Origin of the sequence: Porphyromonas uenonis 60-3, from assembly GCF_000174775.1 — a bacterium.
Classification (GTDB): Bacteria; Bacteroidota; Bacteroidia; order Bacteroidales; family Porphyromonadaceae; genus Porphyromonas; species Porphyromonas uenonis_A.
This window is the reverse complement of record NZ_ACLR01000171.1, coordinates 1-49497: the sequence shown is the minus strand read 5'-3', so window position 1 is coordinate 49497 and position 49497 is coordinate 1. Positions and strand designations below refer to the sequence as shown.

The 49497-nt window shown below is 44.1% G+C and carries 43 protein-coding genes and 6 pseudogenes; 26 read left to right on the top strand and 23 right to left on the bottom strand.

The features are described from left to right. The coding region (locus PORUE0001_RS05935) for a transposase (RefSeq protein WP_007365536.1) at positions 1–410 on the bottom strand (410 nt) is incomplete at its 3' end. Between the two features lie 252 nt (positions 411–662). Between PORUE0001_RS05935 and pyrB the strand changes: the two genes are divergently transcribed. The 9 genes from pyrB (at position 663) to PORUE0001_RS05890 (ending at position 9057) form a co-directional block, all read left to right on the top strand. After that, a complete protein-coding gene (gene pyrB, locus PORUE0001_RS05930) occupies positions 663–1577 on the top strand; it encodes an aspartate carbamoyltransferase (RefSeq protein ID WP_198400683.1) in 915 nt (304 codons plus the stop codon). Between the two features lie 13 nt (positions 1578–1590). Then, positions 1591–2076 carry an aspartate carbamoyltransferase regulatory subunit gene (gene pyrI / locus PORUE0001_RS05925; RefSeq protein ID WP_007441835.1) on the top strand — a complete coding sequence of 162 codons (486 nt, stop codon included), beginning with the start codon at positions 1591–1593 and terminating at the stop codon, positions 2074–2076. A gap of 35 nt (positions 2077–2111) precedes the next feature. Then, positions 2112–2732, top strand: a complete 621-nt coding sequence (locus PORUE0001_RS05920) for a LemA family protein (RefSeq protein ID WP_007441850.1) — start codon at positions 2112–2114, stop codon at positions 2730–2732. Positions 2733–2836: 104 nt separating this feature from the next. Then, positions 2837–4129, top strand: coding sequence for a TPM domain-containing protein (locus PORUE0001_RS05915; protein WP_007441840.1), 1293 nt, complete (start codon positions 2837–2839; stop codon positions 4127–4129). Positions 4130–4158: 29 nt separating this feature from the next. Continuing rightward, positions 4159–5148, top strand: a complete 990-nt coding sequence (locus tag PORUE0001_RS05910; RefSeq protein WP_007441844.1) for a calcium/sodium antiporter — start codon at positions 4159–4161, stop codon at positions 5146–5148. 874 nt (positions 5149–6022) lie between these two features. Beyond that, entirely contained in the window at positions 6023–6298 is a 276-nt protein-coding gene (locus PORUE0001_RS05905) for a hypothetical protein (RefSeq protein ID WP_039865712.1), read from the top strand. Then, on the top strand, positions 6285–6680 hold the full coding sequence (locus tag PORUE0001_RS05900; protein WP_007365537.1) for a hypothetical protein: 396 nt from the start codon (positions 6285–6287) through the stop codon (positions 6678–6680). The genes PORUE0001_RS05905 and PORUE0001_RS05900 overlap by 14 nt, the downstream gene beginning before the upstream one ends. Further along, on the top strand, positions 6677–8761 hold the full coding sequence (locus PORUE0001_RS05895; RefSeq protein WP_007365529.1) for a bifunctional DNA primase/helicase: 2085 nt from the start codon (positions 6677–6679) through the stop codon (positions 8759–8761). Before PORUE0001_RS05900 ends, PORUE0001_RS05895 begins: the two co-directional genes overlap by 4 nt. Next, positions 8749–9057: a helix-turn-helix domain-containing protein gene (locus PORUE0001_RS05890; protein ID WP_039865711.1), complete on the top strand. Its 309-nt coding sequence runs from the start codon at positions 8749–8751 to the stop codon at positions 9055–9057. Before PORUE0001_RS05895 ends, PORUE0001_RS05890 begins: the two co-directional genes overlap by 13 nt. Positions 9058–9458: 401 nt before the next feature. Here the strand turns inward: PORUE0001_RS05890 and PORUE0001_RS05885 are convergent, their stop codons facing one another. From PORUE0001_RS05885 to PORUE0001_RS05875, 3 genes are all read right to left on the bottom strand, one after another. Further along, entirely contained in the window at positions 9459–11111 is a 1653-nt protein-coding gene (locus PORUE0001_RS05885) for an ATP-dependent helicase (RefSeq protein ID WP_007441843.1), read from the bottom strand. After that, positions 11096–13138 carry an AAA family ATPase gene (locus PORUE0001_RS05880; RefSeq protein WP_007365532.1) on the bottom strand — a complete coding sequence of 681 codons (2043 nt, stop codon included), beginning with the start codon at positions 13136–13138 and terminating at the stop codon, positions 11096–11098. The genes PORUE0001_RS05885 and PORUE0001_RS05880 overlap by 16 nt, the downstream gene beginning before the upstream one ends. A 553-nt stretch (positions 13139–13691) precedes the next feature. Next, positions 13692–14417: a transposase gene (locus PORUE0001_RS05875; protein ID WP_007441851.1), complete on the bottom strand. Its 726-nt coding sequence runs from the start codon at positions 14415–14417 to the stop codon at positions 13692–13694. Between the two features lie 54 nt (positions 14418–14471). Between PORUE0001_RS05875 and PORUE0001_RS05870 the strand changes: the two genes are divergently transcribed. Both PORUE0001_RS05870 and PORUE0001_RS05865 read left to right on the top strand, forming a co-directional pair. Then, entirely contained in the window at positions 14472–14987 is a 516-nt protein-coding gene (locus tag PORUE0001_RS05870) for an IS30 family transposase (protein ID WP_007365531.1), read from the top strand. A gap of 404 nt (positions 14988–15391) precedes the next feature. After that, positions 15392–16294 carry an Abi family protein gene (locus PORUE0001_RS05865; protein ID WP_007365527.1) on the top strand — a complete coding sequence of 301 codons (903 nt, stop codon included), beginning with the start codon at positions 15392–15394 and terminating at the stop codon, positions 16292–16294. A 201-nt stretch (positions 16295–16495) separates the two neighbouring features. Here PORUE0001_RS05865 and PORUE0001_RS05860 read toward each other — a convergent pair whose 3' ends face one another. Further along, complete coding sequence (locus PORUE0001_RS05860; RefSeq protein WP_410524545.1) at positions 16496–17968, bottom strand: helicase-related protein; 1473 nt, start codon at positions 17966–17968, stop codon at positions 16496–16498. Between the two features lie 315 nt (positions 17969–18283). On the opposite strand from PORUE0001_RS05860, the gene PORUE0001_RS05855 reads away from it, so the two are divergent. From PORUE0001_RS05855 to PORUE0001_RS05835, 5 genes and pseudogenes are all read left to right on the top strand, one after another. Beyond that, a complete protein-coding gene (locus PORUE0001_RS05855; RefSeq protein WP_004331551.1) occupies positions 18284–19504 on the top strand; it encodes a tyrosine-type recombinase/integrase in 1221 nt (406 codons plus the stop codon). A 4-nt stretch (positions 19505–19508) separates the two neighbouring features. Then, a complete protein-coding gene (locus PORUE0001_RS05850; RefSeq protein WP_007365534.1) occupies positions 19509–20780 on the top strand; it encodes a site-specific integrase in 1272 nt (423 codons plus the stop codon). A gap of 593 nt (positions 20781–21373) precedes the next feature. Continuing rightward, positions 21374–21644 (top strand): annotated as a pseudogene (locus tag PORUE0001_RS10120) (helix-turn-helix domain-containing protein). Positions 21645–21664: 20 nt separating this feature from the next. Beyond that, on the top strand, positions 21665–21961 hold the full coding sequence (locus tag PORUE0001_RS05840; protein ID WP_007441829.1) for a helix-turn-helix domain-containing protein: 297 nt from the start codon (positions 21665–21667) through the stop codon (positions 21959–21961). Between the two features lie 574 nt (positions 21962–22535). After that, positions 22536–22947, top strand: a pseudogene (locus PORUE0001_RS05835) (hypothetical protein). A gap of 196 nt (positions 22948–23143) precedes the next feature. On the opposite strand, the pseudogene PORUE0001_RS10115 reads toward PORUE0001_RS05835, so the two are convergent. From PORUE0001_RS10115 to PORUE0001_RS11145, 5 genes and pseudogenes are all read right to left on the bottom strand, one after another. Continuing rightward, positions 23144–23281 (bottom strand): annotated as a pseudogene (locus PORUE0001_RS10115) (two component system sensor kinase); the annotation flags it as partial. Next, positions 23281–25206: a tetracycline resistance ribosomal protection protein Tet(Q) gene (tet(Q), locus tag PORUE0001_RS05830; protein ID WP_004291466.1), complete on the bottom strand. Its 1926-nt coding sequence runs from the start codon at positions 25204–25206 to the stop codon at positions 23281–23283. The gene tet(Q) and the pseudogene PORUE0001_RS10115, both read right to left, overlap by 1 nt. A gap of 434 nt (positions 25207–25640) precedes the next feature. Further along, positions 25641–26666 (bottom strand): nucleotidyl transferase AbiEii/AbiGii toxin family protein, encoded by a 1026-nt coding sequence (locus tag PORUE0001_RS05825; RefSeq protein ID WP_007441848.1) that lies wholly within the window; start codon positions 26664–26666, stop codon positions 25641–25643. Then, on the bottom strand, positions 26663–27304 hold the full coding sequence (locus PORUE0001_RS05820) for a DUF6088 family protein (protein ID WP_232501423.1): 642 nt from the start codon (positions 27302–27304) through the stop codon (positions 26663–26665). Before PORUE0001_RS05820 ends, PORUE0001_RS05825 begins: the two co-directional genes overlap by 4 nt. A 410-nt stretch (positions 27305–27714) precedes the next feature. After that, positions 27715–27972 (bottom strand): annotated as a pseudogene (locus PORUE0001_RS11145) (hypothetical protein); the annotation flags it as partial. A 280-nt stretch (positions 27973–28252) separates the two neighbouring features. Here PORUE0001_RS11145 and PORUE0001_RS05810 point away from each other — a divergent pair. After that, entirely contained in the window at positions 28253–29767 is a 1515-nt protein-coding gene (locus tag PORUE0001_RS05810; protein WP_004378882.1) for a hypothetical protein, read from the top strand. Here the strand turns inward: PORUE0001_RS05810 and erm(F) are convergent. Continuing rightward, on the bottom strand, positions 29755–30555 hold the full coding sequence (gene erm(F) / locus PORUE0001_RS05805) for a 23S rRNA (adenine(2058)-N(6))-methyltransferase Erm(F) (RefSeq protein ID WP_004359035.1): 801 nt from the start codon (positions 30553–30555) through the stop codon (positions 29755–29757). The genes PORUE0001_RS05810 and erm(F) overlap by 13 nt on opposite strands. A 193-nt stretch (positions 30556–30748) precedes the next feature. Here erm(F) and PORUE0001_RS05800 point away from each other — a divergent pair. Together PORUE0001_RS05800 and PORUE0001_RS10110 are read left to right on the top strand one after the other, a co-directional pair. Further along, a pseudogene (locus tag PORUE0001_RS05800) lies at positions 30749–31730 on the top strand (IS30-like element IS4351 family transposase). Further along, positions 31727–31984, top strand: coding sequence for a hypothetical protein (locus PORUE0001_RS10110; RefSeq protein ID WP_004359029.1), 258 nt, complete (start codon positions 31727–31729; stop codon positions 31982–31984). The pseudogene PORUE0001_RS05800 and the gene PORUE0001_RS10110 overlap by 4 nt, the downstream one beginning before the upstream one ends. Positions 31985–32202: 218 nt before the next feature. On the opposite strand, the gene PORUE0001_RS05795 is transcribed toward PORUE0001_RS10110, so the two are convergent. The 11 genes and pseudogenes from PORUE0001_RS05795 to PORUE0001_RS05750 form a co-directional block, all read right to left on the bottom strand. Further along, positions 32203–32622: a hypothetical protein gene (locus tag PORUE0001_RS05795; RefSeq protein WP_004359027.1), complete on the bottom strand. Its 420-nt coding sequence runs from the start codon at positions 32620–32622 to the stop codon at positions 32203–32205. Positions 32623–32814: 192 nt separating this feature from the next. Beyond that, on the bottom strand, positions 32815–33324 hold the full coding sequence (locus PORUE0001_RS05790) for a DUF3408 domain-containing protein (protein ID WP_004359024.1): 510 nt from the start codon (positions 33322–33324) through the stop codon (positions 32815–32817). After that, positions 33312–33626 (bottom strand): helix-turn-helix domain-containing protein, encoded by a 315-nt coding sequence (locus PORUE0001_RS05785; RefSeq protein ID WP_004359023.1) that lies wholly within the window; start codon positions 33624–33626, stop codon positions 33312–33314. Before PORUE0001_RS05785 ends, PORUE0001_RS05790 begins: the two co-directional genes overlap by 13 nt. 20 nt (positions 33627–33646) lie before the next feature. Continuing rightward, a complete protein-coding gene (locus PORUE0001_RS05780) occupies positions 33647–33916 on the bottom strand; it encodes a helix-turn-helix domain-containing protein (RefSeq protein ID WP_004359021.1) in 270 nt (89 codons plus the stop codon). A gap of 663 nt (positions 33917–34579) precedes the next feature. Then, positions 34580–35065 (bottom strand): DUF1896 domain-containing protein, encoded by a 486-nt coding sequence (locus tag PORUE0001_RS05775; RefSeq protein WP_004359020.1) that lies wholly within the window; start codon positions 35063–35065, stop codon positions 34580–34582. A 55-nt stretch (positions 35066–35120) separates the two neighbouring features. Continuing rightward, positions 35121–36404, bottom strand: a complete 1284-nt coding sequence (locus PORUE0001_RS05770) for a site-specific integrase (RefSeq protein ID WP_004378883.1) — start codon at positions 36402–36404, stop codon at positions 35121–35123. 12 nt (positions 36405–36416) lie between these two features. After that, the gene (locus PORUE0001_RS05765) at positions 36417–37670 is read right to left on the bottom strand and encodes a site-specific integrase (protein ID WP_004359018.1); all 1254 of its coding nucleotides are present in this window, start codon (positions 37668–37670) and stop codon (positions 36417–36419) included. A gap of 257 nt (positions 37671–37927) precedes the next feature. Further along, positions 37928–39541 carry a hypothetical protein gene (locus tag PORUE0001_RS11140; protein WP_007365535.1) on the bottom strand — a complete coding sequence of 538 codons (1614 nt, stop codon included), beginning with the start codon at positions 39539–39541 and terminating at the stop codon, positions 37928–37930. A gap of 67 nt (positions 39542–39608) precedes the next feature. Continuing rightward, positions 39609–40823: pseudogene (locus PORUE0001_RS11135) on the bottom strand (N-6 DNA methylase); the annotation flags it as partial. Between the two features lie 478 nt (positions 40824–41301). After that, complete coding sequence (topB, locus tag PORUE0001_RS05755; protein WP_007365528.1) at positions 41302–43374, bottom strand: type IA DNA topoisomerase; 2073 nt, start codon at positions 43372–43374, stop codon at positions 41302–41304. 21 nt (positions 43375–43395) lie between these two features. Next, the gene (locus PORUE0001_RS05750; protein ID WP_007441845.1) at positions 43396–44802 is read right to left on the bottom strand and encodes a DUF4099 domain-containing protein; all 1407 of its coding nucleotides are present in this window, start codon (positions 44800–44802) and stop codon (positions 43396–43398) included. 325 nt (positions 44803–45127) lie between these two features. Between PORUE0001_RS05750 and PORUE0001_RS05745 the strand changes: the two genes are divergently transcribed. The 7 genes from PORUE0001_RS05745 to PORUE0001_RS11125 all read left to right on the top strand — a co-directional run bounded on the left by PORUE0001_RS05745 (position 45128) and on the right by PORUE0001_RS11125 (position 47670). Then, the gene (locus PORUE0001_RS05745; RefSeq protein ID WP_039865705.1) at positions 45128–45397 is read left to right on the top strand and encodes an immunity 17 family protein; all 270 of its coding nucleotides are present in this window, start codon (positions 45128–45130) and stop codon (positions 45395–45397) included. Positions 45398–45404: 7 nt separating this feature from the next. Further along, positions 45405–45680, top strand: coding sequence for a hypothetical protein (locus tag PORUE0001_RS05740; protein ID WP_039865704.1), 276 nt, complete (start codon positions 45405–45407; stop codon positions 45678–45680). Positions 45681–45685: 5 nt separating this feature from the next. Next, the gene (locus tag PORUE0001_RS05735; RefSeq protein ID WP_039865703.1) at positions 45686–46315 is read left to right on the top strand and encodes a hypothetical protein; all 630 of its coding nucleotides are present in this window, start codon (positions 45686–45688) and stop codon (positions 46313–46315) included. A gap of 3 nt (positions 46316–46318) precedes the next feature. After that, positions 46319–46903: an RHS repeat domain-containing protein gene (locus PORUE0001_RS11095; protein ID WP_007441842.1), complete on the top strand. Its 585-nt coding sequence runs from the start codon at positions 46319–46321 to the stop codon at positions 46901–46903. A gap of 64 nt (positions 46904–46967) precedes the next feature. Further along, positions 46968–47087, top strand: coding sequence for a hypothetical protein (locus tag PORUE0001_RS11130; RefSeq protein WP_157750196.1), 120 nt, complete (start codon positions 46968–46970; stop codon positions 47085–47087). After that, positions 47084–47455 carry a DUF2750 domain-containing protein gene (locus tag PORUE0001_RS05725; protein ID WP_039865702.1) on the top strand — a complete coding sequence of 124 codons (372 nt, stop codon included), beginning with the start codon at positions 47084–47086 and terminating at the stop codon, positions 47453–47455. The genes PORUE0001_RS11130 and PORUE0001_RS05725 overlap by 4 nt, the downstream gene beginning before the upstream one ends. A gap of 2 nt (positions 47456–47457) precedes the next feature. Further along, positions 47458–47670: a DUF2695 domain-containing protein gene (locus PORUE0001_RS11125; RefSeq protein WP_081454306.1), complete on the top strand. Its 213-nt coding sequence runs from the start codon at positions 47458–47460 to the stop codon at positions 47668–47670. A 773-nt stretch (positions 47671–48443) separates the two neighbouring features. Here the strand turns inward: PORUE0001_RS11125 and PORUE0001_RS05720 are convergent. Beyond that, positions 48444–49497, bottom strand: a 1054-nt coding sequence (locus tag PORUE0001_RS05720) for a TraM recognition domain-containing protein (RefSeq protein WP_232501422.1), incomplete at its 5' end; no start/stop codon positions are given.

Here is a 49497-nt window from a genome sequence, read left to right as displayed (position 1 = left end):
AGCTTTTGATCTCTCACTTGGGCGGATTCAAGCTGTCTCACGGCTACAAATCGGTCTTTTTTTTTTAGATCAATGTGGTAGCGATTCAAGACCACTTCGAGTAGTGTTTTGTTGACCAAGGCCTTGCTCTCAGCTTGGAAGAGGGCTGCTTTGAGGCGAGCGTTTTCGCGCTTGAGTTCTGCGTAATCTGGATCTACGGCTTTGTTCTTGTTTGTCTTGCTCATAGTGCTTTGGTTGGGTAACTCTACACCAAAGGTACGCAACCAATTTCGAATGGTGCGTGCGGTGATGCCGTAGCGCTGGCTGGTGGTGGCGATGCTCTCGCCTGTGGCTAGGAGGCCATCGATGACTCTCCACTTGAAATCTAAGGGATATCCCTTTCGTCCTCGGTTACTTTTTTCTTGTTTCATTGTTGTTGGGGTTGGCTTCCCCAACTGTGTACTATTTCAGGAGAGGACAGGAACTTTAGTCTCATCCAAGTGGTACTGATAGTTAGCTCATTTCTGCAGAACGATTTACCCGATGCCCCCTCAAAAAGCTTTCACTGGACAGCAATAACTATATATAATGCGTCAGCCCTGCCGAGCAGGGGCGATAGGTGTATCGTAGTCTAGCCTTTTTTGTACCTTTACGGATGAAATGAAAATAGACTGTGCCGTATGATGAAGCATATCGTATCTATCGAGCAGTGCGCTGAGCAAGATATACTGCGTATCTTGGATCGGGCTGCACTCTTTGAGGCTAATCCTAATCGCCATCTAATGGATGGGATGGTGGGTGCCACCCTGTTTTTCGAACCTTCGACGCGTACCCGACTGAGCTTCGAGACGGCGGTCAATAGGTTGGGCGGACGAGTCATCGGCTTTTCCGATCCTAAGTCTAGTAGTTCGACAAAGGGCGAGTCGCTGAAGGACACCCTCCTGATCGTCTCTAACTATGCCGACGTGATCATCATGCGGCACTACCTGGAGGGTGCGGCTCTCTATGCTACGGAGGTGTCGCCCGTGCCGATCGTCAACGCTGGCGATGGTGCCAATCAGCACCCTTCGCAGACGCTCCTTGACCTTTACACAATTCGCTCTACACAGGGCACTCTCAAGGATCTACACATCGTGATGGTAGGCGACTTGCGCTTCGGACGTACGATCCACTCGCTTATAGAGGGGATGCGCTTCTTCTCGCCTCGCTTTACCTTCGTCGCACCGCCCGAGCTGAGGCTTCCCGAGGAGTACAGGCAATATTGCGATGAGCATCATCTACGCTATGAGGAGACCTCGCTTTTTACCCCTGAGGTGATTGCCGATGCCGACATACTCTACATGACTAGGGTACAGCGGGAGCGCTTTACAGATATGGAAGAGTATGAGCGTGTCAAGGATGTCTACATACTTAATAAGGAGATGCTACAAGGGACTAAGGACAATCTCCGCATTCTCCACCCGCTACCTCGTGTCAATGAGATTGATATCGATGTGGATAGCAGTCCTAAGGCGGAGTACTTTCGCCAAGCTCAGAACGGGCTCTACATACGCCAGTCGATACTCTGCGAGGTGCTCGGTATAGAAGTTGATAAGTAACACACTACACACTATGAATGCTAAGTCTCAGAAAGCTCTAATCAAGCAGCAAGAGGGGATGATGGTCACAGCCATCTGCAATGGCACCGTGATAGATCATATTCCCCCTAGTAAGCTCTTTAAGATAGCCCATCTCCTACAGCTCGAAGATATGGAGGAGCCTATCACGATAGGCAACAACTTAGATAGTCGCTACCTAGGCAAGAAGGGTATCATCAAGATCTCTGGACGGATGCTCTCCGATGAGGAGGCAAGCCGTATAGCGCTCCTTGCCCCTGATGTGCATGTCAATATAATTAAGGACTATGAGGTGGTGGAGAAGCGGACGCTACACCTTCCCGAGGAGATCATTGGCTTCGTCAAGTGCCCCAATGCTAAGTGCATTACGAACAATGAGCCAGTGCGTACGCACTTTCATCTGATAGATGCCGAGCACGAGGTGCTACGCTGTCACTACTGCGGGCGCAAGGTCTCGGAGGAACGCATTGAGCTACTCTAATCAACGAATCCATTAACTAACAAACTCTCAATACTATGACAGATCAAACTACAGCCCCTAAGTCACGTCGTGGTCTCACCTTAACGATCATCGTCGTGGCTGTCGTACTGCTCCTCGTCTTCTGGGGCGTGGGTCAGTACAACTCGCTCGTGGTGCTAGACGAGCAGGTCAATACCTCGTGGAGCCAAGTGGAGAACCAATACCAGCGCCGTGCCGACCTCATTCCCAACCTTGTGGAGACGGTCAAAGGCTACGCTTCTCATGAGCGTGAGACTCTTGAGGGGGTGATCAATGCGCGTGCTAAGGCTTCACAGCCGATCATACAGGCTGGTGATGGAATGACTCAAGAGCAACTGAATCAGTTCCAGCAAGCTCAGGGAGACCTAACCAGTGCACTCAATAGACTGATGGTTGTGGTGGAGCGTTATCCTGAGCTCAAGGCAGACGAAAACTTCCGTCAGCTACAAGCTCAGCTAGAGGGTACGGAAAACCGTATCACGACGGCTCGCATGGACTTCAACAATGAGGCGCAGCAGTACAATACGAAGGTACGTCGCTTTCCGACGAACATATTCGCTGGCCTCTTTGGCTTTCATCAGCGTCCTTACTTCCAGACCGAGGCTGGCGCTGAGCAAGCTCCTCAAGTGAAGTTTTAGTTGTTAGAGATTAGAAGTTAGAGGTTAGATATTAGAGATGAGATCTTTCTAGCCCCTAGTCCTTCTAATCTCTAACCTCTAATTTCTAATCTCTAAGTCCTCTCATGAAGCGCACGTTACTCTTCCTCGGACTATTGCTATCCTTCTGGGCATTACCTGCTCAGAAGGCGTTGTCGTGGGAGGATATCCCCAACGTACAGCTACAGGACAGCACGCAGTTTGTCTCGGACGTAGCGCACATCATCGAGCCCGAAGCTCTACAACGTATCAACGAGACGCTCCAAAGTCTGCGCCAGACGCATGGCGTGGAGGGTGTCGTCATCACCCTCCCGACTATCGGCAACGGAGGCTCTATCGAGGAGCTCGCACTAGGGATACTGCGTGGCTGGGGCGTTGGCTCTAAGGTTGACAATAGTGGCTTCGTCATGCTCATCTCGCTAGATAGTCGTCAGATACGCATAGAGACGGGCTACGGACTAGAGGGCGTGCTACCAGATGCCCTCTGTAGTCAGATCATTGCTCATCGTATGGCGCCTCACTTCAAGCGTGGTGACTATAGTACAGGTATCCTCTCGGGCGTGCAGGCGATACAAGAGACCATCTCGGCCAACTACGAAGGGGCTACTCGTACCGATGGCTCCGAGGAAGATCAAGTGGCGGAGGGCGTATTCAATGGACTGGTGGTCCTCTTGGTGCTGATCCTCTGTGTCGTCATGCTGGCCTCATACCGAGACAAGCAGACCGCTCCAGAGCAAAGGACTAAACGACTCAATAGGCAGATCGTTAGCTTCGTATTCATTGCCTTGATCGCTATGATCGGCGGAAGCTTCCTCTTTATAGCGAGCGCCATCGTCGTACTCCTCGCTCTCTACGCTATCCTGCGCTATCGTCTCTCTCAGGAGGCGCTCCGCTGTGCTACATGCCATCAAAACAAGTTGCAGCGACTCTCCAGCACGGATAAATTATCGCTCCTTACGCCCGCACAACAATTGGAAGAGCGACTTGGTAGCGTGTACTATTTGGTCAAGCAATGCGACAACTGTGGTGCTGTAGAGCGTTATGGCGAAGTAGTCGGAGGCTCACCCTACAAGCGTTGCCCGCACTGCGGAACCTACGCTATGCAACGAGTCGGTACGCAGCGTTTGCGCTCTACCGATCGGCGTATCGCCTATATCAACCGTGAGGAGTATCACTGCCTTTACTGTGATCAAGATCACCACAAGGATGACACAGTCTACCGTGACGATGGCTCGGGCTTTGTCACGGGAGCTATCATAGGTTCTATCCTCGGAGGATCATTCGGACGAGGCGGCGGCGGTTTCAGCGGTGGAGGTTTCGGAGGCGGAGGCTTCGGCGGTGGTTCAGGCGGTGGCGGTGGAGCCACTGGTGGCTGGTAACGTATGCTATACCTTATATATTAGGCATCATGTCAATATTACTCTACTTCCTACTACTCATCCTAGGCTTGGTCATGATTACCGCTGGGGCAAACTATCTGACCAATGGCTCTGTGACGATTGCTGAGCGTCTTGGCGTGTCGCAACTGGTGATCGGTCTCACGATCGTAGGCTTTGGTACCTCAGCCCCTGAGTTGGTCGTGAGTCTAACATCTGCTCTGGCCAATAAGCCTGACATCGCCATCGCCAATGTGGTGGGTAGCAACATCGCCAATATCCTCCTCATCCTAGGTGTCAGCGCTGTGATCTATCCGCTCCGTGTGACGCACGATGCTATGAAGCGAGATATACCGATTGCCATGCTGGTCACGGCCATCTGTCTCGTCATGGCGAGCGATCATCTTCTCACGGGTGGCTTTTCGGGCAACATCATTGACCGTGGCGATGGCATCATCCTGCTCGGCTTCCTCATCTTCTACCTTTATCTAGCCTTCATGTCAGCGCCTAAGGAAAAGACGCTAGAAGCTGACCAACCACCCTTAGAGGCCAAAAGCGCTAAGCCCACAATGCTTCTATCGATCGTTAAGGTCATCGGTGGACTCGCTCTGCTAATCTTCGGCGGACGCTTATTCGTTGACAATGCCTCCAGTATAGCACGCTCGTGGGGTGTCAGCGAAGCAATCATCGGACTCACCATCGTAGCCATCGGCACCTCGCTACCAGAGTTGGCTACATCCGTTGTAGCAGCCGTCAAGCGTCAACCAGACCTTGCCATCGGCAACGTTGTGGGGAGCAGCATATTCAACATTCTCTTCATCCTTGGAGCCTCAGCTACGATCACGCCTCTAGTCCCAGCGGGCATACAGCTGATGGACTATATGATGATGCTGGTGGCTGTCTTCCTCCTCTTCATCTTTAGCAACGTCATGGGGCGAGCCATGATCAGTCGCAAGGAGGGCGTGGCGCTACTCATCGTCTACGTCGCCTACATGACCTACCTTATAGTAGAGGCTCTATAGAGAGCGCCACTACTCAAACAAAACGACACAACGAGGGGACTCAATCAAATGCGGTTGAGTCCCCTCACTCATATCCGAAGGGGTATATTAAAGAAAGTATCGCAACTCGTTAGAATTGCGATACTCAGTCTATTTGCCACTGACGTAGCTTTTGCGGAGAGAGAGGATTGTAAACCAAACCTTCTAACTCCTTATATCGTAGTTGTTTATATTCCTCTAAGATTTAATTGTAGCCAAATTGTAGCCATAGGAGAGTATTTTGAGAATACTCATAGCTATTGCTGTGAGATTTGCTCGCTTGCATTTCTCGGGTTCAAAGGTACGAATAAGTAGAACAACCTCCAAATATCTGGGAATAAAATTACTCTAAGTTTCTTGGCTACAATTCCAGTGCACGGTGCAAGCCCTTATATATAGATAAGGCTTGCACCGTGCACTGGCGGTCATTATATGAGATGCTACTCACTTCAGCTTATCTCATTATGACGTCTCCTAAAACAATGGAAGTGGCATGCCCAAAAGATCTATGAAGGGCTATCGCTATGCAGAGAAGTGTGTTGCTGAACATACACTGGTAGAATATTACCAATGAATGGTGTTTAGATATTCGTCTATAAAGGGCTTTGAATAGGATCTTTGCAGATGATAATTCAACAGTAGAAGAAACATGAACAAAAATCGACCCGTTAAGCCCGCAAGAGATAGACGATTGTATGTCATTTGTCCAACATTAGATATGATGTTGGCTTCATGTGACAATGTCAAGCAAATAGCATATGATAGCGGATTAGACTACTAGAACTTTGTAAAGACTTGCAAGTTCCAAAGAGACATTCGACTCAGTACTTATCAAAGATGTGCTGAAGCTTTTGGTATGGATACGCTTATCCTGCATTTGCCGTTAGGTGCGGTTGAATCTTTCGCCTCTGTCCAAACTCACCATGGGAATCAATGTCTTATGGTGCAGAAAGAGGACTTACTACGTATTCTTCGCCATTTTCACCCGCTGGAAATAGATGATACATTATCCAATATTGAACGCCTCATTGAGATCTTCCTGAAAGAAACCGAACATGAGCTACTGAAGAAGCTTCTTCCACTTCTAGCTGAAACCTTTCAAACATTGGCAGAATCCTATGGAGACGTATAACCCTAGCACACTCCTCGATGAAATTCAAGGACTTCGAGAGGAAGTACGCCAAGTTGCAGACTTCATCAAAGAACTCAAAAGAGAGTATAGCGTCCTTGAGGAAAAGATCGAGCTAAATTCATCAGACGTCATGCGTCTATTAGGAATATCAAAAGCTTCTCTTGCTCGATGGCGAGATGCCAATGCTGTTCCATATCGCTATGTATCCTGTAATCATGTCCTTTATCCTTTTAAGGGTCTATATATAGCTGTAAAATCAGGACGTGTGACGTTCAAAGGATTTAGACGCATAGAAGCATTGCAACGGTTGAATGCTTACAAGGATGGCATACTGAAAGGTTATTTGGGGGAAGATGCACAAAATCTTTTTGAAGAGCTATGACACTAAAAGAAGAAATCCTGCAGTTGACCAATCGAGGATTAGAGGTTTTCTACTTCTATATGCCAATTGACTTTGTTCCCAAGCGGAACTTTCGCAATCCTCTCTATGATGACAAACGAGCATCTTGCAATATCTATTTTGATCCTAAGTCAGACTCCTATCGAATGAAAGACTTTGGAAATGAAGCATACTCAGGTGATTGCTTTTGGTTTGCTGCAACAATTTTGGGGCTTGATGTCCGATCTGAGTTCAAGAAGGTTTTAGTGACTATTATCCAGGATCTAAATCTAAAGATTTCTATTGAATACAGAGGAGACACAAACATGAAAGCGGCCCGTTCCACCTATCCTAGGCAATCCGTTGAACAGAGTCAAAAGAGGTGTACAGAATCGATGGATAAAGTGGAATACATAGCAAACAAAAAATCGTTCAGAGTTTATGAGCGACCCTTTACGCAAAAGGAACTTGCTTTTTGGGAACAATATGGGATCTCCTTGGAAACATTGGAGCAATACCATGTCAAATCGTTGTCTTGCTACGAATCGGTGAGTAGAGAGGGAAAACCTTTTAAGCTCATCTCTTCTTCCGAAGAACCCATTTTCTGTTACGCTCACAATGACTTCGTCAAAATATATCGACCGAATAGTAAACTGAGGTTTCTATATGGTGGAGAAAAATCGGAAGAGTATGTATTTGGGCTAGCACAACTACCTAATAAAGGAGATATCCTATTTATTACGGGAGGAGAAAAAGATGTCCTCTCTCTTTCTGCACACCATTTCAATGCTATTTGTTTCAATAGCGAGACTGCACAAATACCAAGAGGTATTATCGAAAGTCTTTCACTTCGCTTCTTACACCTCATCATCTTATACGACTCTGATGAAACAGGGATCAGAGAGGCACAGAAACAGGTGGAAGCGCTTTCTGAATTTGGAGTGCTTAGACTACAACTCCCTTTGAGTGGTATCAAAACGGAGAAAGATATCTCTGACTACTTTGCCCTAGGCCATAGTCAGCAGGATTTAAGAGATCTTCTCGCGCGAATGTTTTCCAGCCTATACAGCGAAACAATGATGATATTGCAATCTTGTGAGATTGATTACGACAACCCTCCAGATGTTTCTAAGTCGGTTGTCTCAGTCAATGGAGTCCCTCTTGGCTCTCAGGACAATCTTTTCTGCATTACAGGTGGAGAGGGTACGGGCAAGAGTAATTACATTGGCTCTATCCTTGCAGGCACATTATGTGCTGAAAGGTTAGATTCAGAGCGAACACTAGGATTAGAAATAACTCCCAATCCAAAAGCCTTGGCTGTTTTGCACTATGACACAGAGCAGTCTGAGGCTCAGCTATACAAGAACTTAGGGAAGACATTACGGAGAGCAGATGTAGAAACTGTTCCTGACTTTTACCACTCTCTATATCTAGCCTCACTTTCTCGTAAGGATCGGTTGAAACTTATTCGTGAAAGCATGGACTTGTTTCGTCATAAACATGGAGGAATACACTTAGTAGTTATTGATGGGATTGCAGACTTGGTGCGCTCTGCAAACGATGAGACAGAGAGTATCGCTGTTGTAGATGAGCTTTACAGGCTAGCGGGTATTTATAACACATGTATCATTTGTGTATTACACTTTGTTCCAAACGGTATCAAGCTTCGTGGACACATAGGCTCAGAATTACAACGTAAGTCAGCAGGAATTCTTTCAATTGAGAAGGATGACAATCCTGAATACTCTGTAGTCAAGGCTTTGAAGGTGAGAGATGGGAGCCCTTTAGATGTTCCTATGATGCTTTTTGGATGGGATAAAGAGCTGGGGATGCATGTCTATCGTGGGGAAAAGTCTAAGGAGGATAAGGAGAAGCGAAAAACTGACGAATTAATCTCAATTGTTACTGAGATCTTTCAAAGCAACCGCCGTCTCTCCTACCAAGAGTTGTGCGATGTCTTAATGCGAGAGATGGGAGTCAAAGAGCGCACAGCAAAGAAGTATATTGCTTATATGAGAGAGCAACGTATCTTGTCACAAGATACTGCAGGGAATTATCAAAAAGGGAAACTATGTCATACTTAGACTATCTTACAGAAGATCCTTGGCAAAAACGTCTGTTCGATAAGCTAGCGAGTGTGGAAGAAAAACTAGACCACTTGCTGGTATTACGAGAGCAAGACATAGAAGTTGCTGTTAAGCCACCGCTCAAGCCTGAGTATCTTGACATCATCGATGTGTCTAGATTGCTAAAGGTTGAGCAAAAGACCATCTACAATTGGGTATGGGCGGGTAAGATTCCTTACCTTAAAGCTAATGGTCGCCTATTATTCCTTCGTGAGGAAATCGATGAGATGCTAAAAAGAAGAGAGGAGTGGTAGATGTTAGGTTTATTCATTAACAGTAAGCAAGGCTAACAAAGATGGCTAAATCCAATAGTGTCCTACGTATATTCTATTAAGAAATGAAACTCACATTTGCAAAAAAAATGAATCGCACCTAATAGTGTTTTAAGCGCTTTTTTTTGTGAGCGATGGGCGTAAAATAGCTGTCAAGCGGGTCAATCGCCCTTCGATATTTGCTGTAAAAACGGGGGTATCCCCCCCCCCTATGCTATTTCAATCTCGTCTGGAAGCGGTGAAAACGGCTCGTTTATCCATTGGAGACTGTTGAAAAGTTCTTAAGCTAGAGTTTGAGGGCTTTTCAACAGTCTCAGTATAAAGTTACAAGGCAGTCCTAAAAGCCAGTTGCAGGTTTCTTTTTCTCATGCACAAAGTTACACCTAAGAAGGTATATTTATTGGCATGTCCTTCAGTTTGATATAGTTTTCTTCACTCAATGTGGGTACACAGATAAACAAGCGTTTTATTGCACGACTAGCAGCCACATAATACACCCGATGAACATTGTTGCCATCTAGGTTTGGAGACAACAGGAACTCCAAGTCTTCTTCCTTTTCAAGAATGACAAAGACGTTATCAAACTCCTCTCCTTTTGATTTGTGGATAGTCTTATGCTTGTCATTTGAATCACCATACTTCACTCCAAGGACAGCATCAGCGTATGTATGGTTTACGTAGAAATCCTTGATTGCCTTGCCTGTTATCTTAGTTATCTTGAGTTGTAAATCATTCACTAGAAAATTGTAGAAATCCATCAGGCTTCCGTCTTTATAGTCCTTATAGCCATCTAGCAAACGTCTTAGAGCCACAATGGTTATTGTTCTATCGCGATTGATGATGTCTAGTTGATGCCAAGCATTTCGCAAGTCATTCATTTTTGTATATTCCACGGCCTTTATCAACGTCTTTATAATCATCTGACGTCCTGCATTGCTGTCAAAATCAATCTCTAATATTTTTTCGACTTCTCTCACTCCGTTCTTCTTACGCATCGAATTGGCAAGTACGTTTTGAAAGGCCAGTGATTGTATTTCGTCAGTTCCACTCTTTTCTATACTCTGTTGGTAGCAGTTAAGCATATCGCCAACTAGCAATTCCGGCATCATTCCTTCTAATCCATTCAGCCAGTCTTGCGAGAAATCAGTCCTGACAATATTCAGTAAATCTATTATCTGCTTCGTGCTACGCCTATTCCCTCGTATCTCATACTCCTGCATTTCTGGAACAGTAAAACTGTCAAATTGCTGCACTGTAGCACCGAGAAAATCATAGATTGATTGTGCTTTATCGCCAACTACTCCCACAATTACCCCCTTATTGCCTAACTGGGTAAGGAAGTCAACCACAAAAGGAATTGTATCTTGAAACTCATCCACGAAAATATATGGATACCTAGCCTTTATCAATTTGTATATATGGGGGTATCTCGAAAGTAGAATGTAAGAGAAGTACAAAATATCATCAAAAGACATATACCCTCTACTCCATAGCCATCTTTTGAACCCCATATAGCAATCATTGCCCACGAACCACTTGCCGGCCTTTATTGGGTACCTTGGTTTATAATCGTTGTATGCGTGCTTTGAATAATGCCACGTGGCATTATTCAAGCCTTTCAGATAGCTTCTAGCATTCACCCATGACTTATTAATAAGCTTCAATACTGATATAGCTATTCCTTCTGTCTTAAAATTAGAGTCATCTATAACCACAAGTTTGCTCAACTCCAGCCCAAATTCTTTAGCTACCAGATGAATATAGGGCTTTACTATATTGGCATACAAAAAACTATGGATGGTACATACCTCAACCACGTCATTCCTCATATTCAAACGTGAAGTGATGGTGTCGATACCCACATTGGTATAAGTGATACAAGCCACCTTCCTCACCACATCAAGTTTGTTGCTGTTTGATACTACATTTTTGATATGGCTTATCAACCAATGTGTCTTTCCAGCACCAGGCCCAGCAGTCACCTTAAACGGTTCGTCTACAGGTATGGTCTGCTCTGATGTTATGATAATAGCCATGTTAATGCGTCAACAATATATCGGGGAACATTAAACTCTTTTCTATCTGTTGCAGATTTCTCCAGATTAGCCATAAGCGCCACGTTTAGTTCCAGCGCATTGCTACCTTTTGAAACGGAGTTCAAATAACGTGATGCAAGTAAGGCTTTTCGTTTCTCTTCATCCGTCCACTCCGATGCACCTATGGATGTCTTAATACGGGAATTAGTTTCACTAGTTCGCATTTTATTCATCATCTCGTTCACATCCTCTTCCGCCATCATAGCTTTTATCTCCTTTAAATTGGAAACAGAGTCAGTCAATAACAGTTCACAATCAGGATTCTCACGCATTATGTCATACTCCAGTGTTTTTCCATACGTTACATCTTGCCTATAAAACCTAATGTTGGGATGGTCTGCATATTGAATCACCTCTGTATCCGCATGATGCTTATAGTCGTAGTTGTCTGCGTCAATATTGTACTCATATGGGTAGCAGGCTTCATAAGCCTCGTCAGATCCATGCTTTTTCCTACAGGGATCAATGTCTGTCAAGCAGACAATCTTCTTGTTGATGGTGTGTGGATTGTTTGTATCAAACAACTTTAGAAAGTGTTTGAAATAGCGACCACCCATATTTATCACCAGCACATGCTCATCTGTAAGGTTCTTGTCCAAATATCTAGCAAAGACAGGGAGTAGCAGCTCCTCCGCAATGCCCTCAACGAATATCAATTTGTTGGCAAAAAACATATCAGCTTTGGTAGCATCTAAAAACCTTTGGACATATCGCTTGGATTCAACATCATCATTATCTTCTTTATAAATGTCACGCGGATATCCAACATTAATCTGCCCTAATGCAGGTGAAGTTAGACAAATCAAGTCATCCAGCTTCACAGCAGAGGCAATTTGGGTAGAATGGGAGGTTATGAATATCTGACGTACATGTCCATTTGCATTGTTGTCCTGTAGAAACTGTAGGAACTTATATTGCATAGCTGGATGCAGATGTGCTTCACATTCTTCTACAGCAAGGAATGAGAGTATCTTAGCATTGCGTTTCATGTAAGTGATGCTACTGTCCGCCTGCATTCTTGCAAGCAAAAGCGACATATAGATTAAATTGTTATAGCCTAAACCATTATACGTTGCTGGTACTTCTATACCATCAGCATATTTGATAATCATTCTTAATACTGCAAACATCTCATTTTCCGTCACCGTCCCATCAAAATCAGGTACAGCTCCGTTGAATGTTGCGCCTGTATCGAGTGCGTACTTCAGAAACACGTTTTTGCCATTCTGCAATCTATCTTGTAAAGTCTGCATCAGTGGACTAGACTGTTGTACAAAACCATCTCTCAGAGTTTTTAATTGTCCCTTTATCTCGTCCTCTGTCTTTGTAGAATCATTCTTAACCGAGTAATCAATGAAGAAATTCAGCACATCCCTAAGGAGAGGATTATAACCGGCGTATAGGTCATGACTGACATCGCGAATGGCATCGAGAAACTGAAAATCAATCTGCATCAAAGTCTCATTGATACTGATGCCTGCTGCCTGATTACCTCCTAAGCGACTAGTTCTATAGAGTCTGATGTAGTCATGATCTATAATTTTCCATATTTCCTTAGCTGTAGTTGCGTTAGCTACATCTGACTTATAGTTGTCTTCTTCTGCATCAGTCAATTTAAACTCGTATCTCAATTCAGCTTCCTCACTTAATTCAGGATCTGTCATCATATTTGAGAAGAGTCCCATTTCTGCAGAATCCAAGGCTTCCCCCGCACTTCTACGAAGGAGAAGAGTTATTTGAATCCGTGGTGACTGCTGTTGAAGCACTGCTAGATCGGTTTCATAAAATAAGTCACTCACTCCCAACCTATGACCATAATTATAACCAAGCACTAACCCGATTGCACGAAGTAGGTTGCTTTTACCTGTATTATTATGACCGATTATAACATTCACGCCTTCATGGAAAGGTATCAAAGCTTCCTTGAAGTTTCGGAAGTTTAGTATCTTGATTTCCTTTATATACATACTATATTGCTTCTATGTTAGGAAAAGATGTATAACATAGCTACTTTCTATCCCTGAGATATAAGAGCTTTGATATTCTAATGTAATGTGAGCAGACTTCAACAATTTGAACCCCCATATATTTGTTTGCACTTCTTTCTTTGCCATTAGCGAATCTTTTGCTTACAAAGGTATGAAGTTTGCCTCAATAAAACGAAGAAACGCAGGGCATTAACATAAAGTGTTTTTTTGTCATCTGAAAATGGTTGACTTATTTTTTGCTGAACCTGATATCGGTTGACATCGTTTTTGTCGTCAAACTAGAATGAATTGTCTTGACTTTTCGAAAGTACTGATTTTAGTTGACAGCTAATTCCTGTTTTGAGATGCTGGGGTAGAAAGCCACCCACAAAAAACTATCTGAAGTGAACGGCGATGCAGTAGAGGAAGAAGTCTCTATTGCGAGCTCCATAGTTGATGGCAATAAAGCGTTGGAGGTTCTGGTTGAGCACTTCTGCTGAGGCGTAGGTCTTATAGCCTAGGAAGTAGTTGCAGATCTCTCCGATGTGCTTGACTATGAGTGAGCGATGTTCTTGACCTCTTCACATGGGCTACTGAGGTGATGGGTGATGATCTCTAGAAGTGCCTTCTTCTTGCGCTCCAACAGGTGTCGGGAGGGTGTTATGGAGGTGCCATCTCGCATGGGACGTTGGTACCATTTCCGTAGAGCTACAGAGAATTTGTACGCTTCTTTGATGTCGGGGAAAAGTCTAAAGAGTAGCCGAGCGCGTAGCTTTTGACTGGCGGTGTGTTCGGTGGGGAGCTTGTGTAGTAACCCTTTGCTGCGCTGGAGAAGCTGTAGCTGGGTATCTCCATTGGACAGTTCCTTTTTGAGATTTTTGAGCTCTCGCTGGAGCTTGGGGTCGGGCAGCAGTTTAGGCTGTTTGCGACTCGCCTCCTCCAGCTCCCGTTGCTTGCGTAGAAGCTCTTGTCGGTAGCTTATTCTTACGGACTGGACTTGGTCAATGATGTTTTTGACAACGTGGAATTTGTCCGCAACTTGGTAGGCATTGGGAAAGAGTTCGCGAGCCACCCAGTCGTAGTTTGGAGCCATATTACGGGTTACGCAAGAGACTGCAAAAAGCGCTTCTTGGGAGATGTTTGATCTCATTAGATAGACGATCTGGGAGGCTCGGAGCGTGTTGACCATCAGGACGATTTTGTTTGTCTCTGGGTTCGACACGATGGAGTAGCAATCCCCGTTGATGTTCTTTTCGTCTATGCAGATGGTGGATCCCATGTTCTTCTCATTGATAGAAAGTGCTCACCCAAACAAATCTCCAATTGATGCCAAATGGAACAAATCCCGATGGCCAGGAAAACAACCCTATACACCTACCTGCACTTAAACAAAAAGAATAAAGGCTCCCTATACCTTTGTTGTCGTCATGCTTTAAGACGTAGGAAGCAACGATTGGTCGCACCTACTAAGTGGGAAAAGAGAAAAAGCATTTCTCAGAGACCTATTTGTATTGACCAGCAACTCCGAGAGGACGACCTAGAAATGGGTCCGACTGATGGTTCTAACAACAAGGGCGCTATCTTGACAATTACCGATAGAAAGACTGGATACCTAATCATGGAGAACCCCAAGCACGGCAAAGACGCTAAACAGTTGCCCATGGTGGTCAATCGCAGACTAGCCTTCTTAAAGCGCAGAGGACAGATATTCTCCATTACGATTGACAACGGAGCTGAGTTCACCCACTTCAAGTCTATAGAGCCGGCGCTGAAGATCCTTGTATTCTTTGCTAAACCTTATTGCTCTTCTGACAAACCTCACATCGAAAATATGAATGGATTGATTTGACAATACATCCCTAAAGGAAAATCCTTTGATGAGGTCTCGGACGATGAAATCAGACATATTCAGAATCAGCTAAACAATAGACCCCGTAAAAACCTAAACTATAAGACACCCAATGAAGTCATCAAAAACATCATTCTTGAGAAATCGCATTAGCGGGTGGAATGCACGACCTCGTAAAAAACTAGGATATAAAACTCCCTACGAAGTTTTTTCCCCTATATTTATAATCGTGTTGCACTTGACATTGGAATGTGCGTTTTTCAATCGCTAAGAATGCTTATATTTGCACTTAAACAGAGTGAACATATTGGCTTTTGAATAGCAAAAAGAATTCATAACAATGCGACTAAGCATTTTACAGAAAACTAGGTTCTGAATTTGTTTGGTTATCAGATATAGTAGATATGGGAAAGACAGCAATTGATGTATGGGAGCAGATCGAACTGCTCGAAAGTCGTGGAATGGTTATTAAGGATAAAGAAAAAGCCCAAGAAGTGCTTTTGGATGTGGGGTACTATCGCTTAGGGTTTTATTGGTTCCCTTTCGAAACAACATATCCGAATAAAATTAACAGGACGCATCAGTTTAGAGAGGGGACTAATTTTGACTACATCGTGAAGCTATACTACTTCGATTTTAATTTAAGGAGTATCCTTATGAAGTATCTGAACCGCATCGAGATTCATTTCAGGACGTTTCTCATATACAAGGTGTCGAATTATTATAGGACATCTCCTACATGGTTTGCAGATCCCAATATTGTGACTGCAGCATACGTAAGGAAATTTGATCAGGAAGTCTATACCAATCGATTTAAGTCTATTTCTATTATACAGCAGCACCATAAAACCCATATAAACGACAAGTATGCTCCCGCTTGGAAGACATTGGAATATATGACTTTAGGGGGAATAATCCATCTTTTCAAGGCACTTAAAGATCAGATGATTCGTAGAGCAATCAGCGAACATTTCAAAGTCAGACAACTGCCAGTGTTTGAACGCTACTTGAAAGCAATTCTCACGATCAGAAATTATTGTGCACATGGCAATGTGTTATATGATATTGCGCTACCAACATCTATAAGACGAGGTCCAGCTGGTCAGATGGAAAGTGCAAACTATCATAAGCTCTATGGTGCAATCAAAGTCATATACTACATGACAGGGATTGTGTCAGTGAATCGTCAAGCTGACTTGAAGGAAGAATTGATAAAGCTGTTCGACAAGAACGAGAAATACAATGAGGTACAAAACATCATTGCTGAAGCAACTGGAATCAAAAATATTCGGGAAATGCTTGCGTAAGTCAGAATAAAGAATTACCTTTGCAGTAAGAAAAGTGCCGATGGAGACTTTTAGACGCTCTATTAGCACTATAAAAGGTAGAAAAATGGGGCTATACACTTCGTCTGTATAGTCCCTTTTTGCTTTATACGACTAGCTTGGTCTCCTTTCTTATCGACAAACTCGAATTATAAAGCGTCTTTTGAAGGTGACGCAGAGCAATCATCTCCACTTAGGCTTAGGGGTGTGTTGTGGTGTCGTGGGTTCAGTCTTCTGTTTCATTTCTTGAGTTGTTACTTCTTGTGCCGTAGTTTGACCGTACTCCTGCTCTTTCATCTCTTTTTCTTCTTCTTCCTCCTCTGGCGGAGAAAGCGTAAGGGCAATCTTTCTGTCCAGTTCAGCTGCTTGAGCTTTGAGAGAACGCAAATCCTCCTCCTTCTTCCATGAGCTATTGGCAATGGCGGTGTAGACCTCCTTATTTGCTGAAACCTTTGCTATCTCCTTCTCGTGAGATTCAATCACCTTGGGAATACGCTCTAACGCATTAAAGAAGTTCAGACAAGCCAGCTTAGGATCATTTGCCAACTTGCCGTTATTGTAGGTGTAGTAAATACTACCCTCGCCCTTTACAAAGAAGCGGTTCACCGATAGGTCAAATAAGTTCTGGGAGGAACTTTCCGTCTTGACCATAACAGAGAAGCCATAAAGCTCTCCTATCTTGTTGTACTCTCCATTGGTACGAGCCTTTTCCTCTATCTCTTGAAGACGATGAGCAATGACTTTGATGTCAGAACAATGCTCTACGCCTTTAATTGAAAGTCTATTGACTGGGTTGCCTTCTGCATCTCGTTCCACTCGCTGCTCAAAGCAAGCGAGGTCTTTCTTCGCCTCTTGTATCTTGCCCGTGTGGTAAGAGAGTGAATGGTCAATCTCAGCCAACTTACCTACAGCCCCATTTCGCTCACGTAGGAAGTTCTTGCGTTCTGACTCTAATGCGGTAATCTTCTTATCTAGCTTTGCCTTTTCCAAAAGGTCTGTATTGCCCGATAGCACAGCTACATACTCAGAGAAGTTCATGCCACTGTCTTCATCCATTGAGCCTTCATCGATGGTACGCATACCGAGCTGATTGCTCTTCAATTGATTGATGAAAAGCTGCTTGTTGTGTAGTAGGTTGAACTTATAGCTGTCCAACGAACGCTCCACTGCATATATAACCACGTCGACCTTGTTGTCGGCAAACTCCTTGGCGACCAAATTGCCCTTTCGGATAGCTCGTCCGTTGCGTTGCTCTAAGTCTGACGGTCTCCACGGGGTATCAAGATGATGTATAGCCACAGCTCGTTGCTGGGCATTGACACCCGTGCCCAACATAGATGTAGAGCCGAAGATGATACGTATATCGCCCCTATTCATCGCTTCTACCATCGCTTTCTTCGCTTTCTCATTCTTGCACTCTTGAATGAAGCGAATCTCGTGAGATGGGATGTGATACTCCTCTACCAACTTACGCTTAATTTCCGAGTAAACATTCCACTCGCCAGGCTTGTAAGTACCCAAGTCGCTGAAGACAAACTGTGTTCCCTTCTGTTCGTTATACTTCTGATAGTAGTTATTGAGGAGCTTGGCACAGTGGCTGGCTTTGTTGTCTATATGGTCCGAATACTTTTCTAGGTCTATCATTCTCATATCCAAGCTCATCTTGCGGGCATAATCGGCAGTTAAGAATTAAGGGAAATAGCGGGACATGCAAGGGATGTAACTATTTGGAATAGCCTCATTTAGGCTTTCTTGCTATTTTGAGGATAAGCAAAAACGAGCATAAAACGGCAGGAGTTCCGTTTCCAAATCGTAACCCATCGAAGAAAGAGCAAAGAGGGGTTACGAATTGAAGCTAAACAACTGCTCCACAGTTTTTTATTCATCGTATTTCATCGTTCTGCATCGCTCAGAAGCACCTGTTTCACTGTACCTTTGCAAGCAAAGGGAATTTAGAAAAACGATAGAAGAATGAAAGAAAACAAACTGAAAGTATCGTTCTTTGTTCAGGCAAGACGAACCGACAAGAAAGGACTTGTGCCTGTCATCGGGCGCATCTCCGTAGGCAGAACCCATTCGGGGTTCTCCACCAAGTGTAAGACTCCGATCTCCCTATGGGATAGCCGTAAGCAACGACTCACCGGCAAGAGTGCTATGGCGGTGTCCGTCAATCAGAAACTCGGTGAATGCACCGCACTCATCCACGCACGCTTTCACGAACTCAGTGAAAGAGAAGAAACCTTTACCGCCACCGATGTGAGGGATGCTTATCAGGGGCAAATCCACCGTCAAGCCCTGCTTTTGCAGAGTTTTGAGGAATATCTCAGACAGACAAAGGAACGCATAGGCATTGATAGAGCCTTGAAGACATTCAAGCTCCGTACCTATCAGCTATCCCTGCTCCGTGAGTATCTGCAGAAGAAGTATAAAGTAAGCGACATTCCCCTTTCACAATTAGACAAAGCCTTTATTGAGGGTTTCGAGTACTACCTCTCCATTGACCGAAAACTGAAACGTAGCAGCGTGTCAAGTGCTCTATCCACCTTGAAGAGCATCGTCCGCATGGCGGTGAAGAAAGGCGTGCTGGACTTCTACCCGTTCTTGGGCTACAGTTATGAACGTCCCAAAGGTGAGCCGAGAAGCATCTCACAAGACCAGCTGCAACGCATCATTGACTTGGAGATAGAATGGGAGAACTACCGTATTGTCCGTGATTTGTTCGTATTCTCCTGCTTTGCAGGCTTGGCAATCTCAGACGTGCGCAATCTCAGAGAGGAAAACATTGTCTTGGAAGAAGGTGAACTTTGCATCAAGGGCAAGCGAATGAAAACCAAGACCCCGTATCGTGTACAGGTGCTTCCACCTGCTTGGGCGATAATGGAGCGGTACAGAGGTAAGCGTGCGGGTTTTGTCTTTGATGTGCCGACTAACGACATCATCCACAACGGCATGCACTACATACAGAGAAATATCGGTATGGAAAGCCCGCTAACCTTTCATATGGCTCGCCACACCTTTGCATCGCTCATCACGCTCTCAGCAGGAGTGCCTATTGAAACGGTGAGCCAGATGCTCGGACACACCAACCTGAGAACAACACAAGTATATGCTGCTGTTTCCTCCGAGAGAATCCATCGAGAGATGCAAAATGTGCAGCAACGCATACAAGATACATTCACCTTGAAGCTTTGATATTATGGCACGAAGTACATTCAAAACACTATTCTATATCAATCGGTCCAAAGAAAAGAAGAACGGCAAATGTCCGATTATGGGACGCATCACTATAGACGGAAAGCAGGTGCAATACAGCACGGGCAAGGAGATTGCTCCCGAACTTTGGGATAGTCGTAAGGGAAGATGCAAGGGAACGGGCGAAGAGATAAAGGAAATCAACCGCTATCTCCAAGCCAAAGAGGAACAAGCCAAAGCGAAGTATCAAGAATTAGTATGGCAGCGTGGCTATATCACAGCCGAGCTACTGAAATGTGAACTCATGGAAGAAGACAAACCTAAAGGTTTTCTTTTGGAAGAAGCACATCTCTTCATTGAGGATAAACATCCCTGTGTGGGGGTAACGGTTGCCAAGCCGACCTTTGCCAACTACATCTATGCCACACAACTCATAGAGGCTTATCTGCGTGAACGATTGGGACTGGAGGATATTCGCTACTCATTGTTGGACTACGGCTTTATCGAGGGGATGGACTTCTATCTCAAATCTGAGCGCAACCTTTCCCTTGCCACAATTCAGATTGTGGTCATCTTCCTAAGAAAGCTCATCGGCATAGGTCAGCAGAAGAAGTATATCCGCATCGACCCCTTTGTGGACTACAAAGCGGAACTGCCACACCGCACAAGGCGTTATCTCACTACGGAGGAGCTCCAACGGGTATTACAAACACCCATCATTGACAGGCAGTTCGAACGGGCAAGGCAGCTCTTTCTTTTCTGTGCCTTTACTGGTCTGGCACGTGTGGACATGCAACGGATCAGGCTAAAGCATATCATCCGTAATGCAGACGGCACGGAGGAAATCCGTATCAAAAGGCAGAAAACGGACGTAGAAGCTATCATTCCACTTTTGCCTATTGCCAAGCAAATCCTTTCATTCTATATCAAAGACAAGAAAGTAGACGACTTGATATTCCCTAACCTAACCACCCGCAAGGCGTCTTTAGCTTGTGTGAACATTGGTCAGATATGCCGAATAGAGAAAGGTTTGACCTTTCATATGGCTCGCCATACATTTTCAACCACAATTTGCCTATCCAACGGGATCTCAATGGAAACGCTTAGTAAAATGCTCGGACACAGCAATATTGGTACAACACAAATCTACGGAAAGATAACCGATCACAAGATACAAGAGGATATGACTGCACTCACTGACAGAGAGCATTCTGCCTTTGAGGGTTATTGTGAGTCAATAGCACAGCAAGACAAAACGCAATCTGAACCTTTGTAGGTGAACTTTCCTCAAAGACCTGAAGCCATATTCGGTCGGGCAAAGGTATGGCGGTTGCTTTGATTGCTTGCAAGGTCAAGTCCTGCGGATGGAGTGAAAAATCTCCACCGCAGGGCTTTTCTCTGTACTTTGGGACTATCATACTTGCAAAAACTCGATTGTTAGTGCGGTCGTATTTTTCGCTCCAACCTTGCAGCAATAGGCTAACCGCCAAAAGAATAAGCCCGAACGAATACGGCATACTCAGGCTCTTTGGACGCAAGAAGCGACAAGACAAATACTCTACCAATCAATCAAGCCAAAGAGTGTGCTCTTGCTCTGTTAATTGATAGAGAGATGTCGAAGCAATCAAACACTCGAGAGTGATCTGATTTTATTTTCGCTAGTACGGAACGAACCAGCGCCTCATCTCATTACCGCAATAGCCTAGGCTTTTGTATTCACCATTTCCCTTGTTCCCTAACTATTTCCTTATTCTTCCTCACTCTTTCTTTTTCCGCTTTAGAGGGGTTACTTTTGCATCCGACAAAAAGGGCAATCGACAGAAAACTGCTCGTTTGCTGAGTATTAACAACGTAATCAACAACAATGCAATGAAACTTATCATCATCGACCGCAAGGCATGGGAGCAGGCACTACTCCTCCTTTGCAGATTTCATCCACCGTATCGAACGGCTTATCGGGTGTCCTCCCGAAACGGAAGAATGGCTTGACAATGAAGCCGTATGCCGTAGGCTCGGAATCAGCAAGCGCACCCTGCAACACTATCGGGATACGGGTAAAATCCCGTTCTCTATGGTCGGGCATAAGTGCTACTATAAAGAGAGCGACATCACTGAGATACTGAGTGCAAAGAAAGACTGAACTCAAACACTGAATGAACTATGTCAGAGAACGAAATCATTACACAACAAGACCCTCAAATGCAGATGTTTGCACAACTTATGGAGAGCGTCTTGAAGAAGCTGAAGCGTTATTGCGCTACTGCACGTCCTATGTTGGGCGGAGAGGTTTACCTTACAAGTGAGGAAGTCTGCAAGCTGTTACGTCTGAGCAGTCGCACACTACAAGAGTACCGAGATAGTGGAACAATAGCTTATTACAAAATTGGAGGCAAGATACTCTACAAACAGAGCGATATACAAGCGATGCTTGAAAGGCACTATAAGTCCTATATATAAGAGAAATAAGTAATTGGACAGCGGGGTAAAAGAAGTGAGTTGAGATATGGTTTAGCGGATACTCATTTGAACTTGGGAACGCTGACATCAAGAGCATACAATCTCTCGGTGAGTGTCAATTCTTCCATCGGTGTGCGTGCTTTTGTCCCTCTTTGGGGATTGTTGACTTCATCGGTGCGTTTTCAGCGTTTAATCTGAACTTACAAATTACCTGCGGTCAAATGAGTAAGCCATAGGGGATTTCGGTTAAGAGTTGGGTAAGTCAAGATTTGGTATGGTCAAGAAGTGGGTTTTAACTCAAGTCAATTTTGAGTCAAGTCAAAATTGAGTTGAGTCAAAACTGAGCCAAGTCAAAACTGAGTCAAGTCAAAACTGAGTTAAGTCTTAACCTGACTCAAAACTTAGCTCAGAAAGTCAAAAGCTAATTCCTAATCTGAAGCAGATGCGTGGCATCAATTCTTGATATTGGCAAGGTGTGTCTTTGTAACACAAACCGCAGTTTGTAACACAAAGACCCTTGCCCCGAAGGGGAGATGAATTACTCCAAAGTCGTAATTAACAGAAGAAACAACAGATGAACGAGCAGACAGAAAGAGATCGTAAGCGAAAAGAGCTGAATAAGCCTCGCTGGGACAACTGGCACGTACGCTTGCCTGACCCGAAAGACCAGGCAACGGGCGATTGAGTTGTTCCATAAGTCAGGGGCGGAAACGAAGTCCGACTTTGTGCGGGCAAGGATATTGGGGGAGCATTTCAAGGTGATAACGGTAGATAAGTCTGCTGTGGAGTACTATCGTAAACTCTCCGAATTGACTGCCCAGATACATAAGATAGGTGTGCTGTATAATCAAGCTGTACGTGCCATCAACAGCTATCATAGCGTGAAGACTGCTCAGATACTGCTTGAGAAGCTGGAGCAACTATCAGCTCAGATCATTGCATTACAGGAGCAGGCTATCTCTCTGACCATTGATTACCGCAAGTAATGATTGCTAAGATTTCAGCAACGGAGAACCTCGGGGGTGCGCTCGGCTACAACTTCAAGAAGGTGAATAAGAAAGAAGCTGGTTTCTATCATAAGTACTAAGAATAGTATTAGTTAACTTTTTCAAAGGTACTAAAGATAGAGCCAGCTTCTTTCTTATCCCGCTGTTAGGTATCACACAAAATCTCGGATGAACCTATTTTTTTATTGCCAAGTTCTAATGCTTCTATCTCCTGCCATTCATAGAGGCTATTATATGCCATACATCCGATAAGAATGGAGATAAGTATATATCCCAACCGTATTGCCTTATAGAAATTTCCTGACCGCTCCATTATTTTAATGACATTGATTTTTGGAACATGAATAAAAGTTTATCTTTTTCGTTCATGCGGATATTATCAGAATAACCGTCTTTTGTTATTTGATACCCACATGGCTTAACCATAAAAATGCCTAAGCCCTTAGTGTACGAACTTACTTCTGAGGCATAGTCTTTACTTGTATTTAATGGAACTTTCCCTTTAATATGACACCACTCATTATTACAACTGATGTCTTCAATCTCAGACATCAGTTTTTGCAAATCTGTAATAGCTTTGGAACTCGCTACTTGGGGTATCTGCAACTCAAAACAGAGCATCGGTTCGAGAATGTCCACACCTGACTGTTGCAAAGCCAGCCTGAAGACATAAGGGGTCAGCTGTCTGAAATCAGCAGGTGTACTTACCGGGCTATAATACTCGGCTTGAGTAAAAGTTACTTTCAGATCTGTCACTTCCCATCCATGTAAACCAGATTGGCAAGACATACGAATCCCTTCAAAAACGGCATTTTGAAAAGAATGGTTCAGATAACCATAGGAGATGTCACTTTCGATTTGCAACCCTGCCCCTAACGGTAAGGGTTCAAGAGTCAGCCCTATTGTGGCCCAGTAAGGGTTGGGTGGTACTTCGATCTGAATAATCTTATTGACCTTTTTTATAGGTCGTTCTTTGTAGATAGTCTTGATCTCATCAAAATGGACCTTTACGGAAAATCGTTCTTCCAGCAATGTCTGTATGATTTCCTTTTGGGTCAAACCATATAACGAGATTTCCAATTCATCACTATATGAGTTTATGGAAAAGGACAAAGACGGGTCTTCAATCCACAATGTATTCAGAGCGGATATCACCTTGCTTCTCTCTTCGGGCTTATTTGGCCGGACGGAGGATTTGAGAGCGGGATGCTGATGAGATAATCCTTGAATCAAACAAGGTTTAGCACCTAAATAATCTCCGATTCGAAAATCTTCTATATCTTCTACAATCGCGATATCATTGGCACCCACTTCATCAACATTTATCTCTCTGCCCTGATAAATAGTCTTTAGATTTTTAATCTTGATGAATTTTTCCGAATCGTTGATTCTTACAACGTCTCGAAGTCTCAGACTTCCGTCAATTATTTTAAGAAAACTTCTTTTATGCCCTTTGGGGTCATGCTCTATCTTATAGAGATAAGCTGAAAGTCTGTTTGAGACTGATGCCGGAGGAAGTATAAAAGAAGAAATGGCGTCCAACAACTCATTGATACCGATATTGAACATTGCTGATCCATGTAGCACCGGATAGACTTTGGCTTTTGCCACAAGAGCGATTATCGTATTCCAATAATCAGCCGGTGAAATTTCGCTATCCGCCAAATATCGTTCTAATATATCGTCGTCATGGTTGCATACAAATTCTTTGTATTCTTCCTTTATATATGTTTGGGAGCAAACCGGATAAACCGATCCATCGACAACAGTTTGCATAAACAGGACATCTTGCGACAGATTTGTTTTTATATCCATATACAAACGCTCCAAATTCACACCGGCACGGTCAATCTTATTGATAAATATAATTGTCGGGATTTGCAGCTTTTGTAAAGTACTGAACAGCAACTTTGTCTGCGCTTGTATGCCTTCCTTTGCGGATAAGATGAGGACTGCTCCATCAAGCATTTTGAATGTCCGCTCCACTTCCGCAATAAAATCCATGTGTCCCGGAGTGTCAATGATATTGCATTTCACTCCATTCCAGATAATAGATGTCGTAGAAGCCCGGACAGTAATTCCTCTACGTTTCTCTATATCCATAGAGTCCGTTATGGTGTCACCATTATCCACACGGCCGCACTTTTCCGTTGCTCCACTGGCAAACAGCAGATTCTCGGTTACGGAAGTTTTTCCTGCATCAATGTGAGCAAGAATTCCTAAATTTATAATATTCATTTGGATTAAGCAATAATATACTACAGTAGATGCATTGTCGAAACGCACCTTTTAATACCTCCTCGTAGCATATGAGAACTACAGGATTACTAACTCGTATTAATATGTATATTATTACTGCCGCATAACGATTACAAAATTACACAAAAAAATATATCTAACAAAAGTGGGAGGATTTTTTAACTTTCGCACATTCCAGTGTCAAGTGCAACACAGTTACAAATGTAGGAAAAAAACTTCATAGGGAGTTTTATAGCCTAGTTTTTTTCGAGGTCGCACATTCCAGTGTCAAGTGCAACGCAGTTACAAAGGTAGGAAAAAAACTTCATAGGGAGTTTTATAGCCTAGTTTTTTTGCGAAGCACACATTCTCAATATAAGGGCTAAAGGGTACGGTAAACTATAGTCTGGATAAATAGGTAAGTATATGGAAAGCTATAAAGATAATGTCCAAGCAATTTTATTTATGCTCTTATTTAGTTCAGTTATTTCATTCAAGAGACTATCAAAGCTTGGTGTCTCTTCGTAAATCATATCTTGAGACATGGCGACGTAATCTGATCTCCACTCATCAAGAACTTCTTTCGGTGGTACAATAGATAACTTCTGTGGAGCAAGCGTTCGGTAGTCAAAACCTTTCAGTCCTATAAACATACTACGATGCTGCACTATTGAGGCGTATAACGTTGGATCACTTAAGGCTCTTGTGGCGATTTCTGTCTTAGAAATCTTGTAGACATCGTATAGGTGCCTGCTCATTCTTTCGGATCTGATTGAGGAAAACTCCTTTTTTGCGAACTCTTCGTGTAGCAGACAAAGTTTCTCTATAAATGTTCGTTCAGGACTGACAGCTAAGACCTTAAACTCCTTTTGCACAAATGGTGTATTAGGCATATACTGCTCAATCCAAGAATTAGTCATTACACTTTCTAAAGGCTCCGACATAGAGCGTCCGCTTACTTCTATTTTAACGACAGGTTTGAGATAATCAGTCTCCTCGGAAAAAAGCGACTCATATGCAACCTCTATCACCTCTGGATCTGTAGTGGAAATAGAAGTAACATTGACACTTACTTCAAAAAGCGAAGGGTCAATTGATAGACTTGCTAACGCTTTCTCCAAATCAGTCTTTAGCATTTCTCTTGTAAAAGAGCATGAGGCTCTTCTTAGCTTGTCACTTATCTGTGTTTTAGAGAGCTGACCAGCAAACCCTAAATACTCACGATTAATTGCAATATCAATATCTTCGGAAAAGCGTTTAATCAGATTCCAACACTTACTGAGTGAAGTACCACCCTTGAAAGAGAGCTGATCCGCATAGTGTAAGGAAAATAGGGCTCGAAGTACCATAGTTACCCACCAGTCTTTCTCTATTACACTAAGAGGGATATCACCAATTCGTGGCCTGACAATTTCCAGTACTTCTCTTTGCTCCTCTTTTGATAAGTCTGTAAATATCATTGTTCTCTCAGTCTGTTTAGTTCATCTTGTATCCATTGTGGAGCCAAGTGAATATCCCTCTTATATTCTTCCTCTGAAATTGAGCGGAGATGTTTTTTTAGAATGCTCTTATGCACCTCCGTTAGATTACCTTGCCCAATCTCTCTTAAGGCAAAAACAAGCATACGTACCAACTCTGAGGTGTATGCAAAATTGTTCATATCATTAGACCTTTTCAGCTGAATGCCTCGACCCTTTCCCAGCTTTATTGTTCGTGGTGATCCATTAGTGATGTACACTACATTCATTGGGATTTGAGTTGAAAGACCTAATTTATTTAGGACATAAGTGCCAGAGGGTATAAGTGTGATTTTGTCCCTTTCTTCAATTATCCTAGCCACCTCTTCAATGGAAGGATAAATAATACCAGTCCCCCACTTGGTGTCCACCTTAGGATAATAATAGAGCCCATGAGCCAACCTCACAAGATAACCCTCTTTGGTCATGCGACTAAGCACCTGTCTTATAGCGGTGCTATCGCCACAAGGAGCAAACTGGTTAGGGTAAAGTATCGACCCTTCTCCAGAATCAATAACAGCCTCTTTGATAAGCTGATGTGTACTTTTTAATTGCTTTCCCATGTCACAAATATAGTTCATATTTGTGACATGGCAAAATGTTAAGCAACCCGCTCTTGCCTCGGCACCTTCCAGTGTCAAGTGCAACACAGTTACAAATGTAGGGAAAAAACTTCGTAGGGAGTTAGCTCATTCCATTTAAATCTTTTGACCCACCTCTGGAACTACCTCCAAGGGAGGGTACTTTTGTACGCTTCGTTTTGCGCTTACTACTGGAAATCGCACTTGACGTTCATAGTTTTACCCTTTTTATGCAGTGAAATTTGAATCTATGAACTCGAAATCTAGCATACCATCTTGAGTAGATTTTATATCTTTGCAGATATTAAATAGAGAGTTCTTTGAAGCACTGCAGAATGAAGATAGGAAAAGAAACTTGCTCGTTTCCAACTCGTAACCCTTTTGCCCTACACTCTTTCCTGCTCTATTGATTATCTGAAAGATACAAGTTTCTTGAACCTTTTGCGGGCATAGTCCGTTGCGATCAGCATCTTGGCTTTCTCTTCCTTTTCCGATAGTTCATCTCGTCCTAAAAGGGTTGCATCCCCCATCTTGGCGAACTCCATCAACTTGCCGATGAACTCTTCCTGCTCGGGTGTGGGCGGTATGTTATGCAATACCTCGTTCTTCTCCGGGCGGACAATGCCGATATCCTTAGCGGTACGATAGTCACAAATCTCCGCATAAAAGTAATGGGGGTGAATGTAATCGACTGATTACTAATAAAAAGCAGAATATATAATCTGATAAGGTGAACGACTAAGAAACGAGCGAGTTTCTTTCCCTTTCTTTATTCTGCAAAGTCTCAAAGAACTCTCTGTTTGATGTTGCAAAGATAGCGATATAATTCATATAAGCAAAGTATTTACGTTGTTTTTTCAATGAAAATCAACCTTAGACATTTCTAATTCTATAAAATCGCCATTTTAAGGTATTGCATATATCTATGAACAATGGTAATTTTGCAAAATGATAATCAAAAGAATTCTTTTAATCTTCATCATTCTACTTCTGCTGTTTCCCACTGCTAATGCTACTATTTTGAATTTAGTTGTGGGTGATACTATATACCCTACTCGAAAACATGTTTCTTCATTACATAAAACGATAGAACTCGATGAAGTTCAAGTTATTGGACAGCGGAAATTGTTTTCCATAAGAAAAGACACCACGTTTATCAATACTGATTGCCTTCGAGTAAGGAAAGGTGCTAACTTGGAAGACTTAATCAGGAATATTCCGGGCATGGAATACGACAAGGCGAACAGGCAACTATCATTCAAAGGAAAGCCATTGAACGGCGTAAACATCAATGGCGAGACCTTTATGGGCAACGACATTATCGCAGCGTTGGAGAATATGCCAACCGATGCAGTGGAACTACTGAAACTGTATGACATGCTCAGCGCATTGGAGAAAATGACGGGAGTAGATGATGGTGCCGACAATTATGTGCTGGACATCAAGACCAAATCTACCTACAATGGCAGCCTGACAGGAACACTAACGGCTGAACACGGCAATCGCGACAGACGCAGGGATGAGGTACAGGGCAATCTATTCAATGCCGATGGCGAAAACACCTCGCTGACTTTGCGCTCTGACAATCTTAGTAATATGAACATTGGGGGAAACAATTTCCAAAACATATTGTCGGGCAATATCGTGAAGAAATTTGGTAAGAAAATTACGCTCAATGCAAGCCTCTCACTCAATGCCTTCCACAATGGAAGCGAGAATCATGACTATGATGAGCAATATCTTTCATCGGGAACAAAATATCGGGAATCAATGCTGCTTTCCTTGAGCAAGAATCACAGTAATGCCGCAAACATAAATCTGCAGTATAACATAGACAAAAAGACTTTGCTGAATATAAGTGCAAATGGAAACTTCGGACGGTCAGACAACCTGACTGACAACACAACATACCTATATGAGCGCAATACGGCTGCGGACACGCTGACCTCGGGAACGCTGCGAAATAACACAAAAAGCAATGGAAAGAATTACCATGTATCTGCCGACCTCACACGGCGGATTGGCAAGGCTGGGGCATCATTTACCGTGAAGGCGACACTTGGCGGTAACTCGAATGAAACTAATAATACCAGCCTTTCACTGACGAAATTCCACCACCTGCGCAACGCTGTGGGCGGAGATTCACTACTGTTGCGCAATCTTTGCCAACAACTGCCCACCCTGCGCAACGAAAGCAGAATATCATTGCAATATACCCATCCTTTTGGCAAACAGTTGAAATTGCAGACAGGGTACGGACTGCATCACGAAGAGGATAGAAACACAAGCAACACTTACGACTATACTATACCGAATAGACCATACATAGATAGCCTAAGTTATGAGAACACACTATCTATATGTGGGCAGGAACTCACCCTGAGAATGGATTATAAGGGTAAGCAATGGAAGATAAACAGTGGCATTGATGTAGACCACCCGACTTTGAACTACGAAGGATGAAATTTTTCAGGGACAACTTCCAGCATTTCCAAAAAACAGTTTAACCATTGACTTGGAGACAAACAAACAATTTGAGCATTAAGGTTTAAACCGAATTTTTCCGAAATTGACCTGACCTGACTTTTCCTGAAAATCGACTTTAAAGCTGTTTTTACAGATAAATCAGGTTTCTCTAACAGACAGGAAATAAATGCTAAGTATTTGGCTTTAAACTTAAAATCAAAAAATAAGTGTTTTCTTTTAATGTTTAACAGGGCTGATTTGACAGTTGGCGGTGGCAAGAAACTTTCAGGACCTACCTCATAGACAAGTTTCAAATCAAAAAAAGTATGATAGAAAACGGTATATGGATTGTAAAGCTTCCTCGAAAATAACTTTTGTGTAGGTTCTAATTGAAGGATAATGGAACCTCCCAGAAAATTTCCAAGACTCTCAAACATCAGGATTTTGAAAATATCGGAAGTAATGCCATAAGGAATATTTGACACCACTTTGAAAGGAAATTTCGGAACTGCAAAATTCCTAAAATCACAACCGACAACTTGAACATTTCGGGCATCAGAAAATAATTTTCGTAAATGTTCAACCAAAGCTGTGTCGTTTTCAATAGCAACAACATTGTTGGCGATTTTTAATAAATGAACAGTAAGAAACCCCTTGCCTGCCCCAATATCTAAAACCGTATCCTGATTACTTATATTTGCTTGTCTTATTGCATCTTTTATTAGCACTTTATCAATAGTAAAGTGCTGACCCGTAAAACGAACGGGCAATTTCTTTTTTGTCATTAGTAACTTCTTACAGGTGAATACTTCTTGAGTTCAACTTATAAATGCAACTTTTTGGGTGCGGATAATAAGCAATAAAAACATTTATTTTTCAGAGAGGAAAGAGAGACAATGTCCCCCTTTCTCTCACTCTGAATGGATAAAGTTTGCTATCTTTGCTTTAATTGTCCGTCCAAAGAAAAAAAAGTTGCAGATGAGCAAACATATAACCGAGGTACAAAGGTATGCAATTTTCTATGATGTTGCAAATACCGATGAGCAAAAAAGCAATAGCGGAAGCTATCGGAGTAGATAAAAGCACTGTTTACAGGGAGATAAAGCGCAATTGCGACGCCCGAAGTGGTAGCTATAGCATGGAGCTTGCCCAGCGAAAAGCAGACAGGCGCAAGCAGCAAAAACATCGCAAGGAAGTGCTTACACCGGCAATGAGAAAACGGATAATAAAGCTGTTGAAGAAAGGATTCAGCCCGGAGCAGATTGTCGGCAGGAGCCGCTTGGAGGGAATTGCGATGGTATCTCACGAAACGATATATCGCTGGATTTGGGAGGATAAGCGGCGGGGTGGCAAACTGCACAAATATCTTCGCAGACAAGGTCGCAGGTATGCCAAACGTGGTTCTAAAAATGCAGGGCGAGGATTTATCCCAGGCAGGGTGGATATTGATGAGCGTCCCGAGATAGTGGAACTGAAGGAGAGATTTGGTGATTTAGAGATAGATACAATTATTGGTAAGAACCACAAAGGTGCCATTCTTACCATTAACGACAGAGCAACAAGCAGGGTCTGGATACGCAAGTTGTCGGGAAAAGAAGCCATCCCGGTAGCTAAGATTGCAGTATGGGCACTGCGGAAAGTGAAAAACTTAATACACACAATTACGGCTGACAATGGAAAGGAGTTTGCAAAGCACGAGGAAATTGCGCAAAAATTGGAAATAAAATTCTATTTTTGCAAACCATACCACTCATGGGAACGTGGTGCCAATGAAAACACCGACGGGCTTATCAGGCAGTATATCCCAAAGGGTAAGGACTTTAGTGAAGTAACCAACAAACAGATTAAGTGGATTGAAAATAAACTCAATAATCGACCTCGTAAAAGACTTGGATACCTCACGCCAAACGAAAAATTTAAACAAATTATTAATCAGAATTCTGTTGCATTTGCAAGTTGAATTCAGCTTATAATAAGAAAGGAGATGAAGAATTTACTTCCCAACAGGACATTTTATTCCCTAAAGTGTTTGATGTTGATGGCATGCGAGTTTTTATTTATTGGAAACTTCCACATCCTGTGGAAAAGCTCTATCCATATGTTGATTACAAAATACGGAAAATTTCAAAAGATACGTTAGTTATAGGGGATTATACAGACTTTGTGTTTGTTAATGGTCATGGTAATGCCCCAAATCGGGAATTGTCAAAATAAAAAAATAATAAATGTGGGGTAATACTCCAAATCGGGAGTTATTGAAATAATTATCTGATTATCAATGTACTTTCCAAAAGATAAAGTATTAGGGCAGAGTGGAAAAATCGTTGAAACTGGTCCTATGTAATCGTTCAAAGTGACCCTTTTGTATCATCCAAAGAGGGATTGGACATTCGCGGTACGATACGAGTATGGGTGTTATGATTTATCAGCATTCATTCTTCTCTACTCCCAAAGGATTTTGTCAGTTGTACTGCTTGCTGTTGTAGTCTGATGAGAATTTGGGAATAGGTTTCGAGTTTGCCGAGCAGTTGTTGAGCAGTGGCAACAGAATGATAAGTATTGAGGACTTTCACGACTTCGTTGTACAGAACTCCTATCTTATGAGCCAAGGCAACGATTTCTGAGAGTTTCTCCAAGTAAGGTTCTTTTGCAGGGTCTTGGGTGATGACCTTAAAAGATTCACCAAGAAGCCTTGCTCGGACAAAGTCGCTCTTTGTCTTTGCTCCCGACTTGCGATAGAGTCTGATAAGTTTCTGCTGGTCTTCGGAATTAGGTATTCTGATGTGCCATCTGTCCCATCGTGGGCAGGTGGCACATCTGCCGTCTGGCTTCTTTTGTTTTTGCTTCTTCATTGCTTTCTAATCACGACTTTGGAGTGATTTAATCCCCTTTCGGGGCAAGGGTCTTTGTGGTACAAATGGCAATTTGTGGTACAAAGACACACCTTGCTGATGTAGAAAATGGGATTATAAGCCCCTGCTGTGTTACTGCATTCATTGAATACAGTAACTCGGCGTAGGCTTGCATTCGAGGAATGCAGTAATTCAGAGTTTCCTCCATCTTTCCACATCTTCCTTGTATTGGTCGAGGTGTTCCCGCAGTACCTGTTCGACATATCCCGAAACGCTCGCTCCATGCTCACCGATTCTCCGCACCACGAAGTCTAACTTTCGTTGGGTTTCCTCTGATACATACACGGCTTTGCGGTGGCTGTTGCGAAAGGGCTGGAGATATTTCCCCTGAAACTCGGATAATTGCTTTCTGTCCTTTGTTTTTCCCATTCTTTGATGAAATTCTTCGGTAGAAGTAGCCCTTTCTGTTGGCGACAACGCTGTTTCTTGATAGGACGGTTGAGAAAAATCCTTGTTACTCTCCTTGTCATTTTGTTCCTCAACTTTATCAACAGGCTCAAACCTTCTCTTTTCCTCTTCATAATCGAAGGGCTGGTCAAAATCGGGTAACTCTTCGGGCTTGCGGAGCTTAACGCCATAATTTCCCATATCTCTAATGGCTTGTTCCAAGCGTTGTTTCCTTTTTTCATCTATTCTTGCCATAATTTCTTGGGTATCGGGTTATAGTGTTTTTCAAGCATGGCTTGTATGTCGCTCTGCTTGTAGAGTATCTTCCCTCCGATTTTGTAGAAAGGAAGCGTTCCTGAGTTTCTGTACTCTTGGAGCGTGCGTGTGCTGAGCCGTAATTGGCTGCAAACCTCCTCACCCGAAAGGTAAACCTCACCATTCAGCATCGGACGGGCGGTAGAGCAATACCGCTCCAACTTCTTCAAAGTGCCTTCCATCAGTTGTGAAAACAACTGCATCTGAGGGTCTTCCCGCGTAATGATTTCATTCTCTGCCATAATTCATTCATTCTTTGATTTCAATCCTTGACTGCATTCAGCATTTCACAGATGTCGGTCTGTTTGTAATAACACTTATGTCCAATCATGGAGAAAGGGATTTTGCCCGTATCTCGGTATGATTGTAGGGTACGCTTGCTGATGCCTAAACGCTTGCACACGGCTTCGTTGTCGAGCCATTGCTCGGTCTTGGGAGGATTACCGATGAGTTTTTCCACACGATGGATAAAGTCTGCAAATTCGGAGCGATGTCGCTCCCACGCTTTGCGGTCGATGATAATGAGTTTCATTGCCTTAATTTTGTTTTGATTACTTTATTGTTACTCAGCAAACAAACTGTTATGCAGTCCATTGCCGTACTTCTCGGGTGCAAAAGTAACCCCTCGGAAGCACCACTGCAAGAAATGAGGATAAGCAGGGAAATAGAGAGAAAGCAATAGAAAAACAAAGGAAATCCGTCTGTGTTATTGCGGTAATGAGATGAGGTGCCGGCTCGTTCCTTTTATTATCTTGTTGTTTTATCGATAATTCGATAGTTCGACAAATCGAGATGTCGAAGTGTCGATAGATAGTTTTATCGATAGATTATTTTGACGATATATAGTTTTGACAACAGATAGTCATGACAACAAATTGTACAAACAATAGATTGTCCGTATTATCGTCAGTCCTATCTGTTGTTAGTTGTTACGCCTTGCGTCCAAAGAGCCTGAGTATGCCGTATTCTTGTCGTGCCTATACTCTCTACGGCAGCCCAGCCCTGCAAGGTTGGGAGAGATGAATACGACCGCATGGATATAGAAAATGGCAATACCACCTTGAAACAGAGAAATCCTGCGGTGGAGATTCTTCTCTCCATCCGCAGGACTCGACCTTGTCAGGGCAGACAGGCTGCCGTTGTACCTTTGCACGATAAGAAACGGCATCAGGAACTTTGCGTGCGCCGCCTTTGCCTACAACGCCTTCAGGCTTGCTTCCTCCGTCAGTCTGACCGTTGGCAGATTGTTGCTCTCGATGAGCAGCACTATCGTGCCTGTCAGTTCGGTGTAAAGACGGCCGTATTGCTCGTCAGAAGCCAATGTGTCCGTCAAACCGAACTTGTCGAATGTGGCTTGAACAGCCTTGTTCGACAACAGTATAGGTACGAGTTTCTCTGGGAGCGGTGCAGGAAGTTCCCTTTCAAACTCGTTTTCCAACACGGATATAAGCGTATCGTACTTGGAAAAGTGCAAGCCTTGATACAATGCCTCGCTTGCCATGCTCTCCGCTTCAATGTGTGTAAAGCCTTGTGCTACAGCATCGCAGTAAACTGTGAGAGCCATATCTGCCCGTGCAGTGATAAACTCCGTATCTTGCAACTTTTCGGGGTGATGCTCACTCATGTAACTTCTTAACTTCAATCGGAAGTAGGAAAGTTCCTTTTTGTTCTTCTGTTTCATTGTTTTTCTTGTTAAAAAGTTGGACTTCTTTTTTTTGAATCATTCATTACGGCTGTTACATCCCAATTATGGGACTTGACTTTTTCGGTGTTCTTGACGGACACAGCCGTAAGGCTTTACGCAGTACCCTTGTATGCTCACTACCCATCAGGGGTTGCATTTCCTTGGCAATCTTGCTCTTGGTCACCCGTGCATAAATCTCGGTCGTGGAGATGAAGCGATGCCCCAGCATCTTGCTCACCGTCTCTATCGGAAGTCCGTTCTCCAGACAGATGGTCGTGGCAAAGGTGTGCCGTGCGGTGTGCGAGGTCGCTTGAGTATGCGGTGGCAGTCCTGCCTTAATACATATCTCCTGAATAGTTCTATTGAAATTACTGTTGCTGGGAAACTCTCGAAAGAAAAGCCCCTCCCTTCGTCCGTGGCTCACAATGGCGAGTATTTTCTCGGCAACGGGCAGCAACGGGACAATACTTCTGTTCTGTGTCTTTGTTCGACAGAGCGATATGTACCTACGCCCATCCCCGAATGTATAAACATCGTCCATTCGGAGTTTCTTTAAGTCTGAGAATGCCAGCCCCGTGAAACATCCCAAGAGGAAAATAAGTCTGCAATGGTTATCTGTCGAGCGGTGCGGACGGTAAGCCAAGAGTTTTTGCAGGTCGTCCGCCGTAAGTGCATTGCGCTCGTAGGTAGGCGTTTCTATGTCTATGAGTTCAAAAGGGTCTTCACGAACGTATCGCTCCTGCAATGCCTTGCGAATGACCTGATGCAAGTGGCGTAGGCGGTTGCCGACACTGCTTTCCTTGTTTCCCAAGTCCCGAAGCATAAAAAGGCGATAGTCCTCAAGCAAAGTCTTGTCCACCTCTGTGGGCATACAGTCTGCCCTGTCCCTTACTTGCAGGAAATGAACAAAACTCTTGTAGCTGTCCTTAAAAGCCCTGACAGTTGCCTTGCTTAATGTTCTGCCCTGCAATTCCTCCTTGTATTCACAAACGGATTGATATAGCTCCGTAAGTGTTGGCATGGGGCGACTTTGCTGCATATAACGCTCCTTGAGGTATTCCGCCGTGATATAGTTTTCTTCCCTTAATGTACGTTCATAGAGTGAATGCAAGCACTCTTCTATTGAGTTCAGTTGCAGATTGATGCCGCTTGAATTACCTGTTGTCGCCTTGATGCACCCTTTTCGGGCAAGCCACTCGTCGGGGGAAGTTTGCAACTGCGTGGAAAACGATGAGGACGTTCCATTACAGGTGATACGGCAACGGATTACGCATAGTCCGTCTTCATTGGTCTTGCTTCTATCTATGTAGAATAGTATGGCAAATGTACTTTTCATTGTTCTGCGGTTTTAGTTGGTCAGTTGATAATGTGCGAGTTGTGGAAGTATTTTCTCTATGTCCAGAAAGACACGCTCGGGAGATGTCTCCGCATACACTTGCGTGGTTTTGATTTGACTGTGTCCGAGCATTTTGGAAACGCTCTCAATGGACACGCCCTCCGACAGTGTCATCTGAGATGCGAAGGTATGCCGTGCCATGTGATAGGTCAGCGTTTTCTGAATACCGCAAAGCCGTGCTATCTTTTTGAGGTGTATGTTTACCGTGTCGCATCCGGGTATGGGCAGCAGATACCCCTTGGGCGGTTCGTGTCGGAAAGCCCTCGTGTGAATGCCCCGATAACGCTCGATAATGGCAGTGGCTTCGGGAAGTAGGGGGATGTGGCACACGTTGCCCGTCTTTATTCTCGGCTTGCGTATCCAAGTCATTCCCGCTTCGTGAAAGACGTGCTGCTCCGTCAAGTGATACACGTCGGTATAGGAAAGCCCCGTCAGGCAGGAGAAAAGGAACATATCCCTCGACACTTTTTCATAGCCTTGCAATTTATCTTCTCCCAAGGCTGCGATAAGACCTACCTCCTCCCTTGTGATGTAACGTGGAGTACCCACTTCCCAACGAATGGAATGGTTGATGAAGGGATAGGTGTCAATGATGTGCCGTTTATGCAGGTCTTTGAGCAAGGAAGCCAGCATGGAGAGATAGCCAGCCGAAGTGTTGAGCTTGAATCCCTTTTCTTTGGCGAAGTAGTCCTCCAAGTCTTTGATAAAGGCGATGTCGGCTTTCTGCACGGGAATATCCTCCACACGGTAGCGATACCTGACGAAGTTTGCCAGATGCTTGTGAAAGAGCAACAGGCATTTTAGTCTGCGTTCGCTGCGGTCTATGCCCACACGCTCACGGAAGCGGTCGATATACTCGTCTGTATGATGCAGCAGTCCTTGTGACTCACTGTTCAGTCCGAATACAAGCTCCCGTACTCGCTCTGCCGTGATGGGAGCATCGGATTTACCCGAAAGAGACTCATAAACCTTGTGTATGCTCACCTGAAGGCGGTCAAGTTCCTTGTTTACCGATACGGCTTCGGCACTCTTGCCCAGCAGTCGGTTTTTGCGACTGTCCCACAAACGAGGAGTACACGAGCATTTGCAACTGAACTGTACCATAGAGCGTCCTGCGCTGATGCGTCCCATGATGGGACTTTTTCCGTTTTTGTCCTGCGTACCTCTCTTGAGGTAGAAAAGCAGCTTGAATTTTTCTTTTTCCATTGTTTTTTACTTGCAAAATTACACTTCTTTGAGGAACTTTGAACGATGCAAAACATTGATAATGAAAGAGAAAACTCCGTTTTAGTTACCACTTTCAGCCGTCCTTTTCCTTTCATCGTTTTTCGAACGATTTGGTAACTGAACTCCCTCCTTTTCGCTCCCTTTTCTGCCTGTTTCCTATGATGCAACCCTAAGAAGAAACAAGCAATATCCGCTGTATTTCAGTCAGATATGAGTTTTATGCCATTTTCTGCTTTCTACTCCCATACTTCCGCATAAAAGGCTGCCAGCTCTGGCACTTTGATGAAGGTCCTGAAGCGTTCCTTCTGTATGATGTCATTGGTGATGGAGAACTCGTAATCGGTAGACTTCTTTGCAAAGACAGCAGCCCAAGCATCAAAGCTATTGATGCCTTGCTTTTCGAGTGCTTGAGGACGTAGGTACTTGAAGAGCAGATAGAGCTCTGTGAGAGAGTTGCTGATGGTCGTGCCACTAAGGAAAGTAGCTCCTAAGTCTTTACCCGACCGCTCCTGAATGGTACGTATGGCAAAAAGCATATTGAGTGCACGCTGTGAACCCTCTGGGTTACCTAAGCCAGAGACTCGGTCGTGACGGGTGTTGAACATCAGATTCTTAAACTGATGACTCTCGTCCACAAAGAGGTGATCAATGCCCATCATTTTGAAGTCCACAGCATTATCCTTACGCTCGGCAATACTATCTTGAATGCCTTGTAGTTTGGCTTCGAGGGTCTGCTTTCGCCTCTCCAATCCCTTGAGCATCGCTCGGGAAATGTCTGCACCTTGCTGACGAAGGACTTCTAGGTTTTCCTCTATAGAGTCTTTCTCCTTTTGCAAGATTGCCTCTTGTATCTCTAGAGCTTGAGGTATCATCCCAAACTGCTCATGGGTCAATATGATGCAATCCCAATCATTGTTCTTGATGTCGTTAAAGATGCGTTGGCGGTTTTGCTTATTGAAGTCGTTCTTGCCGGGATATAGCACTCTAGCATTGGGATAAGCCTTTCTAAAAGTGTCGGCAATGTCAAAGACATTTGCCTTTAGTCCGATAATCATCGGCTTGTTTGCTAAGCCCAAGCGTTTCATCTCATAGGCTGCTGTACACATGATGAGGGTCTTACCAGCCCCTACCTCATGGTCACAAATACCCCCGCCATTGGCGTTGAGCATCCATACGGCATCCTTCTGACTCTTATAGAGGTCAGTGATACCTAGCCCTTTCAGATTTAGATCGGGAAAGGATTGATGCGCACCGTCAAAGTTGGGACGTACGAAGCAGTTGAATAGCTTATTATATCTGTCGGATAGTTGTTGCTTAAAGCTCTCTAGCGTTCTGCCTAGCCAATCTACAAAGCCCTGACGTATCTCCTCTATCTTAGCATTAGCCATCTGTATCGCATGCCCATCACGCACTTTGATAGTTTTCGTTTCGCCTGCCTCTAGATCTCGTACCTCTTTGTTTTTATTGATATCGGGGATGGTATTGTGCAAAGCATGCTTTAAGAGATTAAGTCCATCATAGCGTCTGAACTCTCCCTGCACAGCATACTTATGCCAAATGTTGCCATTGCGTCTATCACATTGCAAAACATATTCATCCATCGTACTCTGATAGGTGACGGTGATCTCTGTCTCAAAGAATTCTGAGGCAAATGCTCTATAGACTTTAGCTGGTATCCACCGCTCCCCAAGGTTGAAGTCAAGCTCAGCAAAGGGTATCGGTGTAGGTGTGGCAGCCCGTAGGGCAGCTAAGCTTTGCTGTGCTTCTTCATGATCGGGATGCTCTAGTAGCCACGACTCAATCTGCTCGCTCTTCTCTATCACATTGCCTGAGATAAACTTGTCTGCCACCTCGTAACCATCTACTTCTGGATTGTAGTAGATACGTCCCTCTAGAGCTGAGATGATGTCACTCTCCTTCTTCGCTCATCGCTATACCCGTTTCATAGAGCTTGCGGTCAAAACGTGCTGCCACATCTTGTGTGAGCTGTATTCGGAGGCTCTCAGCTAGTTCCTCCATAGTTCCCTCAAAGCGATATTCCCAAGTTGGCTTGCCGTAAGGGTCTCTTCCCAGCTCACGACTGGTGGCTATGGTGCGAGGCGCCACATCATTCCACGAGCCCTCGAAAAGTGAGTTATGGTTGAACGCCATAGTAAAACCATCCCCCTTGGGTACAGCGACTGTCTGAACAAACTGCTTCTCCAGCTCCTCGCCAATCTCCTTGCCCGATTGCTTTTGCAAGACAATCAAGTCGCTTCCGACTTCAGTTCCTGCCTGCTCGCTAAACATACCTGATGGCAGACGGATAGCAGAGATGAGTCGGCTGTTTTGCATCAAATAGCGTCAGATTGGCTCATTTAGAGCTGCATCGAGTACGCCTTGTGAAGTGATAAATGCAACGAGACCTCCCTCTCTAGTACAGTCCAAGCCCTTTACGAAGAAGTAATTGTGAATGGCTCGTGTTGACTCCTTTTTGAAGAGATCATTCCCCCTACTATACTCACGGTCATAGACCATAAAGTCTCCAAAGGGGATGTTGCTGGTTACAAGGTCATACTTCTCCGTTTCTTCTAGGGGTGCTATCGCTTCAAAGGGTTCATTTCGCACGAAGATGTTGCCCTCGCCATATGGGTGCAACGCTTGACTGATGCGAGCCGTGAGCAGATCTTTCTCCAAGGCATCAACAAGGCCCACCTGCTTGGCAAATGTTTCGGCAAAAGCCCCCATCCCCGAGGAGGGGTCGAGGCACCGTTTGAGCGTCACACCACTTGTTGCTAGAGCATCTGAAATAGCAGAGACGATACGTCTATCTGTATAGAATGAGGTGAGCACGCTTGCCTTGATGCTCTCCCAGTACCGCTTGGCGGTGTGAGCATCGACCGCTTCCCGATAGATCATCTGCTTGAACTGCTGTGTCGGAGCAAAGAGTTCTTCCTCCGACTTACTCCAATAGCGGATGTCCGCTGGCGTGTCTGTGCGGTTCAATACACACTTCAGACCTCCGAAGCCTTGGTAGCCACGCAAGATGCGTTTCTCTGCTTCGGTAGCTGGACGATGCTCTTTTTCTAATCGTAGCACCACACGGATTGCTTCTGCATTTGCTGCCAAAACTGCTTTCTTGTTGTATGCCATAGAGGTACTCTGTTTGTTGATGATAGTTGTTAGCCATGGAGGGAGGAAGTCAATCCCACGAAATGGGTTGAGATACCTCCCACAAGAATGGAAGTACGATTACTTGATGTTTTTGTTCCTCACGTGAATTGGTGGAGTCTCGTCTGAGTGGAACTGTTGTTCACCCCCGTCACGCCACAGTTTCATCCGTATGGGAAAAGTTTCCCATAGGCTTGGCACGGGAGTTTCTTCCCCATGAAACTGCAGTTTCTCCCCTATAAAACTAGAGTTTCCTACGTATGAAACTGTAGTGCCAATAGGGGTTGGCACTCGAGTTTCTCCCCGATGGGACTACAGTGCCAAAGCGTATTGGCACTACATCGCTCCGCTAAGAAACCACAAAGGCTCCCCAAGTGGCTTCCTATTAACTACGATAGAACATGTGGAAAATGTCCTGAGAGATAGTTGTGGCACTGAGCTATGTCGCTTGTGCGGACTATTACTTCTTCCTCTTTTGCTCGAATTCAAATTTGGTCGAACCATCCTCTTGTAGAACCAATCGGGCATTGAACTTCTTACCAGCCTTGCTCGTCAAACCTTTCAAGATTGGGGTACGCCCCTTGGTTATGAGGTCGCGAATGTTCTCATCGGAGAGATACGTACCACATACTTCACGGAATATGTGGAAATCACAATCATCATTCTTGCATCTCGCTACCTTGGCATAGATCCCCACACTCTCACGACCACACTTAGGGCAGTGATATGTGGGATACCTTTGTTGCCTAGATGCAGGTGCGAGTGAGAGCAATTCTTCACAAATGGTGGAAACGTAGGAGTTGATGCCTTGTGCAAACTTACCAGCATCCATACTTCCTGCCTCGATTGCTGCTAGCGCCACCTCCCATGCTCCGGTCATCTCCGCATTGGCAATGCGTTTATCTTTAACGATTTCATAGACGGCTAATCCTTTCTCCGTCGGGACTATGCTCTTCTTCTCCCTACGGATATAGTCACGTAGGATGAGTGTCTCAATGATGTTGGCTCGTGTGGCAGGAGTGCCTATGCCACACTCTGCCAAAGCCTTTTTACTTGCGATATCCTCTACCTCCTTGCCTGCATGCTCCATAGCAGAGAGCAGGGTCGCTTCTGTATAGAGTGGCTTAGGCTTGCTCTTTTGCTCGATTATGTCTGCTTGTTGCAGGGGTAAAGTTTGCCCCTCGGTCAAGTTGGGCAAAGAGGACAAAATCGGCTCGTCCTCCTCGCTCTCTTTATGCTCTTGAGGAGTAGCACTCTGCACAGATTTCCAACCCAAAGAGACTTGACGGCACGCTTTCCAGACATAGCTGTTGGTCTCGTCCTTGAGTACTACCTGCATACGCTCCTCTTCAGAGTGCGCCGAGAAGGCTTCTGCGAAGCGGGTAACAATCATTTGATAAAGCGTGGTCTCATCTACCGACAATACCGATGCGGTTTCTCCCGTGGGGATAATGGCATGGTGGTCGGTAACTTTGCTGTCATCTACGGAGTGGCGGTTCAGCTCTTGGGGTAATGGTGTGCCAATCTTGCGAAGGAGGTCGGGAACTTCCTCAAAAACATCTTCACTGATATATCGGCTACCCGTACGGGGATAGGTAGTGAACTTCTTCTCATAAAGCGACTGTGCGAGGGTGAGGGTCTTATCTGCAGAGAAGCCGTGACGTACATTAGCCTCCTTTTGCAGAGCGGTCAGGTCATACAAGAGGGGTGGAGCTGTATGCGTTACCTTTCTTGTGACCTCTGTGACCGTAAGCGAGCCGAGACTGCGTAATGAAGTGAGCGCAGTTTGGGCAGCAGCTTCATTATCAAAGTTCTGTAGGCTCACAGCTTTGATGGATAAGCCCTCGTCCTCTATCGTCGCAGTGAGTTTCCAATAAGGAACAGAGGTAAAGTCTCTATGCTCCATATAGCGATGACACACCATGGCCAAAGTTGGGGTCTGCACTCGTCCTAGTGAGTAGCCTCCACGGTAAGCAATGGAGAGTGCTCGGCTGGCATTGATTCCCATCAACCAGTCAGCTTCTGCTCGTGCTTGGGCTGCGTAGTAGAGATGGTCATAATGACTCCCGGGCTTGATATTCGCTAGACCCTCTCGGATAGCTTTGTCAGTAAGAGAGGAGATCCATAGGCGATCAAATGGCTTGTGACTGTTTAAGTGTCTGTAAATCCAGCGAAAGATGAGCTCGCCCTCTCTTCCAGCATCTGTTGCCACAATAATACGATCTGCCTGATTAAAGCAGGAGCCTATTGCCTTGAGCTGCTTGAGTGCTGCAGGGTCTTCGTGGTACTCTTTGTCCTTACGCACTTGTCGGACAATGAGCTGGAAGGGATTGGGGCAAATGGGCAACTCTTCTGCTTTGTATTTAGAATAGCCATAAGCTTCGGGCATGGCAAGTGTAATGAGGTGTCCCATAGCCCACGTGACGAGGTAACCGTTTCCCGCTAAATAACCGTCTTGCTTTGTTGTCGCTCCAACGATTCGGGCTATATCTCGTGCTACTGAGGGTTTCTCAGCAATAATACATGTTGTCATAGTCTTTGAAAGGATTATGGGTTACATCTTACGTCCTCGGGACTTCTTCTGCTTGTTCTCGTCCTGCTTCTGCTTTTGTTCAGCAGTGGGCTCTGTTTGCCCCTTTTTCAGAGGCTCTTTCACCTGCTTGGTAGCTTCGTTGGTCTTGCCGTGATTATTTACGGCTACTTGCGTCTTGTGCTCTTCCGCCACGGCTTCGACCTTTCCCGTCCCTTGCTTCTTGTCAGGGTTCCACTTGTAGAAGCGTGGGCGGTTCTGCTCTTTGTCCATACGGACATAGGCATTGAAGGGTTGCCCCTCTTTATCGATCATATTTTTGAGATAAAGTGTGCGACCGTTGTCTAAGGCTTCTCGTTGCTTCTCTGACAACTCTAGACCACAAAGCTTGCGAGGTGCCTTGTCTTGTTGACGATCTTGTCGCTGTTCCTGACGCTCTTTGAGACTCTTGTTCTCTCCGAAGATGAACTCAATGCCTTTCTTCTCTGCATTGACCTGAAGCGTAGCATCGAAAGACTTGCCACTCTTAGCGGTCATACCTTCTACTTTCACCGCTTTGCCCTCCACTAGATCTTTGTATTGTTGATCAGAGAGCGTGACGCCTTTGATCTCTTGAGGAATGCTTACATGGTCGGCACGCAAGGCGATAATCTCATTGGTCTGCGGGTCGATGGAGACGTAGGCTGCAAAAGGCTCTCCGCTCTTGGGTGTTACCTCGATGGTCTTGCCAAGGTTGCCTGTCGTGAGCAGTTGCTCTTTTTCCTCGGGTGAGAACTTGTAGCCCATATAGGGGTAATCGAGTTGTGGCTCTTTACGCATAGCGTGTATGGCTAACCCGATATTGCCCTCATTATCTGTGCGGAAGGCAAGGCGAGCCTCTGTGTAGATAGTTGTATCTCCTATGGGGATGGCTATGGTCACGAGGTTGCTCTTCTGCCAATTGAGCATCTTCTCTAGCTCACCACTCTGCTCTAACCGCTCACGAGAGAGTCCGAGACTGTCGAGCATCTTCCAGTCTACCTTTTCTGCATCAATGGCTGTGCTCTTCTTCTGCTGTGGTAGATAGTCTTCAAAGGGTACACCGACCTCTGCCAACTGCTGTCTGCTTTCAGGAGTCTCACGGCTTTGAAGCAGAGTACGCAGGTTATCTACGCCTTGCTCCACATTGTTCGCCACCACCTTGTATAGCCCGAAATGGGAGGGGTTGTTGAACTGCTTGAGGAAGTTGGTCATAAAGTTCTTCAGTAGTCCATCCTTGCTGTTGAACTTTAGAAATGCCGCTTGGTTGGCTTCAAGAGGCTCAGTCGTTTTGAGCTTGCCCTTATCATCAATCCCCGAAACGATGGTGAGTTTTCCCGCTTCATGCTGGTTCTTTACCTCGGTGCGATCCTCTAAGACCAGCACGTAATTGTCATTGCTATTTGCTTCCATAAATCACTCTGTTTGATTTGAATAATACCTTTCAGACAGCAAATATATAAGCTAAAATGACCTCTCCTAAATCTCAGGGAATTATAAGGAAAGGTGGTGATGAAAAAGAAAAAAAACAAGCCCGGGGTATACCACGACAAACTACCCCAAACTACCAGAGTCAACTAAAATCAGTATCTTTGAAAAGTCAAGACAACTCATTCTAGTATGACGACGAAAACGATGTCAACCGAAATCAGTTTCAGCAAAAAATAAGTCAACCATTTTCAGGGAACGTCAATGTACCAGCAACAAATGAAAACCCCTCCACAAATCCCGTCAGATTATGGAACAATTGAATGATTTTTTCGGCAAGTTGTTTGCCTACCTCCGGGAACATCCGCAATACGGGCTTCTCGTGGCAATCCTCCTTGTAATCCTGTATCTCATAGGGTTGATTTTTGACTGGAAATGGACGCTGCTGCCGAGCGGGAACAGCGACTTTACGCAAATGTGGATTGACCTGTTTGGCAGGAATGCCGTCCGGTTCATGAAGGGTGTCCTCGCCGTCCTCCTGCTTCTTGCCTTAGTTTACCTGTACTACCATTATAAATAATCCGCCTATGTCTTCGCCTTCCACCTCCCACGGTTACTTTGAAAGCGACAGCACCCAGTTGTCCCTGAGTGTGGGCTCCTCGTTTGAGGGTGTTGCCGGCAATTCCTCCGCCAACGCCTCACAGGGCATCTCTGCGGACGTGAGCGCCGTGGATACGGGCATGAAGGCGGGCATGGCACTGGCGGAAGCCAGAAATGAACACGCTATAGTCAGTTTCCGCTACGACAACATGTGGTTGCCCGTGGAGGAGCGGAGTAATGAACACGTTATCAAACGTACCTAAACGCTATGTGTAAAGCTAGAATCACATTCGACACTCCTAGCTATTTAAAAGTAAGCGAAATATGCGATGAGCTTCGCGCATTTTCCTCAATCGTAGAAACAAAATACAAACAAATGGATTTTGACTTTGTTTTTTGTTTTAGGGTATTGTACACTACAAGAGGGATTAGGTCAAAAGTTAGATTTGAGAAAGACAGCAATTATCTTGGCATGGACTTGATAATGCCCGAAGATGAATTTAGACCGTATAAGAAAAATGTATCTATGCAGCGGGCGACTATGGGCAGACACTTTTTCCCATTCTTTGCAGAGAACATTAAGAAGTATAAGTACAAACTACCTTCTTTGCAGCCTTTTATAGGAGATTTGATAGAGGATATGCGTTTATTCTTAATTGAAAATCTTTGGTTACCTGCTGAAGATGGCAAATTAAAACTATCGATTATAGAAACCGTATCTTATGAGCGGGCAATGGAGTTGTTTGGAAATCCTAAACAAAAAGTATTCTCTGAAAATGAGGAAGGGCAAAAAGTTCAAGATTTAGTATGGACGGTCGAAGAAGGTACTAAACTTTCAGCAAAATATATTCTCACAGATAAAAAATGGAATCTTCAAAATTATGAGGTATCATATTGAGGTATGTCAAAGCAGATATGCAATGAGCAGGGAGAGATAGAAGAAAACCAAAAAAACCTCAGGACATGGCTCTTTGAGGAGGAGAGTTTCGTGCCCTTGGCTCTGTTCCAGGACGGCAAGGCATACTCCATAGTGACCGACCATCTGGGTACGCCCGTGGAGGCATACAACGAGCAGGGCGAGGAAGTGTGGTACCGCAGGCTTGACATGAACGGGAAGGTCATCGAGGTGCGGTCCATGCTTTATACTTCCTACAAGGATTACATCAAGATACCGTTCCTTTTCCAAGGACAGTACTATGACGAAGAAATCAAACTGGCATACAACAAGTTCAGATATTATGACCCTCAAATGGGTAGGTATATATCTGAAGATCCCATCCGCTTTGCGAGTGGGACGATAGCTTTGTTCTCATATGTAAGTGATACGAATGGATGTTTAGATTTATTGGGATTATCATATTCCCCAGGAAGAAAAGGGCGACAAGAAAGATTGAAGAGCCTTCTGAATGACGACAAACTTCCCAAGCATGTTAAAGGGTGGATTAGACAAGAGATTAATGCCATCAATAGAAAACATAAAAAATAAAAATGGTAGAATAAAGAAATATATCCGTAACCCCAAAGGATATGATTTGGCGCATTATTGAGGTATGGAGTCTGCAAAAGGGTATGATTACCGATATTCTCATCTGAACTACACTAGTAATCATAGGTTGCAGCATAAGTACGATGGATATGGAATAAAGAATAAAAATATTGGAGAATTATGAATGGATTGAATATTGAAGAATTTATGAACCTCCCTTATGGAAAACGATTCTCTTATACGATAAGCCGTATCAAAGAGAATCAAACAATATGGAGTTTTAAACGAAAAAGTGGTAAATTTTCGATGAATATTGGCATTAATGATATACCAGAACTTTTAGTGTGGAGCGATGAAAATTTTGCATATTACAATTTAACAAAAGAATGGAGTAATGAAAAAGTTGTCTCTATATCAGTTGAAGAGTTTGAAAAAGAACTGTATCCTAAACTTCTTGCAGGTAACTACAATATTTTAGTTGCTACAATGGAATATAAGCGAGGGAAAGTAATCTCAGCACAGAATTTTTTAAATTTAATACGTAAGGATTAATTATGTGTTTATCAAATGAATGTTTATTAGAACTATTGGATTATATTGATAGTCAAATGACATTCCGACCTTGTAAGGGCGATTTGTCAATTACTATCGATTTTTTGCGTAAAATAGGTCGTAGGGATATAGAAGGAACCGTTAGTTGGTTAAAAGAATATGGTGGATATTGCGACTGTGAAGTCTTGGCTAATATGGATATCGAAGAATTGTAATGTTTAAGATGTTTGCCCACGTTTATAGTTCTCTAAATGGTGGGACAGCAAGTCCGAACGCTGGCGGTATATCTGGAACCAGAACGGAACGCTGAAGGAGGTCAGACCTCCCGGAGGGGGAGATTTTGCCTTTGATGCCCTGTTCACCTATGACGCACTCGGAAGAAGACTGAGCAAGGATGCCATTGGCATCACCTGCTGGCTGTGGAACGGCAACGTGCCCCTGCACGAGTGGACACCAAGTCAGAGGCACAATGAGCAGGGAGAGATAGAAGAATACCAAATTTAGCCCCAGACAAACTTTCATTGGTCCTGCATCAAAATCAAGGAGATAAGATTATGCTATTAAAAGAGATTGCATATTGGACATATTATTTTTTATCAAAAAACAAGAGCTACGGAAAATCTGCAGATACTCGCATAGACTCAGCCTTAATTGTTTCTGTCTTATTATTTGTAAATATACTTACTATAGTTTATATCGCAGAACAGCATATAGGATTAAATATATTACAACATCTACCCATAAAAAGCAGAAACGATTTACTTTCATGGGTATGGTCTGTCATAATAATCATGCCAATAGTAACATACATGTATAGATGCTATTTCAGGAAGTCAAGAATATCCCATCTTGTTGATGAATATCAGGAGAAAAGTCCTAAGCGTCTATTTTTGGGAAAAGTCTTTTTTGTTTTTTATTGTAGTTCAACATGGATGATATTTTTCTATGCTGTAATATAATCTTTTCTCATTAAAAACTTTATTGAAGATTACTGTTTGATCAAATGAGAAAGTAATGGGTCGTTTTTAACCCTTTCCATTTCTGAATCAACCAGCAAGAGTATTTCTTGCTTTACCTTACGATAGTTGGCTTCAATAGTCTCTTTGAGATTATCGGAGCCATCTTTATTTTTGAAGTCCACTATCATAGGTATAGGCTGGTATGTTTTCATTTCAGCGGAAATTTTGGTAGAGTCCACGACTATCTCCGCATGAAAAATCTTCTGGTCGATGCGCTCATCGAAATTGTCTGAGACAGCTCCAACAAACATACCTTGTGTAAGGTTACTAATCTTACTTGCGGGAATCAAGCTATCCATCTGCGTAGATATAGATGTGGACTTGTCATTACGGTTGATGGTCATAGACTGCCGTTGTTGTAGAACCTTACCGAAACGCTCGGAAAGCGTCTTAGCCGTTTCACCTACAACTTGCCCGCTAAAAACATTACCCACGGTGTTCTGTATCACCTTACTCTCCTTATCCCCATAATCTCGGGTCAGCTGCGAGAAGTCCTGAAAGCCTAAGCACACAGCGACCTTGTTACTACGAGCTGTAGCAATCAGATTATCAAGACCACGGAAGTAGATGGTCGGTAGCTCATCTATAATCACCGAGCTTTTAAGTTGATGCTTCTTATTGATAAGCTTCACAATGCGGCTATTGTAGAGTCCAAGAGCAGCCGAATAGATGTTTTGTCGGTCGGGGTTGTTCCCTACTACAAGCACTTTCGGCTCATTTGGGTTATTGATGTCTAGAGAGAAGTCATCGCCCGTCATCACCCAATACAATGCTGGTGAAATCATTCTTGACAAAGGAATCTTTGCTGATGCTATCTGCCCCTGTAACTGGTCTTGCGCGCCACCCTCCCAAGCATCCAGAAAGGGAGAGAGATAGTTAGCAAGCTCGTCATATGAAGTCAGAATAGGGAATATTTGAGCGCTTTCTAAGTTCAAATGCAAGTAAAAAGCGAAGTTTTTTTTCTCGTTTCGCAAGCTCGGTCGACTTCTCTTCGGGAACCCGCTCGTCGGGGTGGGGGCGTCC

Coding starts and splice junctions, on each gene's coding strand:
- pyrB (WP_198400683.1), top strand. CDS start 663: ATGAAGCATATCGTATCTATCGAGCAGTGCGCTGAGCAAGATATACTG.
- pyrI (WP_007441835.1), top strand. CDS start 1,591: ATGAATGCTAAGTCTCAGAAAGCTCTAATCAAGCAGCAAGAGGGGATG.
- PORUE0001_RS05920 (WP_007441850.1), top strand. CDS start 2,112: ATGACAGATCAAACTACAGCCCCTAAGTCACGTCGTGGTCTCACCTTA.
- PORUE0001_RS05915 (WP_007441840.1), top strand. CDS start 2,837: ATGAAGCGCACGTTACTCTTCCTCGGACTATTGCTATCCTTCTGGGCA.
- PORUE0001_RS05910 (WP_007441844.1), top strand. CDS start 4,159: ATGTCAATATTACTCTACTTCCTACTACTCATCCTAGGCTTGGTCATG.
- PORUE0001_RS05905 (WP_039865712.1), top strand. CDS start 6,023: ATGGATACGCTTATCCTGCATTTGCCGTTAGGTGCGGTTGAATCTTTC.
- PORUE0001_RS05900 (WP_007365537.1), top strand. CDS start 6,285: ATGGAGACGTATAACCCTAGCACACTCCTCGATGAAATTCAAGGACTT.
- PORUE0001_RS05895 (WP_007365529.1), top strand. CDS start 6,677: ATGACACTAAAAGAAGAAATCCTGCAGTTGACCAATCGAGGATTAGAG.
- PORUE0001_RS05890 (WP_039865711.1), top strand. CDS start 8,749: ATGTCATACTTAGACTATCTTACAGAAGATCCTTGGCAAAAACGTCTG.
- PORUE0001_RS05885 (WP_007441843.1), bottom strand. CDS start 11,111: ATGGCTATTATCATAACATCAGAGCAGACCATACCTGTAGACGAACCG.
- PORUE0001_RS05880 (WP_007365532.1), bottom strand. CDS start 13,138: ATGTATATAAAGGAAATCAAGATACTAAACTTCCGAAACTTCAAGGAA.
- PORUE0001_RS05875 (WP_007441851.1), bottom strand. CDS start 14,417: ATGGGATCCACCATCTGCATAGACGAAAAGAACATCAACGGGGATTGC.
- PORUE0001_RS05870 (WP_007365531.1), top strand. CDS start 14,472: ATGGAACAAATCCCGATGGCCAGGAAAACAACCCTATACACCTACCTG.
- PORUE0001_RS05865 (WP_007365527.1), top strand. CDS start 15,392: ATGGGAAAGACAGCAATTGATGTATGGGAGCAGATCGAACTGCTCGAA.
- PORUE0001_RS05855 (WP_004331551.1), top strand. CDS start 18,284: ATGAAAGAAAACAAACTGAAAGTATCGTTCTTTGTTCAGGCAAGACGA.
- PORUE0001_RS05850 (WP_007365534.1), top strand. CDS start 19,509: ATGGCACGAAGTACATTCAAAACACTATTCTATATCAATCGGTCCAAA.
- PORUE0001_RS05840 (WP_007441829.1), top strand. CDS start 21,665: ATGTCAGAGAACGAAATCATTACACAACAAGACCCTCAAATGCAGATG.
- PORUE0001_RS05825 (WP_007441848.1), bottom strand. CDS start 26,666: ATGATATTTACAGACTTATCAAAAGAGGAGCAAAGAGAAGTACTGGAA.
- PORUE0001_RS05820 (WP_232501423.1), bottom strand. CDS start 27,304: ATGAACTATATTTGTGACATGGGAAAGCAATTAAAAAGTACACATCAG.
- PORUE0001_RS05810 (WP_004378882.1), top strand. CDS start 28,253: ATGATAATCAAAAGAATTCTTTTAATCTTCATCATTCTACTTCTGCTG.
- PORUE0001_RS05795 (WP_004359027.1), bottom strand. CDS start 32,622: ATGAAGAAGCAAAAACAAAAGAAGCCAGACGGCAGATGTGCCACCTGC.
- PORUE0001_RS05790 (WP_004359024.1), bottom strand. CDS start 33,324: ATGGCAAGAATAGATGAAAAAAGGAAACAACGCTTGGAACAAGCCATT.
- PORUE0001_RS05785 (WP_004359023.1), bottom strand. CDS start 33,626: ATGGCAGAGAATGAAATCATTACGCGGGAAGACCCTCAGATGCAGTTG.
- PORUE0001_RS05780 (WP_004359021.1), bottom strand. CDS start 33,916: ATGAAACTCATTATCATCGACCGCAAAGCGTGGGAGCGACATCGCTCC.
- PORUE0001_RS05775 (WP_004359020.1), bottom strand. CDS start 35,065: ATGAAACAGAAGAACAAAAAGGAACTTTCCTACTTCCGATTGAAGTTA.
- PORUE0001_RS05770 (WP_004378883.1), bottom strand. CDS start 36,404: ATGAAAAGTACATTTGCCATACTATTCTACATAGATAGAAGCAAGACC.
- PORUE0001_RS05765 (WP_004359018.1), bottom strand. CDS start 37,670: ATGGAAAAAGAAAAATTCAAGCTGCTTTTCTACCTCAAGAGAGGTACG.
- topB (WP_007365528.1), bottom strand. CDS start 43,374: ATGACAACATGTATTATTGCTGAGAAACCCTCAGTAGCACGAGATATA.
- PORUE0001_RS05750 (WP_007441845.1), bottom strand. CDS start 44,802: ATGGAAGCAAATAGCAATGACAATTACGTGCTGGTCTTAGAGGATCGC.
- PORUE0001_RS05745 (WP_039865705.1), top strand. CDS start 45,128: ATGGAACAATTGAATGATTTTTTCGGCAAGTTGTTTGCCTACCTCCGG.
- PORUE0001_RS05740 (WP_039865704.1), top strand. CDS start 45,405: ATGTCTTCGCCTTCCACCTCCCACGGTTACTTTGAAAGCGACAGCACC.
- PORUE0001_RS05735 (WP_039865703.1), top strand. CDS start 45,686: ATGTGTAAAGCTAGAATCACATTCGACACTCCTAGCTATTTAAAAGTA.
- PORUE0001_RS11095 (WP_007441842.1), top strand. CDS start 46,319: ATGTCAAAGCAGATATGCAATGAGCAGGGAGAGATAGAAGAAAACCAA.
- PORUE0001_RS11130 (WP_157750196.1), top strand. CDS start 46,968: ATGGAGTCTGCAAAAGGGTATGATTACCGATATTCTCATCTGAACTAC.
- PORUE0001_RS05725 (WP_039865702.1), top strand. CDS start 47,084: ATGAATGGATTGAATATTGAAGAATTTATGAACCTCCCTTATGGAAAA.
- PORUE0001_RS11125 (WP_081454306.1), top strand. CDS start 47,458: ATGTGTTTATCAAATGAATGTTTATTAGAACTATTGGATTATATTGAT.